Here is a 56,063-nt window from a genome sequence, read left to right as displayed (position 1 = left end):
CCGGCGGCGCGATCATGGCCGGCCTGCCGTACCGCTGCGCCACGTCGACGACCGCCGCGTACAGCTGCATGAACCCCGGCGTCGACAAGACCCCGGCGGCCTGGGGCGACCTCGTGCGGGGCGCGTACTCCGGCTACTCCGGCGCGCGGCCCCGGGTCGCGATCTGGCACGGCACGGCCGACACCACCGTGGCCCCGGCCAACGCGACGGAGCTGCGCGACCAGTGGACGAACGTGCTCGGCGTCGGCCAGACCCCGACGTCGACGGCCTCGCTGCCCGGCGGCACGTCCCTGTCGAACTACGGGGACAAGGTCAAGGTGTACCTCGTGTCGGGCATGACCCACGCGACGCCGGTCGACCCCGGCTCGGCGACGGAGCAGTGCGGCACCGCGGGCACGTACTACAAGGACACCATCTGCTCGTCGTACTACCAGGCGCTCGACTGGGGCCTGTCCAGCGGCGGCCCGACCACCGGCCCGACGACCGCCTCCCCGACGTCCTCGCCGACGCCGAGCCCGACCCCGACGCAGGGCTCCGGCCCGTGCGTGCGCGCCTCGAACTACGCGCACGTGAGCGCCGGCCGGGCGCACCAGACCGGCGGCTACACCTACGCCAACGGGTCGAACCAGGCGATGGGCCTCTACAACGTGTTCACCACCCACGGCCTGCGTCAGACCGCCGCCAACTTCTACGTGGTCGACGACAGCGCCTGCTGAAGGGCCTCCTCGACGGTGCGGTGCGCGAACGGGAAGCCCTCGCGCACCAGCACCGCGGGGAGCACCCGCTGGCTCGCGAGGGCCTCGCCGCCGAACTCGCCGACGGCGGCGCGCAGCGCGAAGCCCGGCACCGGCAGCAGGTTGGGCCGGTGCATGACCCGCGCGAGGGTGTCGGAGAACTCGGCGTTGGTGACCGGCTCGGGCCCGGTGAGGTTGACCGGCCCGGACAGCTCGCGCTCGAGCACGAACACGACCGCGGCGAGCCAGTCGGGGACGGAGATCCACGGCAGGTACTGCCGCCCATCGCCCATCCGCCCGCCCGCGAAGAGCTTGAACTGCAGGTAGAGCGGCTTGAGCAGGCCGCCCGCCGGGTCCAGCGGGAACCCGGTGCGCAGCAGCGCCACCCGCGTCCCGGCGTCCTCCGCGGGCCCGGTCGCCGCCTCCCACACCTTGCACACGTCGGCCAGGAAGCCCTCGCCCGCGGGGGAGGACTCGTCGACGGCCCGGTCGCCGGTGTCCCCGTAGAACCCGACGGCGGAGGAGTTGAGCAGCACCTTCGGCCGCTTCGAGGCCGTGGCGATCGCCCGCGCGAGGGTGCGGGTGGTGTCCACGCGGCTGTCCACGATCGTCTTCTTGTACTGCGCGGTCCAGCGCTTGTCCCCGACCCCCGCGCCGGCCAGGTTGATCACCGCGTCCGCGGCCGCCACGACCGCGCCGTCCAGCACCCCGGCGGTCGGGTCCCAGCGCACCTCGCCGGGGCGGGGCGGGCGCCGCACGAGCGGCGTGACCTGGTGCCCGGCGTCGCGCAGGTGCGGGATGAGCCGCTGGCCGAGAAAGCCGGACGCCCCCGCGATCAGGATCTGCATGAGGTCATCTTGCCCGGATCCGTCCCCGGAGAACATCAAGGGGCGCCCCGTTCACGGGACGCCCCTTGTCAAAGCGGGTGCTATCGGCAAAGCGGGTGGTACTGACCAAAGCGGGTGCTACAGGCCCAGGTCGGCCTCGAAGTGCCCGGCCTCCAGGCGCTCCTTGATGGTGCTCAGGAAGCGCGCGGCGTCGGCGCCGTCGACGATCCGGTGGTCGTAGGACAGGGCCAGGTAGACCATCGAGCGCGGCGCGATGATCTCGCCGAGCTCCGGGTCGTTGACCACGACGGCCCGCTTGACCACGGCGCCGGTGCCCAGGATCGCCACCTGCGGCTGGTTGATGATCGGCGTGTCGAACAGCGCGCCCCGGCTGCCGGTGTTGGTCAGCGTGAACGTGCCGCCCGCGATGTCGTCCGGGCTGAGCTTGTTGGCGCGGGTCCGCTCGGCCACGTCGGCGATGCGCTTGGCCAGCCCGGCCAGGTTGAGGTCGCCCGCGTTCTTGATGACCGGGACGATCAGGCCCTTCTCGCTGTCGACCGCCATGCCGAGGTGCTCGGCGTCGTGGTAGGTGACCGTGCCCGCCTCGAGGTCGATCGAGGAGTTCACGCCCGGGTGCACCCGCAGCGCCTCGACCGCGGCCAGGGCGAAGAACGGCAGGAACGACAGCTTCACGCCGTGCGTGGCCTGGAACTGCGCCTTGGCCTTGTCGCGCAGCTTCGCCACCTTCGTCACGTCGACCTCGACGACGGTGGTGAGCTGGGCCGAGACCTGCAGCGACTCGACCATCCGCCGGGCGATGAGCGCCCGCATCCGGCTGAGCTTCTGCGTCTGGCCGCGCAGCGGGCTCGGGGCCGCCTTCGGCGCGGCGGCCGCGCCGCCGGTGCTCGCGGCGGCCGGGGCGGCGGCGGGCGCCGGCTGGGCGGCGGCCTCCTTCGCCTTGGCGGCCGCGTCGAGCACGTCCTGCTTGCGGATGCGCCCGCCGACACCGGTGCCGGAGAGCTGGGCGAGGTTCACCCCGTGCTCGGCGGCGAGCTTGCGGACCAGCGGCGTGACGTAGCCGGCCTCGTCGCCCGAGACCTTGCCGTTGCCACCCGCCGGCGCGGCGCCGGCCACGGTGACGTTGGTGGCCGGCCCGGCCTGCACCGGCGCGCTCCCGGCCGGCTGCGGCTCGGGCTTCGGGGCGGGCGCGGCGGCCTTCGGCTCCGGCTTGGCCTCGGCCTTGGGCTGCGGCTTCGGCTCCGCCTTGGGCTCGGGCTCCGGCTTGGCCGGCGCCTTGGGCTGCGGGGCGGGCTCGGACTTCGCGGGCGCGGCCCCGGCGGCGCCGATCACGGCCAGCTCCGCGCCGACCTCGACCGTCTCGTCCTCGGGGACCTTGATCTCCAGCAGCGTGCCGGCGACCGGCGACGGGATCTCGGTGTCGACCTTGTCGGTGGAGACCTCGAGCAGCGGCTCGTCGGCCTCGACGCTGTCGCCGACCTGCTTGAGCCAGCGGGTGACGGTGCCCTCGGTGACGCTCTCGCCGAGCGCGGGCATCTTCACCGAGGTGCCCTCGCCGCCGGACGAGGACGCGGCGGCCGGGGCCGGCTCCTCCTCCTGCTCCTGGGCGGGCTCCTCGGCGGCGGGCTCCTCCTGGGCGGCGGGCTCCTCGTGCTCCTCCGACGGCTCCTGCGCGGGCGCGGCGCCCTCGGAGGCGTCACCGCCGTCAGCGCCGTCGCCGCCGATGACGGCGAGCTCGGCACCGACCTCGGCGGTCTCGTCCTCCTGCACGACGATCCGGGTCAGCACCCCGGCCGCCGGGGAGGGGATCTCCGTGTCGACCTTGTCGGTCGAGACCTCGAGCAGCGGCTCGTCGGCCTCGACGTGGTCGCCCTCCTGCTTCAACCAGCGGGTGACGGTGCCCTCGGTGACGCTCTCGCCCAGCCGGGGCATGGTGACCGATACCGGCATGTGAAACGACTCCTCGTACTGTGCTTGGTGGCGGTCGGATGCCTGATCAGTGGACGTGCAGCGGCTTGCCGGCCAGCGCCAGGTGCGCCTCGCCGAGAGCCTCGTTCTGCGTGGGGTGCATGTGCACCAGCGGGGCGACGTCCCCGGGGAACGCCTCCCAGTTGTAGATCAGCTGAGCCTCGCCGATGAGCTCGCTCACCCGGGCGCCCACCATGTGGACCCCGACGACGGGCCCGTCCTTGACCCGGATCAGCTTCACGAAGCCGGCGGTCCGCAGGATCTGGCTCTTGCCGTTGCCGGTGAGGTCGTACTGCAGCGTCTCGATCTTGTCGTCGCCGTGCAGCTCGCGGGCCTTGCTCTCGTTGAGCCCGACGGAGGCGACCTCGGGCTCGGAGTACGTCACCCGGGGGATGCCCGACTCGTCGAAGACCTGCGGGTGCTGGCCCGCGATCTCCTCGGCCACGAAGATGCCCTGCTGGAAGCCGCGGTGCGCGAGCTGGACGCCCGGCACGATGTCGCCGACGGCGTAGATGCCCGGCACGGAGGTGCGCAGCCGCTCGTCGGTGATGACGAACCCGCGCTCCATCTTCACGCCCTGCTCCTCGTAGCCGAGGTTGGCGGTGGTCGGCCCGCGCCCGACGGCCACGAGCAGCAGCTCGGCCTCGATCGTGTCGCCGCCCTGGATCGACACCTTCACGCCGCCGTCGGTGCGCTCGACGCCCTCGAAGGGCTTGCCCACCTTGAACTTGATGCCCCGCTTGCGGAACGCCCGCTCGAGCGCCTTCGAGCTCGCCTCGTCCTCGACCGCGAGCAGCCGGGGGAGCGCCTCGACGATCGTGACGTCGACGCCGAAGGACTTCCAGGCGCTGGCGAACTCGCAGCCGATGACGCCGCCGCCGAGGATGATCGCGGAGGCCGGCACGTGGTCCAGCCCGAGCGCGTGCTCGCTGGTGATGACCCGCTCACCGTCCACGACGAGGCCGGGCAGGGTCTTGGAGTAGGAGCCGGTGGCCAGCACGATGTTCTTCGCCGTGTACCGCGTGCCGGCGACCTCGACGGCGTCCGGCGCGACCAGGCGCCCCTCGCCCTCGATGAGCGTCACCTTGCGCGCCTTGGCCAGGCCCTGCAGCCCCTTGTACAGCTTGGTGACCACGCCGTCCTTGTAGGCGTTCACGGCCTTCATGTCGACGCCGTTGAACACGGCCTGGATGCCGAACTGGTCCGCCTCGCGGGCGGCGTCGGCGACCTCGCCCGCGTGCAGCAGGGCCTTGGTCGGGATGCAGCCGCGGTGCAGGCAGGTGCCGCCGAGCTTGTCCTTCTCGACCAGCGCGACGGACAGGCCGAGCTGGGTCGCGCGGAACGCGGTCGCGTAACCGCCGCTGCCGCCGCCCAGGACGAGGACGTCGAAGGAGTTGGCGTGTGGGTCGCTCACGAATTCTCCCAGGTGATGCACGGGCCATCGGCTCGTGACGGTGCGAATCGGGGGTTCGCCCTTCGCATGACGATCCTTGGCCATCTTGTCACTTGCCGTGCTCGCCTGCGACAAAGGGGCGGCTCCGCGGGGTCCCGGGGACCGGTCGTGACGTCGTACCCTGTGCACGAGCTGTGCACGGACTCGACGAAGAGGAGCGATCGTGGCTTGGTTCCGCCGACGCAAGCCGGCAGCGGCAGGGCGCTCCGCCAGCCGCGAGGACCTGGCTCACCTGGAGGAGTTCGTCCGCTCCCGGCGGGGCGTGGAGGGCTTCATCGAGCCGCGCACGACCGTGACGGAGACGACACTGCTGCTCATCGCCCACGACGGCGAGTGGACCCGCCGGCGGATGGAGAGCCCGCAGGCGGCGCGCCAGTTCGCGCACCGCCTGAGCATGCCCGTCTACGACATCGCGCTGGTGGGATACCCCCAGCGCTGGCGGGACTACAACGCCCGCAACAAGAACGCCTGACCACACCGGCCGGCCACCACGGCGGGCCGCACCGGCCGCACTACTCGGCCGCGATCTCTTCCACCAGCTCGACCAGGGTGCGGACCGGGACGCCGGTGCCGCCCTTGCTCCAGTAGCCGAAGGGCTCGCCGGCGTGGTAGCTCGGGCCGGCGATGTCGATGTGGGCCCACTGCACGCCCTCGGTCACGAACTCGGACAGGAACACGCCGCCCTGCAGCATGTGCCCGGCGCGGTCCATCCCGGCGTTGACCTGTGAGATGTCCGCCACGTCGGAGTCCATGCCCTTGCGCACGTCCTCCGGCAGCGGCATCGGCCAGGCCGGCTCGCCGGTCCGCGCGCCCGCGTCGCGGACCCGCTCGCACAGCTCCGGCGTGCCCATGACGCCCGCGATGCGCTTGCCGAGCGCGATCACCTGCCCGCCGGTGAGGGTCGAGACCTCGAACAGGTAGTCGGGGTCGTCCTCGCAGGCCCGGGCGATCGCGTCGGCGAGGATCATGCGGCCCTCGGCGTCGGTGTTGAGCACCTCGACCTGGGCGCCGCTGTACATCCTCACGACGTCACCGGGCCGGTACGCGCTGCCGGAGACCATGTTCTCGGCCATCGGCGCGTACGCCACGACCGCCACCTTCGGCTTGAGCTGGGCGATCGCGAGCATGGTGGCGACCACCGCGGCGGCGCCGGACATGTCCGACTTCATCTCCCACATGCCGGCGCTCGGCTTGATCGACACGCCGCCGGTGTCGAACGTGATGCCCTTGCCCACGAGCGCGACCCGCCGGGTGGCCCCGGCCGGCTCGTAGGCCAGGCGCACCAGGCGCGGGGCGGCCGCCGAGCCGAGCCCGACCGCCAGGATGCCGCCGTAGCCCTGTTTGGCCAGGGCCTTCTCGTCCAGTACGGACACCTCCAGCGACACCTCGCGCGCCGCCGCCGCGACCTGCTCGGCGAAGGCGGGGGGCCGCAGCTCGTTCGGCGCCGTGTTGATCCAGTCCCGGGTGCGGGCCACCGCGGCGCCGAGCACCCCGGCGCGCTTGAGCGCGGCCTTGGCCGCCCGGGCACCCGCGTCCGGCACGTGCACGAGCACCTTGCGCAGCGGGTCGCGGCGACCGGCGGCGGGCTTGGACTTGTAGCCGGCGAAGCGGTACGCGCCCAGCAGCGCCCCCTCGGACACGGCCCGCAGCCCGGCGCTCAGCGCCGCGACGCCCGTCTCGCCGTCGTCGGCCAGCGGCAGCACCAGGGCCGCCGAGGACGATCCGGCCAGGGCCCGGGCCGCGGCCCCGGCCGCGCGGCGCAGCGACTCGGCCGAGGGCGCCCGGCTCGCGTCGCCGCCGGTGGGGACGCCCAGGCCGACCGCCACCACGAGCGGGGCGCTCACCGCGCCGAACGCGGCGAGCTTGGTCACCTCGCCGAGCGCGCCGGTCGCCCCGAGCACCCGCAGGGTCTCGGCGAGCCCGCCGCCCGGCCGGTCGCTGAACGCCGCCGCGATGCTCTGCGCGCCCGGCGCGAGCACGAGCTTCGCGTCGGGGCTGTCATCGGCGTACACACCGATGACGACGGCGTCGGCGACAAGGGTGGCTGGGTCGGTGTCGACCAGGGTCAGGGAGGTCACTGGTGCTCCACATCGCTGATGGTTCGCTGCGCTTCGGTGGCCGGACGGTGCACTGCGGGGTTGCCGCAGCTTCAGCATGCCGCCGAATCGGGTGCAGGACACGATAACCAACGCGATAGGTTGCGGGCATGACCCAACCCTTGCGGCATCCCGCGTTGTATCACCGCCACGCGGCGCTCGGTGCCAAGTTCGCGGCGTTCGGCGGCTGGGAGATGCCCCTCGAATACGCCGACGGCGGCGTGCTCAAGGAGCACGCGGCCGTCCGCGAGGACGTGGGCGTGTTCGACGTGTCCCACCTGGGCAAGGCCCGGGTGCGGGGTCGCGGCGCGGCCGCGTTCGTCAACGCCTGCCTCAGCAACGACCTCGACCGCATCAGCGCGGGCCAGGCGCAGTACACCCTCTGCCTGGACGAGACCGGGGGCGTGGTGGACGACCTCATCGCGTACCGGTTCGGCGACGACGACGTCTTCCTCATCCCGAACGCGGCCAACACCGCCGAGGTGGTCCGCCGCCTGACCGCCCAGGCGCCGGCCGGCATCGGCGTGGTCGAGCAGCACGAGATCTTCGCCGTGCTCGCCGTGCAGGGCCCGCGCTCGGCCGAGGTGCTGGCCGGCCTCGGCCTGCCCACGGAGCACGAGTACATGAGCTTCACGGTCTCGTCCTACGAGGGCACCGACGTGGTGGTCTGCCGCACCGGCTACACCGGCGAGCACGGCTACGAGCTCGTCGTGCCGTCCCACGACGCGCACACCCTGTGGGACGCGATCGTCGCGGCCGGCGCCCGCCCCTGCGGCCTCGCGGCGCGCGACACGCTGCGCACGGAGATGGGCTACCCCCTGCACGGCCAGGACCTCTCCCTCGACATCACCCCGGTGCAGGCGCGCTCGGGCTGGGCCGTGGGCTGGAACAAGCCGGCGTTCTGGGGCCGCGAGGCGCTGCTGGCCGAGAAGGCCGCGGGCCCGCGCCGGGTGTTGTGGGGCCTGGAGGCGCTCGACCGCGGCATCCCGCGCGCGCACATGGCGGTGCTGGCCGCCGACGGCACCCAGGTCGGCGAGGTGACCAGCGGCACGTTCTCGCCCACCCGCAAGGTCGGCATCGCCCTGGCGCTGATCGACACCGCGTCGGGCGTGGGCGAGGGCGACGAGGTGGCGCTGGACGTGCGCGGCCGCCGCTGCGCGGTCCGGGTGGTGAAGCCCCCGTTCGTGAAGTCCTCGGTCAAGTAGCCAGCACGACGAGCGCGGCGGCCGTCGACAGCTCGATGGCCGCCCCGATCACGTCCCCGGTGACGCCGCCCAGCCGCCGCCGGGCGTGGGCGGTGAGCGCCCACGCGACGAGGGCCGCGGCCAGCACGGCCCCGGGCCCCCGCCACGGGTCGACCAGCACGCCGAGCCCGCCCGTGACGAGCATCACCAGCCCCAGCAGCCACGCCGGCACCGTCTGCGCCACCAGCGCCCCGAGCCCGCCGGGCCGGGCGGCCGGCAGACCCCGGCGGCAGGCCACGGTCGCGCCCAGGCGCCCCGCCGCGAACGCGAGCACGACGGCGAACGGCAGCCGGGCCAGCAGCGAGGTGGCGGCGGCGGCGTCCACGAGCAGGACGGCGGCGATGGCGGCCACCCCGAACGGCCCGATGTCGGACTTCTTCATGATCTCGAGAGCCCGCTCGGGCCCGGCGTAGGAGCCGAGCCCGTCGGCCGTGTCGGCCAGCCCGTCGACGTGCAGCCCGCGGGTGAGCAGCAACCCCAGCGCGACGAGCACGGCCCCGCCGAGCAGCGGCGCCGCCCCGAGGCGCACCAGCCCGCCCGCGAGCAGCGCCAGCACCAGCCCGAGCAGCGCCCCGGCCAGCGGGGCCAGGAGCATCGCGACCCGCGCGGTCGGCCGGTCGACCCGGTCCGCGCGCACCGGCGCGACCGTGAACAGGCTCAGGGCGAGCCTCAGTCCTCCCACGACGGCTTCACGTAGGGCATCTCCGCCGTCGGCGAGTCCGCCACCACCCGCTGGATCTCCGACTCGATGCGCTCCTGCTCGCTGAGCCCGTCGCTCTCGTTGCCGGCCTCGTCCCCGGCCGTGGCCGAGCGCAGGGGCGTGGCGGCCGCGATCGTCAGGGCCGTGTTGATCAGCGGCAGCGCCGCGAGCGCGGTCGCGCCCTCGCCGAGGCCGAGCCGCAGCGCGAGGAACGGCGCCGCGCCGAGCACGTCCGCGGCCAGCTTCACGGTCGGGTTGTCGCCGTGGTCGGGCATCATCAGCCAGTGCCGCGTCTGGGCGCCGTAGTCGCGGGCCACCAGCGCGGCCGCGATCGCGACCGGCCCGTCGACCAGCAGCGGCAGGCGGCGGGAGGCGGCCCCGAGCACGACACCGGTGGCGACCGCGATGTCGCCGCCGCCCAGCATCGAGAGCATCACGTGCGGTTCGCGGCTGCGCGAACGGATGCGATGCCGGGCGTCGCGAATGGCCCCGATCTTGCGCATCCAGGCGGCGTCGTCGACGAAGCCGGAGGAGTCCACGACCCGGCCCAGCAGGGCGGCCGGCTCGGCGCCGGTGAGCACCGCCACGATCGCGGCCGCGGCGGCGTCCGCCCCGGCCCCGCAGGAGCCCAGGATCAGCAGGTCGACGCCCTCGTTGGCGGCCGCGTCGGCCAGCCGCCAGCCCAGGGTCAGCGCCGCGTCGACGCCGGTGTCGTCCAGCGCGTCGTGCAGCTCGGCCGGGCCCGCGGACGGGCAGTCGATGGCCTGGACGCTCGCGCCCGCACCGGCGGCGAGCATGGCCAGGGTGCCGTTGCCCTGCACGACCTCGTCCAGGCGCCGGTCGGCGGCCTCGGCGGAGTCCCCGGCCGCGAAGCCGCCGGTGCGGTCGCCGCGCAGCACGAGCAGCCGGGGCTGCTGGAACGGGCGCGGGTCGGGCCGGCCCTGCACACCGCCGGCGAAGCGCACGACGGGCACCAGCCCGCCCAGGCCGGCGCCGTTGAGCCGCAGCGTGAGCAGCCGCTCGGCCGCCTCGTGGGCGGTCGACTCGTCCGGCAGCGGAAGTTCCATGCCGGGGGAGAACGAGAGCGTGTCGCCGCCGTCGGCGGTGGACAGCACCGAGCCGGCCCCGGTCGATTCGAAGACGAACGGCTCCACGGGCTTCGCCGCCGGCTCCTGCGGCTGCGGGGTCTCGCGCGCCCCGGCGTGCTGCACGAGCTCGCCGCCGCGCAGCCAGGAGACCTCGCCCGCCACCACCAGGGCGACGCCGTCGCACGCGGCCGCCACGCGCTGGTTGAGCAGGCCGCTCGCGTCGGCGAAGGTCCGCCCGGCGTCGGTCGCCGGCAGCACGCCGAGGCCGACCTCGGGCCCCACGAGCACCAGCAGCCCGGCGCCGCACGAGCGCACCGCGCCGGCCAGCGCCGCGATCGGCTCGTCGGCGGCCGTCGGGTCCGACCAGTCGCCGGCGGTGTCGTACACCGCGGAGAGCCAGTTGCCCAGATCGTCGACGAGGATCGTGTCCTCGCTCTTCGCCCCGCTCAGCAGCTCGGCCAGGCGGTCGGGGGAGTCGCCGACCTCCTCGGTGACCCAGGACTGCGGGCGGCGCTGCCGGTGCGCGGCGATCCGAGCCGCCCAACCGCCGTCCGACGTGCGCTCCCGCGCGGTCGCGACATAGCGCACCGCACCGGCCCCGGCGACGAGCGCCTCCGCCACTTCCGACTTCCCGGACCGGATTCCTCCGAGCACCAGCAACCGCATGCCCCGTACTTTAGAGGGACACCGGTGGCCGGACTCGGCTCAGGGCCGCGCGGCCGATACGCTCGAAGTCTTCTACCTGGGACAGGAGTGTGACCATGGCGTGGACGTGGCAGTTCGAAGACGCTGAGCGCAGGCCCGTCGATGGCCCCAACGAGGCGTTTTCCAGCCAGTCCGACGCGGAGTCGTGGCTCGGGCAGGCCTGGCGTGACCTGGTGGCCAAGGGCGCGGCGACGGCGATCCTCACCGAGGACGACCGCACGGAGTATCGGATGAGCCTGCTGCCGGCCGGGGGTTGACGGTGGCGTACGGGCACTACGGCAGCCGGGTCGGCCGGCTGCCGCGGGAGGCGTTCCGGCCCAGTGCGATCTTCCTGGGCCTCATCGCGCTGCTGGCCGTGAGCGGCTGGATGGCCTGGGCCGACTTCGGCGACGCGCAGTTCAACGTGTTCCTCTTCGTCGCGGCGGGCTGGGCGGTCTCGCTGTGCCTGCACGAGTACTCGCACGCCCTGGTCGCGTTCAAGGGCGGCGACCACGACATCGCGCACCGCGGCTACCTGACGCTCAACCCCCTGAAGTACTCCCACCCGCTGCTGTCGATCGTGCTGCCGCTGGTCTTCGTGATCCTCGGCGGCATCGGCCTGCCCGGCGGCGCGGTCTGGGTCAACCACGGCGCCATCCGCAGCCGGTTCGTCGACAGCCTGATCAGCTTCGCCGGCCCGGCCATGAACCTGGTGCTGGCGATCCTGCTGGTGCTGCCGTTCTCGTTCGGCCTGGACACCGGCGAGCATCCGGTGTTCTTCGCGGGGCTGGCGTTCCTGGCCCTGCTGCAGCTGACCGCCAGCGTGCTCAACTTCGTGCCGATGCCGGGCGTCGACGGCGGCAACCTGATCTTCCCGTGGCTGTCCCCGCAGTGGCAGCGCGGCTTCAACCACGTGGCGCCCTGGGGCATGCTCATCCTGATCGCGCTGCTGTGGTCGCCGCAGATCAACCACTACTTCTTCGAGTTCGTGTACTGGCTGGGCGACCTGATAGGACTCCCGTCCTACCAGGCCGCCCAGGGCGCCTCGCTGTTCCGCTTCTGGAACCGCTACTGACGGCTACGGTCGCTCGGCGGGGCTCTGCGTCAGCGCGGGGTCCCGCTGCACGATCGGCTCCAGCGCCTCGTCGATGCGCTTGAGCAGCTCGGCGTCGAGCTTCACCCCGGACGCCTTGACGTTGTCCTCCAGCTGCTCGGGCCGGGTCGCGCCGACGATCGCCGACGACACGTTGGGGTTCTGCAGCACCCAGGCCACCCCGAGCTGGGCCATCGACAGCCCGGCCTGCTCGGCCAGCGGCCGCAGCTGCTGGACCGCGCGCAGCACGTCGTCGTGCATGAGGCGCGAGATGAACGCGGCCCCCGACTTCTCGTCCGTCGCCCGCGAGCCCGCCGGCGGCGGCTGACCCGGCTTGTACTTGCCGGTGAGCACGCCCTGCGCCAGCGGCGAGAAGACGACCTGGCCGATGCCGAGCTCCTCGCAGGCCGGGACGACCTCGGCCTCGATGACCCGGTAGACGGCCGAGTACTGCGGCTGGTTGGACACCAGCTGGATGCGCAGCTGCTTGGCGAGCGCGGCCGCCTCGCGGATCTGCTCGGCCCGCCACTCCGACACCCCGATGTAGAGCGCCTTGCCGGAGTGCACCACGTCGGCGAACGCCTCCATGGTCTCCTCGAGCGGGGTGTGGTAGTCGTACCGGTGCGCCTGGTACAGATCCACGTGGTCGGTCTGCAGCCGGCGCAGCGACCCGTCGATGGACTTCATGATGTGCTTGCGCGACAGGCCGCTGTCGTTGCGCCCCTGCCCGGTGCGCCAGAAGACCTTGGTGAAGATCTCCAGCCCGTCGCGGTCCTGGCCCTTGAGTGCGTCGCCCAGGACCACCTCGGCGCGGGTGCCGGCGTAGACGTCGGCGGTGTCGAAGGTCGTGATGCCGAGGTCGAGGGCGGCGTGCACGCAGGCCGTGGCCTGCTCGGCCTCGACCTGCGAGCCGTGAGTGATCCAGTTGCCGTACGAGATCTCGCTGACGAGCAGCCCGGAACGGCCGAGGTGTCGAAACTCCATGCTCCGACCCTATGCCCCGGGTTGTCGCTACATGACGGGCCGGGTGTCGGCGAGCAGCCGGTCGATCTCGTCGGTCACCCCGGTCCGGCTGGCGAACGTGGCCTGGATGATGGTCCGCCCGCGCCGGTCGAGCGCGCCCCAGCGCTGCGAGTCGTCGGCGATCAGGAACGCCACCGGGTGGATCATGATGGTGTGGTGCACGGGCGGCACCAGCACCCGGCCCGAGCGGTCGACGACGCCCTTGCGCCCGTCCAGCGACACGACGGCGAGGCCCTCGTCGCTGAAGCCGTCGATGTAGCGCCCGTCGAGCAGCGCCGTGGCGAACCCGTCGTACTGGAACTGCACCACGACCCGCCCGACCGAGTCCACGGCCCCCCAATAGGGCCCGCGGCGCACCGCGGCCACGCCCCGCCGGAACGGCCGCACGTCGTCGAAGCCGGTGGAGATCAGCACCGTGTTGTTCTTGTCGATCGCGATCCAGCCGGTCGTACCGTCACTGGAGACCCAGGCGACCCCGTCGGAGAAGCTGCCGACGCCGATGTACCCGGCCGCCGGCTCGATCAGCACCCGGCCCGAGTCGTCGATGAGCTCCCACGTCTGCGCGCCCTGCCGCTGGACCCAGGCCACCCCGTCGCGGAACGGCTGCACGTCGAGGTACCCGGGGCCGATCACGAAGTTGCCGTCGGGCTCGATGTACCCCCACCGCTGGGTCTGCTCGTCGAACGCGGGGGAGGGGGCGCGGCGGATCTGCAGGATCTCCTCGCGGCTGCGCGGATACGGTCCCCAGCCCTTCTCCGCGACCCGCCGGAACACCGCGTCGAGCGCGAGCTCGGTCTGCGCGATGAGCTCCGGGTCCTCCTCCTTGCGCAGGTCGAGGGCCCGCTCGAAGTGGTTGCAGGCCTCCATGTACCGCCCCTGGTCGTACGCGCACCGACCCGAGTGCTGGTGCATCGTGGCCCGCAGCCGGTCGGGCAGCTCCGAGGAGTTCGCGAGCGTGAACAGCCGGTCGGCCTCCTCGAACTCCTCCCGCCACTGCAGCACGTGCGCGAGCCGGGCCTGCGCGATCGCGATGCGCCGCAGCTCCCCGGTCGCCTCGGCGTGCGCGAGCGCGAGCTTGCCGTCGGCGAACGCCTTGGGCAGGTCCCCGAGAATCCGCGAGACGACGGCGCGCAGACTGAGCAGCCGCGCCCGCGTCGGGTTGTCCTCGACCCGGTTGAGCTTGGCCGTGAGCTGGTCGCGAATGTCGGTGAGCTGCGTCACCTCGTCGCCCTCGATCTGCTCCCGCAGCGTGTCGGGGTCGAACCTCCACACGAAGGTCGCGAGCACCTGCTCCGGGTCGGGCCCCCGCTCCTCGGCGGCCTCGGCCCGAGGCCCGGGCGGCGAGGTGGGCGCGATGGCCGCGAGCTCGGGCGGAAACCCTTCGGCCCCGGGCCGCACGATCGGCAGGTACCCGGTGGCCTGCAGCCCGTCGACACCGGCCCCGGTGACCCGCCCGGACTGGTAGGTCCCCATGGACGTGCCGGAGGCAACCGCGGGCGGGGGAGCGTCGGCCACTTCCACGAACTCCACCCGAATGCCAGACGAGCCCACAGCACCACCCAAGTCCCCACTGCCGGGCCCGTCCTGGGGCCCCGGCCGCCCACGCTCAACGGGCGCGTCACTCGAGCGCCCACCGTGCATCGGCGCACTGCTGACGGGCGCGTTGGTCAGCGGCCCACCACTCACCGGCGCATCGCTCATCGGCGTGCTGCTCATGGGCGCGTCACTCGTCCTCGCGCCGTGCACCGGCGCACTGCTGACGGGCGCGTCGCTCGACGGCCCTCCGCTCACGGGCGCGGCACTGACCGGCGCGTCCCGCATCGCCGGCCCGGCTGCCTGGTCCCGCGCCGCCGGGGGCCCGAAGAACGAGTTCGTCTGCGGCACACCGGCGGAATGCCCTGACAGGACGGTCGGCCCACGGTCAATCGGTCCACGGTCAATCGGTTCACGGTCAATCGGTCCGCGGTCAATCGGTCCGCGGTCGAACGGCCCACTGTCGATCGGCACGCTGCTGACGGGAGCATTGTTCAGCGGCCCGCTGCTGACCGGAGCATTGCTGAGCGGCCCGCTGCTGACCGGCGCGTTGGAGAGCGGCGCGTTGGAGAGCGGCCCACCGCTCACGGGCGCGTCACGCATCGCGGCGCCATGCGTCGGCCCGCTGCTGACCGGCGCGTTGGAGAGCGGCCCACTACTCACCGGGGCGTTGCTCAACGGCCCACCACTGACCGGCGCATGACGGGGCGCCCCGCCGCGGCCCGGCGCGCCATACAGCGGCGCACCGCTGATCGGCGCGTCACTCGTCCTCGCACCGTGCATCGGCGCACTGCTGACCGGCGCGTTGCTCAACGGCTCACCGTCGACGGGCAGGCCGCTGACGGGTGCTCCGCTGATGGGAGCCCCACTGATCGGAGCCCCACTGATCGGTGCATTGCGAGGAGCGCCATAGACGCCTTGCCCACGGTCGGCCGCCGGAGCCCCGTACACCCCGCCACGCTCGCCCCCGACACTGGCCCGGCCGGAGGAGCGCCCAGGCGCCGCCGGCCCACCCTGCGGATTGCGGGGGTGCCCGGGAGCATCCCGCCGCACGCGCGGAACCTCGTCGGTCGGCTCATCGAGCGCCCGGCTGCGGGGCCGCCCGTACGCCGTCCCCGGAGCCCGCCCCGGCTCCCGAGCGTCCCGCGACTCTCGGTAACCACCCTGCTCGGCGGGCCTATGCCGCTCGTCGTACCCGCGCGCATCCCGATCCCGGGCATCACGGTCGAACTCCCGGCCCCCGCGCTCATAGCCGCGGACGTCCCGCCGGTCGTCGTATCCCCGGTCGTCGTATCCCCGGTCGTCGCGGCCCCGCACCTGACGGCGGTCCCGCTCGTCAAAGTCCCGCGGATCATGGCGTTCGCGGTCGTCATAGTCCCGGGAATCGTGTCCGCGGTCGAATTCGCGCTGCTCCCGGTCGTAACCTCGGTGGGCGCGACCGTCATAGCCCCGCGGATCGCGATCCCGCACATCACGGTCTCGCACATCATGGTCCCGGCCCCCGCGGCCGGCCGGGTCGCGGTCGGGCCGGTCGAGGACATCGCGGTCACGCGGATCCCGGTCCCAGGCATCCCGCGCGTCGCGGCCACGCGGATCACGGTGCCAGTCATCCCGGGCGTCAAGGTCGCGCGGATCGCGGTCGTGGGGATGCTGCCGGTCGTCATACTCGCGTTGGCGGCCATCCCGGTCGTCATAGCCGCGGTCGGCAGCGCCCCGGTCGGCAGCGCCCCGGTCGTCATAGCCCCGGTCCGCAGCGCCCCGGTCGGCATAGCCGCGGTCGTCAAAGCCGCGGTCGTCGAACCCGCGACCGTCGTAGGCCCGGGGGGCATCCTCGCGCCGGCGGTAATCGTCGCGGTCTCGGCGCTCGTCGTACCCGCGGCCGCCGTACGCACGGTCACGGGCGTCGCGGCCAGGCCGGTCGTCATAGCCGTCGCGGGCGTCCTGGCCATGCCGGTCGTCATAGGCGCGCTGGTCGTAACCCTGGGAGCCGTATCCGGCCTGGTCGGGAGCCTGCTCGCGGGGTCCGCGACGGCGAGAGCCGGGCTCGTCGCGGCGCTGTTCCGGCACCCGGCCCCACGGCATCGTCGGCACGGCCGCCCAGGTGGGCGCGGCGGTTCCCGGCTCTTCCCCCGGGTACTCGTCGCTCACAGCTTCGCTCTCCTCGCCACACTCCGGCACACCGCACGCGTCGGCGTCCGCCGCGCGCTACCCGGTGAAAATCGTGGGCCGGTCGCGAAGGGAGGGTACGGCCTCGCACCCTCCCACCGCCACCGTCGCCGCCGAAACGTGTCCGCGAGCTGCGGTGGGTCAGATGGTCTGGCCGATCTTGACCTGCGGCTTCGGGTTGCGGATGAAGCGGAACGAGATCGAGCGCATGATCGCGTAGAGGTAGAGCGATCCCAGGCGCTCGTCGGTGTCCGGGAAGCGCTGCTTGACGAGCTTCTTCACGGTGCGCGAGATCATGAAGCCGTCGACCGCGGTGGCCAGCAGCATCACGAGGAACAGCGCGTTGGCCGCGAGGTAGATGCTCTGGTTCAGGTTGCGGTTGAAGCCGACCAGCATGACCAGGAACGTCGTGCCGAAGAAGAAGGTGCCGATCGTGCGGCGCGAGTCGACGATGTCACGCACGAGCTTGCGCACGGGGCCCTTGTCGCGCTTGAGCAGGTAGCGCTCGTCGCCGTTGGCCATGCCCTCGCGCGCCTCGAGGCGTTCCTGCCGCTGCTTCTCGCGCAGCCGCTTGGCCGCCTCCTTGCGGTCGGCGGCGGGCGGCTCGGGCAGCCGGCGCCCCGCGATCACGCGCTTGGGCGTCTTCTGGCCGAGGTCGCGCTTGCTCGGGGTGTGGCCCTTGGGGCCGAGCTCCGGCTCGGGCTCCGACACGACGACGGAGGCGGCGGGCTCTTCTGGCTTGCGACGAAACAGCGACGGCACGACACGAAGGGTAGCCGAAGCCGCCGGAGATCAGCACCGTCGGCTTCCTCTCAGCCGAAATCCCTCAGCGATGACACGGCGCCGCCGTCCGCAACGAGCGACGACACGACGCCGCCGTCCGCAACGAGCGACAACACGTCGCCGCCGTCCGCAACGAGCGACAACACGTCGCCGCGTCCGCAACGAGCGACGACACGACGCCGCCGTCCGGATCGAGCCCGGACGGCGGCGCAGAGCCAACAGCGAGGAGGACCAGGACGAGGAGGACCGGAAGAGGAGGAAGGACAGGCTCAGCCGAGCTCGACGTGCGCCCCGAGCGCGTTCAGCTTGCCCTCGAAGTCCTCGTAGCCGCGCTGGATGAGCTTCACGCCGTACACCCGGGAGGTCCCCTCGGCCGCCAGCGCCGCGATCAGGTGGCTGAACCCGGCACGCAGGTCGGGAATCACCAGGTCGGCCGCGTGCAGCTTGGACGGCCCGGCGATGACCGCCGAGTGCATGAAGTTGCGCCGGCCGAAGCGGCACGGGGTGCCACCCAGGCACTCGCGGTACGTCTGGATCGTCGCCCCCATCTGGTTGAGGGCGGCGGTGTAGCCGAGGCGCCGCTCGTACACGGTCTCGTGCACGATCGACAGCCCGCGGGCCTGGGTCAGCGCCACGACCATGGGCTGCTGCCAGTCCGTCATGAACCCGGGGTGGACGTCGGTCTCCATGGCCACGGCCTTGAGCTCGCCGCCCGGGTGCCAGAAGCGGATGCCGCCCTCGCCGGGCGTGTCGTCGATCTCGAACGCGCCGCCGACGGAGGTGTACAGATTCAGGAACGTCATCATATCGGACTGCCGCGCACCCTTGACGAACACGTCGCCCCGGGTGGCCAGGGCGGCCGCGCCCCAGCTGGCGGCCTCGATGCGGTCGGGGATCGGCCGGTGGCTGTAGCCGGTCAGGCGCGGCACGCCCTGGATCTCGATGACCCGGTCGGTGTGCACCTTGATGATCGCGCCCATCTTCTGCAGCACGCAGATGAGGTCGATGATCTCCGGCTCGACGGCCGCGTTGCGCAGCTCGGTGACGCCCTCGGCGCGCACCGCGGTGAGCAGGATCTGCTCGGTGGCGCCGACCGACGGGTAGGGCAGGTGCAGCTTCGCGCCGTGCAGCCCGTCGGGCGCGGTGATGTCCATGCCCTTCTCGGACTTGTCGACGACCGCGCCGAACTCGCGCAGCGCCTGGATGTGGAAGTCGATGGGGCGGCCGCCGATGTTGCAGCCGCCGAGGTCGGGGATGAAGGCGTGGCCGAGGCGGTGCAGCAGCGGGCCGCAGAACAGGATCGGGATGCGGCTCGAGCCGGCGTGCACGTTGATCTCGTCGACGTTGGCCGACTCGACGTCGGAGGTGTCGAAGACGAACTCGCCGTCGAGCGCGCCCCGCGTGACCTTCACGCCGTGCAGCTCGAGCAGGCCCGTGACCACCTCGACGTCGCGGATCGCGGGGACGTCGTACAGCCGGCTCGGGGTCTCACCGAGCAGTGCGGCGACCATCGCCTTGGAGACGAGGTTCTTGGCGCCGCGCACACGGAGCTCGCCGTTGAGCGGCGTGCCGCCGTGCACGGTGAGGACGTCACCGGCGTCGTAGTTGGTCACGGGACCCCTCCTGCAGGCAGGAACGAAGATGCTTGGCGCTGACACGCAGCGTGACGGAAGCGCGGGAACGCGCACCGCGTCGCCCGCGCAGCATAACCACATCTACTGCATGCAAAGGTCGGCCGCACGTCAGGCGTGGCACGAAGACGGGACTCCGACACGGATCACCACAGAGAGTGATCAAAAGATGAGCACTACGGCAGCGCCAGCATGCGATCGAGGGCCACCCGCGCGAAGTGGGCGGTGGAGGGATCGACGGTGATCTGGTTCGGCACGCGGCCGGCGACGAGCTCCTCGAGCGCCCACACCAGGTGGGGCAGGTCGATGCGGTTCATCGTCGAGCAGTAGCAGACGTTGCGCTCCAGGAACGTGATCTGCTTGTCCGGGTGCGCCAGCGCCAGGCGCCGGACCAGGTTCAGCTCGGTGCCGACCGCCCACGACGACCCGGCCGGAGCGTCGTCGATCATCCGGATGATGTACTCGGTCGAGCCCACGAAATCCGCCGCGTTCACCACTTCGTGCCGGCACTCGGGGTGCACGAGCACGTTGACGCCGGGCACCCGGGCCCGCACGTCCTCCACCGCGTCGAGCGAGAAGCGCCCGTGCACCGAGCAGTGCCCGCGCCAGAGGATCATCTTGGCCCCGCGCAGCTGCTCGTCGCTGAGCCCGCCGCCGGGCTTGTGCGGGTCGTAGAGCACGCAGTCGGCCAGCTCGAAGCCCATCTTCAGCACCGCGGTGTTGCGCCCGAGGTGCTGGTCGGGCAGGAAGAACACCTTGCTGCCCTGCTCGAACGACCAGCGCAGGGCGGTCTCGGCGTTCGAGGAGGTGCAGACCACGCCGTCGTTGCGCCCGACGAAGCCCTTGATGTCGGCCGAGGAGTTCATGTACGTGACGGGCACCACGTCACCGGCGATGCCGAGGTCCACGAACCGCTCCCAGGCCTGCTCGACCTGCGACAGGACGGCCATGTCGGCCATCGAGCAGCCCGCGGCCAGGTCCGGCAGCACGACCTTCTGCGCGTCCGAGGTCAGGATGTCGGCGCTCTCGGCCATGAAGTGCACGCCGCAGAACACGATGTACTCCGCGTCGGGCCGGGCGGCGGCCTCGCGCGCGAGCTTGAAGGAGTCGCCGGTCACGTCGGCGAACTGGATCACCTCGTCGCGCTGGTAGTGGTGACCGAGCACGAAGACGCGGTCGCCGAGGGCGGCCTTGGCGGCGCGGGCGCGCTCGACCAGGCCGGGGTCGCTCGGTGCGGGCAGATCGCCGGGGCACTCGACACCCTTCTCGGTGTCGGGGTCGGTGCCGCGGCCCAGCAGCAGCAGTGCGGTGGCGGTTGACGATGGTTCAGCCCAGGTCACCCTTCGATCGTCCCACGCTGCGTCACCCCGGCAACTGTGACGTGCACAATGGCCGGATGCGCGTGCTCGTGTGCCCGGACAAGTTCGCCGGCACGATCTCGGCCCCCGACGCCGCCGAGGCCTTCGCCGCCGGTTGGCGCGCCGAAAGGCCCGGCGACGAGCTGGTCCTGCGGCCGCTGTCGGACGGCGGGCCGGGCTTCGGCGCGGTCCTCGCCGCGGCGTTGCCCGGGGCCAGGCGGTTCGCGGTGCCGACCACCGGCCCGCTCGGCCGGGCGGTCGAGGGGCACGTGCTGCTCGACGGCGAGGTGGCGTACGTCGAGAGCGCCGAGGCCTGCGGCCTGCACCTGCTCGCCGAGGACGAGCGTGATCCCTCCCACACCACGAGCTTCGGGCTCGGCCCGCTCGTGCTCGCCGCGGTCGAGGCGGGCGCCCGCGAGGTCGTGATCGGCCTCGGCGGCAGCGCGACCAACGACGCCGGGGCCGGCCTGCTCGCCGCCCTCGGGGCCGCCCCGCTCGACGCGGCCGGCTATGCGCTGCCGTACGGCGGCGCGGCCCTGGCGGCGTGCACCGCGCTGAGCGGCCCGCCCCGGCTGCGCGAGGCGCGGCTCGTGGCCGCCACCGACGTCGACAGCCCGCTGCTCGGGCTGCACGGCGCGAGCGCGGTCTACGGCCCGCAGAAGGGCGCGAGCAGGCAAGACGTGTTCGTGCTGGACGGGGCGCTGGAGCGCTTCAGCGCTGTGCTGCAGACGCTTGCCACCTGTCCGCAGGGCCTGGCGGACCTTCCCGGCGCCGGTGCGGCGGGCGGCCTCGGTGCGGCGATCCTGGCCCTGGGCGGGCGGGTCGAGTCGGGCATCGGGCTCGTGCGGCGCCTCACCCGCCTCGACGGCGAGCTGGAGAACGTCTCCCTGGTCGTGACGGGTGAGGGCTCCTTCGACGAGCAGTCGCTGCGCGGGAAGGTCGTGGCCGGTGTGGCCGGCGCCGCACGTGATCTGGGCGTGCCCTGCGTGGTGCTCGCCGGGCGGGTCGACGCCGGCCGCCGGGAGGCCGCGTCCATCGGGGTCACCGAGGCGCACTCGCTGGTCGAGCACTTCGGCAGCGTGGCGACGGCCCTCGAGCGGCCCGGGGACGGCCTGCGTGAACTCGGACGACGTCTTGCCCGGCAGTGGAGCCGGTAGCCCTCTGCTGCGCCACGGCGACCAGGACGAAGCCGCAGGGTGGGAGGTGGCCAGTGGAGCCGGTAGCTCAGTGTTGCGACACGGCGACCAGGGTGAAGCCGCAGGATGCGAGGTCGGCCAGTGGAGCCGGTAGCCCGCTGCTGCGCGACGACGACCAGGATGAAGCCGCAGGATGCGAGGGTCGGCCAGTGGAGCCGGTAGCAGAAACCGTGTCAGTATGAGAGGGGAATGTCCCCGGGGGCCGCGGCGTTGACCTCTGAGGAACTGTAGACATCACCGCAGGGAGCTTTGATCGTGACCGCTTCGCAGCTTGCCGAGCCCGTTCAGACGGACAACCCGGCCGGCATCGGCCTCACCGCGGATGCCGCTATCAAGGTGAAGGGCCTGCTCGAGCAGGAAGGCCGCGACGACCTGCGGCTGCGCGTCGCGGTGCAGCCCGGTGGCTGCTCCGGCCTTCGCTACCAGCTCTTCTTCGACGAGCGTTCGCTCGACGGGGACAAGGTCAGCACCTACGACGGCTTCGAGGTCGTCGTCGACCGCATGAGCGTGCCCTACCTGACCGGCGCGACGATCGACTTCGCCGACCGCATCGACGCTCAGGGCTTCACCATCGACAACCCCAACGCCCAGGGCTCCTGCGCCTGCGGCGACTCGTTCCACTGATCCGACGCTCGGCTGCACGCCTCTGAACGGCCGCCACGGGCAGCGCCCGGGCGGCCGTCGCGTGTCTGCGGGTAGGCTGTCGGGGCTCTCACCCGCCCGACCCATCGAGGATCTCCATGAAGATCGCCGTCACCGGCTCGATCGCGACCGACCATCTGATGCACTTCCCGGGCCGCTTCGCGGAGCAGCTCCTGGCCGACCAGTTGCACAAGGTGTCGCTGTCGTTCCTCGTCGACGACCTGACGGTGCGGCGGGGCGGGATCGCCGCCAACATCGCCTTCGGCATGGGCCTGCTCGGCCTGCGCCCGATCCTGGTGGGCGCGGTCGGCGCCGACTTCGCCGACTACCGCAGCTGGCTGACCCGCCACGGGGTCGACTGCGACTCGATCCTGGTCAGTGAGGTCGCGCACACCGCCCGGTTCGTGTGCACCACCGACGACGACATGAACCAGATCGCCTCCTTCTACGCGGGCGCGATGTCCGAGGCCCGCAACATCGAGCTCGGGCCGGTCGCGGCCCGCTCCGGCGGCCTCGACCTGGTGATCATCGGCGCGAACGACCCGATGGGCATGATCCGGCACACCGAGGAGTGCCGTGAGCAGGGCATCGCCTTCGCCGCGGACATCTCCCAGCAGCTCGCGATCATGCCGGGGGAGGAGATCCGCAAGCTCGTCGACGGGGCGGCCTACCTGCTCACGAACGAGTACGAGAAGGAGCTCCTGGAGAGCAAGACCGGCCTGACCACGGACGTGCTCCTGGACAAGGTCGGCTTCCTGATCACGACGCTCGGCAAGGACGGCGCCGTGATCCGCAGCCGCACGCTGGACGAGGAGGTCCGGGTGCCGGCGATCCGCGGCGTGCAGACCGTCGACCCGACCGGCGTCGGCGACGGCTGGCGCTCCGGCTTCTTCGCCGCCCTGTCGTGGGGGCTGAGCCTCGAGCGCGCCGCCCAGGTCGGCTCGATGGTGGCGGCCCTGGTCCTCGAGACGGTCGGCCCGCAGGAGTACACGATCCAGCGCGACGAGTTCACGAAGCGCATCGCGGACACCTACGGCGACGCCGCCGCCGACGAGATCCGCCCCTTCCTCCCCGCGTGACCTTGCTATCCCTATCGATTAGGTAGGGATCGGAGTATCGTTGCCGCCGTGACGTACGTGGTCCTGGCGGTGCTCGCCGCGGCGACCGTGGCCGGCCTGGTCTACCGGGCCCGCTACGGTCGCCTCCGTGCCTCCGGCGGCGAGCTGCCGCCCGGCCTGCTGCCCGACGCCGATGCGGCCGGCGGCCCGCCCGGTGTCACCCTGCTGCACTTCACCTCGGCCACCTGCGCCCCCTGCCGGCAGGTCCGGGCCGTCTGCGCCGACCTGGCTCAGGACCTGGCCGCGGTACGGCACGTCGAGGTCGATGCCGACGCCCACCTCGACGCCGTGAAGTCGCTGGACATCTGGCGGCTGCCGACCCTGCTCGTCGTGGACCGCCACGGCCGCGTCGCCCGCCGCACCGTCGGCGTGCCCGACCGTGCCGACCTGCGCCGGACCGTCACGGAGGTGCTGGCCGCATGAGCGCGCCGCAGAGGAGCGGAGGTGACGCCACGGGGACCGGCGGACTCGACCCCCGGGGCCCCCGCTTCGCCGCCGTGATCACCACGGTCGTCTTCGTGGTCGTCCTGCTCACCGGCTCCGGCTGGCTGGCGCTCGCGCAGGCGGTGATCTTCGCCATCGGCGCCTACGACCCGCGGCTGACGCCGTACGCGCTGCTCTTCCGCCACCTCGTCGCCCCGCGGCTCGGCCCGCCGGCCGAGCGCGAGGACCCGGCCCCCGTCCGCTTCGCCCAGGCCGTCGGGCTGGCCTTCACCGTGGTCGCCGTCGCCGGCTACCTGGGCGGCGCGACCGTCCTCGGCATCGTCTTCGCCGCGTTCGCCCTGGTCGCCGCGTTCCTCAACGGCTTCTTCGGGCTGTGCCTGGGCTGCGAGGCCTACCTGTTCATCCGCCGCCTGCGCGCGGGCACGCCGGCCGCGTAGCGCGTGATCATCCCGTGACGCGGGGTAGCGGATGGGGTCGGTGCGCCGCATGAGGTCCGCGTGAACGTGTCGTGGGATGTTCGCGCACCGATCCGCCCCGGCCCGGCCGCTCCAACGAGTGGCTGGTCGTCGCGGGGGACCGCGTCGCGGTCAGCCTCTAGGCCTACAGGCGCACCGTGTGCCGGTCGCCCTCGGTGGACACGAACGTGTGGCCCTTCATCCGGCACCAGGCGGGGATGTCGGCCGCCGCCGCCGGGTCGTCGGCCAGCACCGCGATCTCGGTCCCCGGCTCCTGCCCCGCGGCGGCCTTCGCGAGCATGATCACCGGGAGCGGGCAGCGCCTGCCCAAGGCATCGATGACCAACGTCACCCGACCTCCGCTTCGCTCCGGACCGCTCACAGCCCGGCCTCCGCCCGAGCCTCGGCGACCACCCGGGGGAGCACCGCCAGGAACGCGCGGACGTCCTCGGCGGACACTCCACTATGGAGCGAGACGCGCACGTTGCCGTGCGTGAGCACCCCCATCGCGGCCAGCACGTGCGAGGGCCGCAGGGTGTCCGACGTGCACGCGGAGCCCGACGAGACCGCGAACCCGGCCCGGTCCAGCGCCGTGAGCAGCACCTCGCCGTCGACGTACAGGCAGGAGAAGGTGACGATGTGCGGCAGCCGCTCGTCCGGCTCGCCGACGACCTCCACGTCGGGCACGCTCGCCGCGACCGTGCGGCGGATCTGCTCGACGAGGGCTCGTTGCCGTACCGACTCCTCCTGGGCCGCCTCGGCGACGGCCCGCAGCGAGGCCGCGGCCGCGACCACCGCGGGCACGTCCGCCTCCGCGTCGTCCCAGGGCGACTCCCACCGGGTGCCCTTGCGCACGGCCAGCAGGCCGACCCCGGCCGGGCCGCCCCACTTGCGGGCGCTGCCCGCCAGCAGCGACCAGCCCGTGGGCAGCGCCGTCCGGCCGATCGACTGCGCGGCGTCGACCAGCAGCGGCACCCCGGCCTCGGCGCACAGCTGCGCCGCCGCGGCGACCGGCTGCACCGTCCCCACCTCATGATTCGCGCTCTGGACGGCCGCCAGGGCCACTTCCGGGGAAACAACCGCGTTTCGCAGCGATTCGAGGTCGACCACGCCGGTGCGGGAGACGGGCACGGACACCGCGTCGTCGCCGGCCGCCTTGATCACCGCGGAGTGCTCGACCGCGCTGTGCACCACCAGCCGCCGGCCCCGGGAGCGGCGCACGCCCGCCACCGCGCGCCGGATCGCGTCCGTCCCGCCCGCCGTGAACCGCAGCTCGTCGGGGCGCACCCCCAGCACCCCGGCCGCGGTCTCCCGGGCGGCGTCGAGCAGCCGGCGGGCCCGCCGGGCCGGGGTGTAGAGGCGGCCGGGATCGGCCCAGCCGTCCTCGATCGCGGCCAGAAATGCTTGCCGCGCAACGGGATTCGGGGGAGCGGCGGTCGCCGAGTCCAAGTAGACGCCCACCCGTGCAACGGTATCCCGACCCGGACACGGCCACCCCAAGCCGGGCGGACCGCACATGGTCGAGTACGCTCGCCAGCGTTGGTGAGGCTTGCCGTGCGAAGCTCCTGAAGAGGGCTTTCCCGGCGCTGCTAAGGAGGCAGGAGCAGGTGGTCTCAAGAGGTTTGAGCCCCGCGCGCGCCATCGGGCTCGCCGTCTCGGCCATCGGGGCGACGACACTGCTCGCCGGTTGCTCCGTCGAGGACACGTTCCACGGCTTCGGGTGGCCCAAGGGCATCACCGTGCAGGGTGACCGGATGTACGACCTGTGGATCGGGTCGGTCGTCGCGGCGCTCGCCGTCGGCGTGTTCGTCTGGGGCCTGATCTTCTGGTGCGTGGTGCGGTACCGCAAGCGGGGCGACGAGCTGCCCCCGCAGACGCGCTACAACATGCCGCTGGAGATTCTCTACTCGGTGGCGCCCTTCGTGGTCATCGCCGTGTTGTTCTTCTACACCGCGGTCATCCAGACCGACGTCGACCGGCTGTCCAAGAACCCGGACGTCAACGTCGAGGTCATCGCCTCGAAGTGGAACTGGCAGTTCGTCTACACGGACTCCAAGGGCCCGGACGGCAAGCCGATCACGACGGTCGGCTCGGACGACTACATCCCGGTCCTGGTGCTGCCGGCGGGCAAGAGCGTGCAGTTCAAGGAGGTCTCGAGGGACGTCATCCACTCGTTCTGGGTGCCGGACGTGCTGTTCAAGCGCGACGTCATCCCGGGCGTGGAGAACCGCTTCGAGATCCGGCTCAAGGACAACTCCCAGGGCGCCTACGTCGGCCGCTGCGCCGAGCTCTGCGGCACGTACCACTCGATGATGAACTTCGAGCTGCGCGTCGTGAGCCCGGAGCAGTACTCGCAGTACCTCGCGCTGCGGACCGGTGGCAAGAGCACGCCCGAGGCGCTGGACTCGCTGGGCTTCCCGAACCACGGCTACGCGACGACGACCCACCCGTTCGACACCGACCGCACCAAGCGGTCCTCGAGCTGAGAGGCGAACGGCGATGAAGGCGGAGAATCGTCTCTTCTTCGTGCTGGCCCTGTTCGTGTTCGCGATGGCCGGGCTCTACGGCTGGTGGACCAGCACGGCCCCGCCCGAGCAGTCCGGGCACCACGGCGTGGAGTGGATCGGCGTCGTGGCGCTGATCCTGTCGGGCCTGCTGCTGACCATGATCGGCGGCGCGCTGTGGATCATCTCGCGGCGTATCGCGCCGCGTCCGGAGGACCGTCCGGAGGCGGAGATCGCCGAGGGCGCCGGTGACCTGGGCTTCTTCAGCCCGGGCAGCTACTGGCCGTTCGGCCTGGCCCTCTCGGCGATGATCGCGAGCCTCGGCCTGGCGTTCGACCAGTGGTGGCTCGTGGCCGTCGGGCTGATCTCGGTGCTGGTCGCGACCTGCGGGCTGATGTTCGAGTACTACACCGGCACCCGCCGCGGCGCCGAGCACTAGGCACGAGCAACGCGACGAGGGCCCCCGGGGTGACCGGGGGCCCTCCGTCGTTCACGCGCGGGCCGCGGCCTGGGCCTGTGCCTGAGCCTGGGCCTGGGCCTGGGCCTGAGCCTGGGCGCGCTGACCCTTGGCGAGCAGGTCGGAGGCCTTGTCCAGGGCCGCGTCGGACAGCCGCACGCTGCCGAAGACGGACACGGCCTGGTAGTACGTCCACGCGAGGCTCGTGCAGGCCGGGCGCACGAACGCGTTGTACGTGGCGCACTTGGCCTTGAGGTCGAAGGAGAACGCGTCGTCGACGCGGCTCTTGTTCGCCGGGAACGCCCCGACGGCCTTGTAGTTGCGGTAGCCGAAGTCGTGCCGCTGGCACGGCAGCCGGAAGTCGAAGCCCAGCGGCTGGTCGGGGCTCGACGAGCAGAAGTCGGTGGTCCAGTCGAAGCCGTAGGCGGCCCACTGGGACTGGTGCTGGCGGGCCGTGTTCCAGGCGCTGTAGCTGCCGGCGTTCGGCTGGGTCCAGGAGGCCATGACGGCCGGCTTGTCGGCGGGCACGGCGGCGTGGGCGTCGGTGGCGACACCCGCGGCGAGGAGCAGCGCGGCGAGGGACAGGGTGCCCAGGCGAGCCGTGAGGCGGCGGAGCTTCATGGCCGGGATTGTTCCGCGTCGATGTGAGGCGCGGCGGCTTCCTGCGCCGAGCGGTCCTCGCCGAGAGCTGAACGGGAGTTCAGGCCGCCTTGCGCAGCAGCACGCGGGGCCGCCGATCCATGAGCAGGATCACCGGGGCCACCACGATCGCGCCGTCGCAGGCCGTGCAGGCCCAGTCCGGGCAGGACGGGCGCGGGTGGTCGGCGCAGGCCGGCTTCTCGAAGATCCGCACCTGGCCGCAGGTGTCGCAGTGCAGCTCCATGCCGACACCGTCCCACCGCGGCCGCCTCGCGCCGTGGATGCCCGCCCGCGTGTCAGGTCACTTTTTGGCCGCAGCCGACGCCTTGGGGGCCGCGGTCGTCTTCGGCGGCACGAAGGCCTCCTCGCTCACGCTGGGGGTGGTGTACTGCAACACGAGCTCGGTGGTCTTCCCGGCGTCGGTCGTGCCCTGGAAGTACGCCAGCAGCCCACCCGGATTCACGCAGGCCGTCTCCGTGCGGATGCCGGTCGCGGTGACCGACACGCACTGCGCGTCGCCGCGCTTGGAGGCCCCGGCGCGGGCCGCCTGCCCCTGCGCGATGGTGGCCAGGCGCCCCAGGGCCGCCTCGGGGGCCAGGAACTCGCCCCCGAACGCCGCGCTGATGGCCTTGGCCTCGGTGGGGGACATGGTGTCCGCCCCCGGCCCCTCCTGGCACGTCACAGGCGCGCTGAGCGGCTTCTTGCCCTTGGCGGGCGACGGGGCGGCCCCGGTCGTGCACAGGTACGTGCCGTCGGGGCCGGAGATGTAGGTCACGCCGCCGCTGCGGTACGCCCGCCGGGGCGAGGACTGCGAGACGGTCACGATGGCGCCGGAGGGCGTCGCGTACTGCAGCGTCGCATCCGTGTCCAGGCCCAGCACCAGCCGCGAGGCCAGCGAGTCGACCATCTCGAGGGCCTGGTTGGCCGCCTCCGCCTGCTGCTTGACCGGCGCGCCGCACGACTTCGCCATCATGCCGGCGAAGCCGATGGTCAGCGCGCCCGCCACGAGCGCGGAGAGCATCGCCTTCTTGGGGTTGTTGCGCGGCAGTTCGGCCATGCCTCAACAACGGTGGAGATACACCGCTGGTTATGTCCGAGTCCGTACTACCCCTCGGACGGATTCGGCTTGAACGCCGACCAGCGCTGCATCAGGGCCGTCGCCGCTCCCGAGTCCACCGCCGCGGCCGCCCGGTCCAGGCCCGCCTTGAGCTGTGCGCCCAGGTCCGCCACGGTCAGCCCGCCGGCCCGCGCCGCGATCGCCGCGGCCGCGTTGAGCAGCACCGCGTCGCGCACCGGGCCGGGCTCGCCGGCGAACATCCGCCGGGCCACGTCCGCGTTGTGCTCCGAGTCGCCGCCGCGCAGGTCGCCGGGGGCGGAGCGGGCCAGGCCGAGGTCGGTGCTGTCGAACAGGGTCTCGGTGACCGTGCCGCCGCCGACCACCCACACGCGGGTCGGGGCCGCGGTCGTGAACTCGTCCAGGCCGTCCTCGCCGCGCACGAGCAGCACCGAGAACCCGCGCCCGGCCAGCACGTCGGCCATCACCGGGGCCATGCGCAGGTCGAAGCAGCCGATCGTGGCCGCCGTCGGCTGGGCCGGGTTCGTGAGCGGGCCGAGGAAGTTGAACACCGTCGGCACGCCCATCTCACGGCGCGGTACACCCGCGTGACGCATCCCCGGGTGGAACCGGGCGGCGAAGCAGAAGCCGATGCCGACCTCGTCCACGCAGCGCGCCACGTCCTGCGGGCCCATGTCGATGGTCACCCCGAGCCGCTCGAGCAGGTCCGCGGCGCCGGTCGACGACGACGCGGCCCGGTTGCCGTGCTTCACCACGGGCACCCCGGCGGCGGCGGTCACGACCGCGGCCATCGTCGAGATGTTCACGGTGTTCGCCCGGTCCCCGCCGGTGCCGACGATGTCGACGGCCGCGTCGCGCAGCGCGTCGGAGACCGGCACCTTCGCGCCGAACTCCAGCATCATCTCCGCGCACCCGGCCACCTCGGCCGGGGTCTCGCCCTTGGCCCGCAGCGCGATCACGAAGGCCGCGGTCTGCACTTGCGTGGCGGAGCCGGAGAAGATCTCACCCATCGCCCACCGGGTGTCCTCGGTGGACAGATCCTCCCCGCGCAGCAGGGCGGTGAGCAGCGTCGGCCAGGTGCGGTCGCCCATGGCGGCCTCCAGAGGGGGAACTGGGCGCCCGCGTGCGGCACCGGCGGCGCTGCCGGTGCGCCGCAGCGCTCTACCGGCGGATGGCGGGGTATGCGCGGAGCAGGCCGGAGACGGTCTCCCCGGTGGTCACGGGGTCGAGCGGGTACATGATCGTGCCCTCGACCTTCGCGTAGGACGCCAGCCAGCGGTCGGCGGCGCGGGCGATGGCCAGCACCACCGGCGGGGCGTCGCTGACCTCGTCCTTGAGCTGCCGGGCGATGCCCAGGCCGCCGCCGGGCGTGGCCTCGCCGTCGAGCACCAGCAGGTCGACGTCGGTGTCGTCGACCAGCTTGACGACCTCGGCGTACGTCGACGCGTCGACGAACTTCACCGTCAGGTCGGCCGCGGGGCGGGTGCCGATGGCCAGCCGCATGCGGTCGCGGACCTCGGCGTCGTCGCTGTACAGCAGGACAATGTGCTCGCTCATGTGCGCGCTGCTCCTCGTGTGGCGTCTGCCTCCGGGATCGTACCGTCCTCGAGTTTCGCGGTCGGTGCCCCGTCAGGGGCTATGGGAATTCCCGTGCGGGCGGACCACTCCGCCTCCTCCTGCGACAGCCGCTCCTCCCGGTCGAGGCGGCGGTCGATGCGCTTGGCCTCCCGGTCCGACTGGCGCATCCACTGCACGACCAGCACCGCGAGCATCGTCACCGAGACGAACTCGCCGCCGGCCCACAGGATCCCGCCCGCGAGCGCCTGGTCGGCGACGGGATCGGCCCAGCTCAGGTGCAGCGACGGATACCAGTCCCCGCCCAGCAGCGTCCGGCTCTGCATGATCGTGAGGCCGAGCACCGTGTGGAACGGCGTGGACAGGAACATCAGCAGCGCGCGGGCCGGATAGGGCCACCGCCCCGGCAGCGGGTCCAGCCCGATCAGCGGCCAGAAGAACAGGCAGCCGACCGCGATGAAATGCGCGTGCGTGACCTCGTGGAACCACTCGTGGCGCATCGTGAGCTCGTAGAGATTCGTGAAATAGAGCACGAACGGCGTGACGACGAAGAAGCCGAACGCCACCAACGGAAACGCCAGGATGCGCGCCGCCCGCGAGTGCACGACCGCGAGCAGGGCCCTTCGCCCGCCGGCCGGCAGCGTGCGGAGCGCGAGCGTCACCGGAGCGCCCAGCGCCAGGAAGATCGGCGCGATCATGGCCAGCACCATGTGCTGCACCATGTGGACGCTGAGCAGCGTCGTGTCGAACTCCTCGACTCCGCTCATCGTGACAGACGCGATGGCTCCCAGACCCGGGAACAGGAACAACAGGGTCCGCGCGAGCGGCCAGCGATCACCGCGCCGGCGCAGCTTCACGACCCCCGCCAGATACAGCCCGGCGGAGGCGAGCAGCACCAGCGTCAGCCACGAGACGTGGAACGACCCGAGGATCGCGGTGGCGGTCGGAGGACCTGATTCGGCAGCTTGGAGCACGTGTCCACACTATGCCGCCGCACGAATCGTCCGTGTCTGGTGGACCCCGCGCAAACGCGGTGATGATCGGGGGCAATAATGACGCTGTGACTGCGGCCCCAGCGATTGCCAAGAGCCAGATCCACTCACTGACCAGGCCCAACATGGTCAGTGTCGGGACGATCGTGTGGCTCTCCAGCGAACTGATGTTCTTCGCGGCGCTCTTCGCGATGTACTTCTCGATCCGCGCGGCTGCGCCGGAGCTCTGGGAGAAGCACACCGAGGCGCTGAACATTCCCTACGCCCTGACGTTCACCGTCATCCTCGTGCTGTCGTCCATCACCTGCCAGATCGGCGTGTTCCGCGCCGAGCGCGGTGACGTGCACGGCCTGCGCCGGTGGTTCGCGCTGACGTTCATCATGGGGCTGACCTTCGTGCTCGGCCAGGTGAACGAGTACCGCAACCTCGTGGGCGAGGGTGTGAAGATCAACGGTGACGGGTACGGCTCGATGTTCTACCTGACGACCGGCTTCCACGGCCTGCATGTCACGGGCGGCCTCATCGCATTCGTCATCTACCTCATCCGCACGACGATGGGGCGCTTCACGCCGGCCCAGGCGACGGCGGCGATCGTCGTGTCGTACTACTGGCACTTCGTCGACGTGGTCTGGATCGCGCTGTTCGCGATGATCTACTTCCTGCAGTAGGTCGCCGCATCCGGGCCCCGTCACGCTCTGGACCACCCCCGCAGGGACCACCACCACCGAACAACCACCGAGACGACATAGGTGATGACGACAAAGGTGAGGCCATGACTTCCGAACAGAGCAAGCGGCCGCTTGCCCGGCTGGTGCCGGGAGGCGCGCGCGCGGCGCGGGGCAAGCTGCGCCGCCGGCTGGAGGCGGCCGTGCGCCTGATCGCCGCGCTCACGATTGTCGGCGGCCTTTACAGCGCATACGCCCCGGGCGTCGGCCGCGCCGAGGACGTGCCGGCCCTCTCGGACGCCGCCAAGCACGGCAAGGAACTGTACGAGACCAGCTGCATCACCTGCCACGGCACGAACGGCCAGGGCGTGCAGGACCGCGGCCCGAGCCTCATCGGCGTGGGCTCCGCGGCGGTCGAGTTCCAGGTCAACACCGGCCGCATGCCGCTGGCCCGCCAGGAGGCGCAGGCCCAGCGCAAGCAGCCGATGTACAGCGAGAAGGACGCCGCCGACATCGGCGCCTACATCCAGGAACTGGGCGGCGGGCCGCAGCTGCCGAGCGCGCAGAGCCTGGACCAGGACGTCAAGAAGGCGCAGGCCGACCCCAAGACCCTCGCGCACGGCGGTGAGCTCTACCGCGTCAACTGCTCGTCCTGCCACGCGTTCAGCACCGGCGGCGGCGCGCTCTCCTCGGGCAAGTTCGCCCCGACGCTGCAGCACTCCACCAACCGTGACATCTACGGCGCCATGCTGACCGGCCCGCAGAACATGCCCGTGTTCGGCAACAACCAGCTGAGCCCGGACGACAAGGCCGCGATCATCGCCTACGTCCAGACCCTGAACAAGTCGTCGTCGACAGACCCCGGTGGCTGGAACATCGGCCGCTACGGTCCGGTCCCCGAGGGGCTTGTCATCTTCCTCGTCGGTATCGCGGCGCTCGTGTTCGCCACGCTGTGGATTGCAGGGAAGTCATGACCACCCACACCGCTCCCACGGAGGAGCAGTTCGACGCGAGCGACCCGAGCCTCACCCGGTTCGACCTCGTCAAGGAGGGCGCGCGCCGCGACGGCGTCGAGATCGTGCACTACGCGCCGCGCTTCCCGGTGCCGGGCACGAAGGCCGAGAAGCGCATCGAGCGCGTGCTGGCCTTCCTGTTCCTGCTCACCGGGCTCATGGGGACCGTGTTCGTGGTCGCCTTCATCGCGTGGCCCTGGCACTACGGGCACGGCAACGAGACCTACCAGAAGCTGTACCCGTACTACACGCCGATCCTCGGCGCGACGCTCGGCCTGGCCCTGCTGACCCTGGGCCTGGGCATCATCACCTGGTCGAAGAAGCTCCTCCCCGAGGAGGTCTCGATCCAGGAGCGCCACGACGGGCCGTCGGACCCCACCGAGCAGAAGCTCACCGCGGCCACGATCCTGAACATGGGCGACGAGCTCGGCCTCAAGCGCCGCAAGTTCGTCGGCCTGGCGTTCGCGGCCGGCGCGGCCCCGCTCGGCGCGGTCGCCGGCGCCCTGCTCGTCGGCTCGATGATCAAGGCGCCGACGCAGAACGGCGAGAACGTCTTCTTCACCACCGGCTGGGACCCGAAGAAGAACGACGGCAAGCCGGTGCGCCTCACCCACGAGGACGGCACCCCGATCCGCCCGGCCGACGTCAGCGTCGGCGGCCAGATCACCGTCTTCCCGGGCATCCCCGGCGGCGCGACCAACAAGTACGCGGACTCGCCGACCCTGCTCATGCACCTGCGTGAGCAGGACGCCCAGGAGACGCTGAAGAACGCCAAGGCGGTCAACAAGGGCTCGCAGTGGCAGAACTTCGTGGCCTACTCGAAGATCTGCACCCACGCGGGCTGCCCCGCCAGCCTGTACGAGCAGCAGACCAACCGCCTGCTGTGCCCATGCCACCAGTCGCAGTTCCAGATCACCGACAACGCGCGGCCGGTCTTCGGCCCCGCCAGCCGGGCGCTGCCGCAACTGCCGATCACGGTGGACGATGAGGGATACTTCGTCGCGACGTCCGACTACAAGGTTGCCATCGGACCCGCCTTCTGGGAGCGGCCATGAAACGGCGCAAGATCGACCTCCGCGCCCTGCCGGCCAAGTCGGCGGGGGCGCTCGATGAGCGGTTCCAGGCGGCGACCCCGCTGCGCCGCCTGCTGAACAAGGTCTTCCCCGACCACTGGTCGTTCCTGCTGGGTGAGATCGCGCTCTACTCGTTCGTCGTGCTGCTGCTCAGCGGCATCTTCCTGGCGCTGTTCTTCGACCCGTCGATGGCCGAGACCGTCTACAACGGCAGCTACACCCCGCTGCGGGGCGTGGAGATGTCGCAGGCGTACAACACCGCCCTGCACCTGTCGTTCGACGTGCGCGGCGGCCTGTTCATGCGCCAGATGCACCACTGGGCGGCCCTGCTGTTCATGGCCGCGATCGTGGTGCACATGTTCCGCGTCTTCTTCACCGGCGCGTTCCGCAAGCCGCGCGAGGCCAACTGGATCGTCGGCGTGCTGCTGTTCTGGATGGGCTTCCTGGAGGGCTTCGGCGGCTACTCGCTGCCGGACGACGCGCTGTCCGGCACCGGTCTGCGCATCGCCTCCGCGATCATCCTGTCCATCCCGATCATCGGCACCTGGATCAGCACCTCGCTCTTCGGCGGGGAGTTCCCGGGCGAGGTCATCCTCGACCGCCTGTACATCGTTCACGTGCTGCTCATCCCGGGCGCGCTGCTCGCGCTCATCAGCGTCCACATGGGCCTGCTGGTGAAGCAGAAGCACACCCAGTGGCCCGGCCCCGGCCGGACCAACGAGAACGTGGTCGGCGTGCGGATGTTCCCCGGCTTCGCGGCCAAGGCCGGCGGCTTCTTCATGATCGTGTTCGCCATGATCGCCGCGCTCGCGGGCCTCTTCCAGATCAACCCGATCTGGCTGTTCGGCCCCTACAAGGCCGCGGTGGTCTCGGCGGCGAGCCAGCCCGACTGGTACGTCATGTTCCTGGACGGCTCGACGCGTCTGTTCCCCGCGTGGGAGATCCGCTTCGACCTGTTCGGATGGGGTGACGGCTACACCCTGCCGCCGATCTTCTGGCCCACGGTGGTGCTGCCCGGCATCCTGACCATGCTGCCGATCTTCTATCCGTTCATCGAAGCTCGGTTCAGCAAGGACAAGTCGGTGCACAACCTGCTCGAGCGCCCGCGGGACAACCCGTTCCGCACGGCCCTCGGCGCCATGGCGATCGCGTTCTACGTCGTGCTGCTCATCTCCGGCGGCAACGACGTGCTGGCCGACAAGTTCCACATCAGCCTCAACGCGATGACCTGGGCCGGGCGCATCGGCATCCTGGTGGTGCCGCCGGTGGCCTACTACGTGGCGTACCGCCTGGCCCTGGGCCTGCAGCAGCACGACCGCGAGGTCCTGTCGCACGGCGTGGAGACCGGCATCATCCGGCGCCTGCCGGACGGCCGCTTCATGGAGGTGCACCAGCCGCTGCCGACGGCGAACGGCCACGCGGACGGTGACGGCCACCACGGCCTCGAATACGCGGGCTGGGTCGTGCCGAAGAAGATGAACCGCCTCGGCGCGCTCGCCCCGACGGTGAAGGGCTTCTTCTACCCGATCGAGAAGGCCGTCCCTCCGGCGAGGCCGTCTCAGCGCAAGGTCGAGGACGCCGACCGCGAGGAGATCACCTCGGGCCACTGAGCCCCTGGTCCAACACGAGACGGCCCCCGGGTTCATGGGAACCCGGGGGCCGATTCGTCTCCGGCGTCGCGGCGAGGCACCGCGCGCTGACGACGATCTACAGGCCCTGGGCCCACGCGGCGACCCGGCCGGCCAGCTCCTCGCCGTGCTTGGCCCAGCGGAAGTGGTCGACGGCCGCCTCGGGCGCATAGCGCTCACGCGTGACCGGCGCCCCCGAGAGCTTGTCGAGCAGCCGGGAAACGGTCCCGGGCGGCGTGTACCGGTCCCCGGCCACGTCGACCGCGAACACGGGCGTGCGGACGCGCTCGAACGCGGCCTCGACGTCGACCCCGCCGAGGCGCGGATAGCGCCCCGTGCGAGCCGTGTACGCCCAGTCCCGGATGACCCCGCGGGCCTGCCGCCCGCCGAACCCCCAGCCGGGCCAGACCCGCAGCACCGCCGAGGCCACCCCGAGCGCCTGGGTCTGCAGCAGGATCGCCGGCCCCTGCCCGCCGGGGTAGCTGCGCCAGTACGGCAGCCCGACCGCGACCAGCGCCAGCCCGGCGACATCGCTCCCGGCCCCGTACGCGCCCGCCGCCTCGAACGCCAGGTGCAGCGCGCACGCCTGCCCGCCCAGCGAATGCCCCACCAGGATCGTCCGCCGCCCCGCCCGCCGAGGCTTGAGGTGCGTCAGCACCGCGTCGACATCGGCCGTGAGATCACCCAGCCCGTAGCGTGACCCCCGCCCGGGCCGCGGCGAGCTCGCCCCCGTCCCGCGCAGATCCGCGACCACCACGGCGACGCCGGCCGCGGTCAGCTCGCCCGCGAACTTGCGGTAGTACCGGGCGGGCACGCCCATCGCCGGCCACAGCACCGCGAGCGTGGGCGCGTCGTCGGGCGCCGGATACACGTGCAGGGCGATCGAGTCGGACCCGCGGACCACGGTCTCCAGCGTCGGCTCCATGCTCGTAGGGTAGGCGTAGGAGGTTACCCGCAAGTAGCGCGCCCCCTCGCCCGTTACTGTGCTGCTGGTGAAGCCCGCCGATCTGCCGCAGATCCGCACGCCCGGGACGCCGGCCCTCAGCCCCGACGGCCGCGTCGCCGTCGTCGCCGTCGCGCGCGCCGACCTCGCGACCGACTCGTACACCTCGCAGCTCTGGCTCGTGCCGACCGACGGCTCGCGCCCCGCGGAGCAGCTCACCCGCGGCTGGCACGACAGCGCCCCGCGCTGTTCGCCCGACGGCCGGCACGTCGCCTTCCTGCGCCGCGCCGACAAGGCCGCCAGGCCCCAGCTGTGGCTCCTGCCGCTGGCCGGCGGCGACGCGTGGCCGCTGACCGACTGCCCCCTGGGCGCGGGCGTGCCCGACTGGTCGCCCGACGGCGCCCGGCTGGCATTCTCCGCCCGTGTGCCGCAGGAGTCCCGCTACGGCACCGCCAGCACGGACGACGGCGAACCGATCGGCCCCGACGGCGAGCCCCCGAGACGGCTCACCCAGGTCTTCAACCGCCTGGACGGCCTGGGCTTCTTCCGCGACCGCCCGTCGCACGTCTTCACGGTCACCCCGGCCGGCGAGCTCACCCGGCTGGCCGAGGGCCAGGGCGACCCGCGCTTCTCCCCGGACGGCGAGTGGCTGACCTACCTCGCCCCGCCCGGCGACGAATGGTCCGCGGACGTGTGCGTCTGCCGCGCGGACGGCTCGGACCAGCGGGTCCTGACCAGCGGCACGTTCGCGGCCGCGCAGCCCCGCTTCCGCCCGGACGGCCGCGCGGTCCTCTTCACGGCTGCTCCGGCGGCGGCGGTCCTGCGCAACGAGACCCTCTGGTCGATCCCGCTGGACGGCGGCGAGGCGGTCCCGCTGCTGGACCCGGCGCGCTACCACCTGGCCATGCCGGGCGGCGACATGGACGTGACGCCGCAGGGCGCCCTGTTCATGCACGAGAACCGGGGTGCGGTGGAGCTCCTGCGCGTCCCCTACACCGGCGAGGAGCCGACGCCCCTGGTGACCGGCGCTCGTCAGGTGGCCGCGTTCGCCTGCGCAAACGGCGTTCTCGTGACAAATGAGACGAATCCGTCGAACTGGGGCGAGCTGTACGCCGGTGATCGCCCGCTGACGGCGTTCAACGAGGGCTTCGAGGCGCTGGAGCAGGTCGAGCTGACGGCCACGGCCCCGGACGGCTACCCGGTCCACGGCTGGGTCGTGCGCCCCGCCGGCGAGGGCCCCCACCCGGTGCTCCTCATGATCCACGGCGGCCCCTACAGCCAGTACGGCTGGCGCCTCTTCGACGAGCCCCAGGTCTACGCGGACGCCGGCTACGCGGTCGTCTACGGCAACCCGCGCGGCTCCTCCGGCTACGGCGAGGCCCACGGCGAGCCCATCCGCGGCAACGTGGGCGAGGTGAGCGCGACGGACCTGCTGGCCCTGCTGGACGCGGCCCTGGCGGACCCCGGCCTGGACGCGTCCCGGGTCGGCGTGCTCGGCGGCTCCCACGGCGGCTTCATGACCACCTGGCTCGCCGCCCACCACGGCGACCGTTTTCGCGCGGCCGTCTCCGAGCGGGCCGTCAACGCGATCGACAGCTTCATGGGCTCGTCGGACATCGGCTGGTTCTTCGCCGACGCCCTGTATGGCGGTGACGTCGCCCGCCAGAGCCCGCTGTCCTACGCGGACCGCATCTCGCTGCCGATGCTCATCATCCACTCCGAGCAGGACTGGCGCTGCCCCGTCGAGCAGGCCTACCGCCTCTTCGTGGCCCTCAAGCGCAACGGCACCCCGGCCGAGCTGCTGCTCTTCCCGGGGGAGGGGCACGAGCTGTCGAGGTCGGGCCGGCCGTCGCACCGCATCCAGCGCTTCGAGGCCATCCTCGACTGGTTCGGCCGGCACCTGTGAGGGGCCCGGGCCGGGCGCGTGCGACAAGTGGAAACGATCACACGCGTCCGACCCGGAGCAGCTCAGACAATGCAGAGACCCTCGAGGTGCCGCATTCCGATATACACCTAGCCTAGCATGGCCATTCAAGTTGATCACATTGCAGTTCGACGCGGTGTAACCGCAGTGCTACGCGATGAGCAGCTCCGCCACCTGCACCGCGTTCAGCGCCGCACCCTTGCGCAGGTTGTCGTTCGAGACGAACAGGGCGAGGCCGTTGTCCACGGTCTCGTCCACGCGGATGCGCCCGACGAACGACGGGTCGGCGCCCGCGGCCTGCAGCGGCGTCGGGATGTCGCTCAGCGCCACGCCCGGCGCCGACGACAGCAGCTCCGTCGCGCGCGCGACCGAGATGGGCCGGGCGAAGCGGGCGTTGATCTGCAGGGAGTGCCCGGTGTAGACCGGCACGCGGACGCACGTGCCGCAGACGCGCAGGTCCGGGATCTCGAGGATCTTCCGGCTCTCGTTGCGCAGCTTCTGCTCCTCGTCCGTCTCGAAGGAGCCGTCGTCGACGAGGGCCCCGGCGAGCGGGAGCACGTTGAAGGCGATCGGCCGCGCGAACTTCGCCGGCGCCGGGAACGCCACGGCGGAGCCGTCGAAGGCGAGCGCCGCGGCGCCGTCGGCGACCTTGCGCACCTGCTCGTCGAGCTCGGCGACGCCGGCCAGCCCCGCGCCGGAGACGGCCTGGTACGTCGAGGTGACCAGGGCCACCAGCCCGGCCTCGTCGTGCAGGGGGCGCAGCACGGGCATCGCGGCCATCGTGGTGCAGTTCGGGTTGGCGATGATCCCCTTGGGCCGGTTGGCGGCGGCGTGCGGGTTGACCTCGGCGACGACGAGCGGCACCTCGGGGTCCATCCGCCACGCGGAGGAGTTGTCGATGACGACGGCGCCCGCGGCGGCCACCTTCGGGGCGAGCTCCTTCGACGTGCCCTTGCCCGCGGAGAACAGCACGACGTCCAGCCCGGCGTAGTCCGCGGTCTCCGCGTCCTCCACCGTGATCTGCTTGTCCTGCCAGTCGATGCTCCGCCCCGCCGAGCGGGCGGAGGCGAACAGGCGCAACTCGTCTACCGGGAACTGCCGCTCGGCCAGGATGTGGCGCATGACGCTGCCGACCTGCCCGGTGGCTCCTACGATGCCGATCCTCATGGCGGCGAGGGTACCGCCTCCGGAGCCCGCATTCGATGCGATTTGAACCACTGCAAACGGGCCTCAGCAGGGCAAACAGGAATTAGTCGGCGTCGGGGAGCCCGATCGCGAAAGCTTCTTCAAGATCGTGGCGGGAATACGCACGAAATGCGATGTGGGTGTCCGTCTCCACGACCCCGGGAACCTTGGAGATGCGGTTCGCGATGACCTCGGCGATCTCGTCGAACTGCTGCACCCGCACCATGGCGATGAGGTCCACGTTGCCGGCGACGGAGTACACCTCGCTGACGCCGTCGAGGTTGGCGATGTTCTCGGCCACCTCCGGGATCGAGTCGGTGGCGCAGTCGATGAGGACGATCGCGGTGATCACCTGCGGAGCTCCTTCCGGCCTGTGGGCAACAGCCATGCTAGTGGGCGGGGACGGTGAGCGACCGGCCGACCCGGATCGCCTGCCGCAGGGTCTCGCCCGCCGCGACGACCCCGCCCGGCCACACCACCCCGCCGCTGACCCGGCCGGCGACGTGGGCTCCGCTGCCGACGACGGCCCCGTCGAGCGTTCCGGTCACGACGGCGTCCGCGGCCACGAGATTTTCCCCGTGTACGGCATGCAGGTTCGCCGCCAGATAGTCCGCGGGAGTGCCGGTGTCCAGGTAGGTGCCCGGGTAGGCGACGACCTCCAGCCGCCCTTGCCGCTCCGCGGGCCGCCACACGAGCCGCACGAGGTCCGACGGCTCCGGCTCGAGCCCCTTCACCAGGTCCCACGGCAGCAGCGAGAACCCGGCGAAGCGGTGGGAGCCGAACTCGTACGGCGGGCCCGGCACCCCGAGCAGCCGCACCGTGTCCCCGTCCCACCCGTCCAGCAGCGCCGCGATGTCCGCGCCGGGGGACAGCGGCGCGGCCAGGTACGCGTCGGCGTTGCCCACCAGCACGCCCCGCCCGCCGATCCAGTCCCGCAGCAGCCCGATCCCGCCGGCGGTGCCGAGCGGGTCGCCGGGCTCGACGGACAGGTGGGCGCGCGAACCGACGTGCTCGGCGACGAGGTGCCCGAGGTAGCAGGCGTTGACGGCGGGGTCGAGCCCGAGGTGGCGCACCCGCTCCAGCGCCCGGTCCAGCAGCGCGACGTTGCCCACCGGGCACAGCGCCTTGGGCAGGTGCTCGGTCAGCGGCCGCAGCCGCCGGCCCTCCCCGGCCGCGAGGACCACGGCGCAGATGTCGGCGCTCATGCCTCCAGGACCTCCGGGTAGTCCTTGTACGGCCCGATGCCGTAGTGCGCGAGCAGCCGTGACGTGGACACGGTCAGCGGCGGCAGGTTGTCGACCCGGTGCCAGGCCGCCTCGAGGATCTCGGCGTGGTCGACGACGAGCTCGTCGCCGGGCTCGATCTCGGCCTCGAAGACCATGTCGACCCACTGGCCGCGGGTGTGCACGATCGCGTTGGGGGCGGCCGGGCGCATCCGCTCCGGCGGGAGCTTGATGCCGGTCTCCTCGTGCAGCTCGCGGGCGGCGGTCTGGGCCGGGGTCTCGCCGCGGTCCATCAGCCCGGCCGGCAGCGACCAGCCGGCGCCGGGCGGCTGGCGCAGCAGCAGGATCCGCGTGAGCGCGGGGTCGCGGACGATCGCGACGGCGCCGATGGTGTACGTCGGCTGGAACGTGCGCACGATTCGCCGCTTCCAGCGCCCGGGGAGCCGGTAGAACGTGCGGTACGCCAGCGCGCGCACGCGCCCACGCATGTCGGTCATCCGGTAAGGCTAGATGAGCCGTGCGCGGGGTCAGTGCGGTGAGTGGTCGACCAGCGCGATCAGCTCGGCCACGACCTCGTCGGCGGTGCGGGCGTGGTCGGCGACGGCGACGAGGAGGGTCTCGAGGTCGGGGAAGCCGAGGCGGGCCGCGAGGCGTACGAGCGGCAGGTCACTGGCGAGTCCGCGGCCCTGCTGGCGCAGCGCCAGCCCGATGGCGAGCCGGCCCAGGCGGACCTTGTTGGCGACGGTGATCGCCGGGGCCTCGTGGGCCTCGAACCAGCGGCTGATGTGGAGGCGGGCGTGCGGGGTACGCACGAAGTCCAGCCACTCCGGAGACGGTCCGCGCGCGGGGGCGTCGGCGTCGAAGTCGAACTCGTCGCGCTGGCCGGCGCGGGTGATGATCTCGACCGTGTCGCCGTCGGCGAGGGGGGAGGAGACGGCGGTGAGGCGGCCGTTGACCCGGGCGCCGATACATCGGTTGCCGACGTCGGCGCCGAGGATGTACGCGAGGTCGACCGGCGTCGCGTCCGCGGGCAGCAGCACGGGGCGCCCGCCGCCCGCCGTGAGCACGAGGATCTGGTCCTCGGCGAGGTCGCAGCGCAGCGAGGCGATGAACTGCGACGGGTCGGAGGCGGACGCCTCCCAGTCGAGCAGCCGGCGCAGCCAGTCGAGCTGCTCGGCCTTGGACGCGGGGCCGAAGCGCGCGGCGGTGCTCGGATAGCGGAAGTTCGCGACGATGCCGTACTCCGCCGCCTGGTGCATCTCGACGGTGCGGATCAGCACCTCGACCGAGCGGCCCTCGGGCCCGAGCACCGTGGTGTGCAGCGACTTGTAGTTGTTGTTCTTCGGTGTCGCGATGAAGTCCTTGAACCGCCCGGGGACCGGCCGCCACTTGCCGTGGACGGCGCCCAGCGCCGCGTAGCAGTCGGTGTCGGGCCCGTCGACCACGATCACGACCCGGGGCAGGTCGTGCGGTTCGGCGTAGTTGCCGTCGACGGTGTCCTTCCAGATGGAGTGCAGATGCCGGGGCCGGGGGGAGACGGTGGCGTCGAGGCCGAAGCGCTTGAGGTCGCCGCTCACCGCGGCGATGACCTTCTCGAGGTAGTCGTCCCAGCCGACCCGCTGCTCCACGTAGTCGGCGACGACCGCGTAGCCGCTGGGCGACACCGCCCGCAGCACCCAGTCCTCGAGCTCCCGCTTCAGCGCCTGGATGCCGAGCCGCTCGCACAGCGGGATCAGCACCTCCCGCGTCGCGGTGGCGATGCGGACCCGGCTCTTGACCGACCGCGCGTCGATGGTGCGCATGTTGTGCAGCCGGTCGGCGAGCTTGATGACGAGCACCCGCACGTCCCGCCCGGCGGCGACGATCATCTTGCGGATCGTCTCGGCCTCGGCGTCGGCGCCGTAGAACATCTTGTCGAACTTGGTGACGCCGTCGACGAGCAGCGCGACCTCGCCGCCGAAGTCGCGCTCCAGCGCCCCGAGGGTGTAGTCGGTGTCCTCGACGGTGTCGTGCAGCAGGGCCGCGACCAGCGTCGTCGTGTCCATCCCGAGGTCCGCGAGGATCTCGGTGACCTCCAGCGGGTGCGAGATGAAGGCCTCGCCGCTCTTGCGCATCTGCCCGCGGTGCATCTGCTCGGCGGTGGCATACGCCCGGCGCAGCAGCGCGATGTCCGCGGAGGGATGGATCTGCCGGTGTACTCGCAGAATGCCCGACATCGGGTCGTCGCCCGACTGCCACGGCAGCATCGCCCGCAGCCGGGCCCCGATGATCGCCGTGTAGGTGGCGGTCGGGTCGCCCGGCACCGCACCCCCGGCGAGCGCCTGATAGCTCGGCGGCGGCGGTACCTCGGGGGAGTCGTCGGCCGCCGGCGCGGTCAGCTTCTTGCGGGGCGCCGCGTACCGGTCGTCGAGCGGTTCCCGCCGGCTCGGCCGGGGCAGCGCCTGCTTGCGGCCCGCGCGGCTCTCGTCGGGCGCGTGCGTGTTGTGCGGCTTGCCGCCCTCGGCGGTCTCGGCCCGGGCTCGGCTCTCGACGGCTCGGGCCTCGGCGGCTCGGGCCTCAGCGGTCTCGGCCCGGGCTCGGCTCTCGGCGGCTCGGCTTTCCGCGGCTCGGGCCTCGGGGGTCTCGGTCGCGGGCGCGCCGGCCGGGGCGCTCTGTGCCTCTGCCTCTGCCTCTGCGCGCCGCGGCCGGTTCTCGATCGCCCGGTCGTTGGCGGGCCAGTCGGGTCCACCGGCGCGCGGCTCGTGCTCGTTGCTCCCGCGCTCGGGCCGTCCGCCGTGCTCGTTCGTGGGTCGCTCGCCGGAGGGGGCGCGGTCGTTCACTGCCCGGTCATGCTGATGCCCGCGGTCGGCCGGCACGTGGTCGGGCCGTCGGGCTCGATCCGGGCTCATCCGATCCGCGGGCACTCGGTCCGCGTGCTGCGACGCAGCGTGTTGCTGTTCGTGTGGACGCTCGGCGCCGTCCCCGCCCCGGTCGTTCGGCGACCGCTCGGTCCCGGCCCGCTCGCCTGGCGGCGCGACCCGCCGCCGCTCGGGCGTCGCGATGGTCGCGGTGGGGAGGCCTTTGGGCCCGAGGAACATCTCCGCCGGCCGGGGCCGCTCGCCCGGGGTCAGGAACCCGCCGGAGCTGAGGTTCTCGACGCGTATCGTCCGCGATCCGATCGCCCCGAGGCCCGCGTTCGCCCCGTCGTCGGGGGAGGGGCGGCCTGGCGGCGACATGCCGGAGTCGTCCAGCGCCGCGACCGCCTCGTCGACCAGCCGGTGCGCGTCCTGGCTGGTCACCGGGGCTGCGAGCGGATTCGTCCCGGCGCCGCGGAAATTCGGCAACTCCATGGGGTTGCCGTCCGACGCCGCTGGGTCCACCATGTACTCGCTGTGCGTCGCATTGGGGCCCGCGACATCCGCCGCAGCCGCGATGTTTGAAGCCCCCGGCTCGTGGGACTCAACACCCGGGACTTGGGACTCAACACCCGGGACTGCCGGACCGGCGAACGCGGCGCCCGGTATCGGGGAGGAGCCCGCACCGAAAGACGCGCCGGGTTGCATTCCGGGCTCCATAGCGGCACCTCCTCACCGACGGGCCTGCACGGGCCTGGGTTTGGGTAGGTTCCAGCCTAGTTTCCCACCGGGCATCCGATCGGTCATTTGAGTATGGTCGTTCGTCCGATGTACCTACCCATCCAAGTCGGTCTGAACCGATGCGGCCGCCTCGGCCCGCACGAGGAACGGCCGCCACCGCGCGGCCCCGTCCACCGGCGACGACCAGCCGATATCGGTCTTGACCAGCCGCGTCTCGGGCCGCTCGAGCCAAGCCAGGATGCGCTCGGTCTCCTCCGGGGAGGCCCGGGGCGTCGGTCCCGGCCCGGGCTGGACGGTTTCCGCTGTGGCCAACACCACATCCAGCGTCGGCTGTGGATGCACCCTCGGGGGTGAAACGCCCGCCGCGGCGAGTCGCCCGTGCCGCACCACCGCGATCTCCCAGCCCCCGGCGGCCGACGGGCGCGCGGCCACCACCTCGGGCAGCCCGCTCAGCCCGGCGAGGCGCTGCTGGCGGATCGCGGTGCGCAGGAACGCGACGAGCCGGCCCCGCAGCGTCGCCGCGTCCTCGTAGCGCTCGGCCTCGGCCAGGGCCTCGATCCGTGCCATGAGCCCCCGCACGACCGGCCCGGGGTCGCCGACCGTCGCCGCCCGGAACGGTGCCGCGGCCGCCGTCTCGTAGTCATCGGCCGAGATCCGGTGCTCGCACGGGGCCGGGCAGCGGCCCAGCTCGGCGAGCGCGCACGCCGGGGTCTGGGTGCGCAGCGACAGCTTGTGGGTGCACTGGCGGATCGGCAGCGCGTCGTAGAGCCCGGCCGCCGCGAGGTCGGCGGAGCGCCGCGAGCCGAACGGCCCGAGGTAGGCCGCGCCGTCGCCCTGCACCTCCCGCACGATCGACAGCCGCGGGTAGGCCTCCCTGGTGAGCTTGAGCCAGACCACGCGCTCCGGGAACTTCGAGCGGCGGTTGTACGGCGGTTTGTGCGCCGCGATCAGGCGCAGCTCGCGCACCTCGGCCTCCAGCGAGTGCGCGCACGGGATGGCCTCCACACGCTCGGCCGCGTTGATCATCTCGCTGATCCGCGCGCGCTTCTCGGCCGCCGTGAAGTAGCTGCGCACGCGGGTCGCGATGGAGGAACTGGTGCCGATGTAGAGCGGCCGGTCCTTGTGTCCGCGGAAGATGTAGACCCCGGGGGCGTCGGGCAGCCCCTCGGCCAGGTGCTTCTTGCGCCGCTGGGCCGGGCTGACCGCCTTGACGAACTCGATCACGTCGCCGACGGTGTGCACCTTGAGGCTGCCGAGCCGGGCGAAGAGTCCGTGCAGCACGTCCACGGTGGCCCGGGCGTCGTCCAGCGCCCGGTGGACCGGCTGGGTCGAGGCCCGGAAGTGCCGCGCGAGGGTCGACAGGCGGTGGTTGGGCACCTCGTCGGCGACCATCGCGCGCCGGGCGATCGCGGCGGTGTCGAGCACGATCGGCTTCGGCCACGCGTAGCCGTGCTTGGCGCAGGCCGCCTTGAGGAACCCGGTGTCGTAGGGCGCGTTGTGCGCGACCCACACCGCGCCCTGGGCGAACTCGAGGAAGCTCGGCAGCACCGTCTCCAGCCGCGGCGCCTCCAGCAGCATCGTCTCGGTGATGCCGGTGAGCACCGTGATGAACGCCGGCACCCGCTCCTGCGGGTTGACCAGGGTGCCGAACTCGCCGAGGATCTCGCCGCCGCGGACCTTCACCGCGCCGATCTCGGTGATGCCGCCGCCGTCCGGTGCGCCGCCGGTGGTCTCCAGGTCGACCACGACGAACGTGGTGGAGAACAGGGTGGCGGCGCGCGGGTCGTCGAACAGGGCGTCGAGCGATTCCTGGTGGTAGTGGGGCACGGGCGCACACTACGACCAGGGTGTGACAAAAAAATCCTAGTGCGGCGGGAAGCGCAGCTCGATGCGCACGTCGGGGGAGCCGATCATGGCCGAGGTGTCCATGACGGTGGCCCCGTGGGCGCGCAGGATGTCGGCGACGGCCCGGGGCACGGGCTCGTCGGCCGGGCGCATCCCGGCGAGGTCGGCCTGCCACTCGGGCCGGATGCTGCCGCCCGCGTGGCCGATCTCGATCGCCGGCACCGGGGTGCTCAGCACCCGCACCGCGACCCGGCCGCCGGCCGGGGCCAGCTTGAGCGCGCCGAAGATGACGTAGTCGAGCGCGCGGGACAGCCGCGCGGGGTCCGCGTGGATCGATGCCGGGTCGGTCAGCCCCAGCGTGATGGCGATGTTGCGGGCGTCGGCGATCCCGCGCAGCTCCCGGATGCGGGCCTCGGTCAGGTAGGCGAGGTCCACCGAGCGGGGCTCGGGCCGGCCCCGCAGGTCGTCGGTCACCACCAGCCGACGCAGCTCGAGCAGCTCGGTGACCTGCTTGGCGAGGGCCCGCAGCGCCTTCATCTGGTCGAGGTCGAGCCGGTGCGGGTTGTGGTCGACCACGCACAGGGTGCCCAGGGCCGCGCCTTCCGCCGTGAGCAGCGGCGCGCCGGCGTAGAAGCGGATGCCGTCGTCCGGGGTGACGTACGGGTTGTCGGCGAAGCGCACGTCGGCGGTGGCGTCGGGCACGACCATGAGGTCGCGGCCCATGATCGCGTGCGCGCAGAAGGCCACCTCGCGGGGCGTCTCCGCCAGGTCGATGTCGCCGATCTTGGCCTTGAACCACTGCCGCTCGGTGTCCACGAGCGTGACGAGCGAGATCGGCGCGCCGCAGACCTCGCTCGCGATTCGGACGATGTCGTCGAAATCGGTCTCCGGCGGCGTGTCCAGGACAGCCATCGCGTGCAGCGCGGAGACGCGGTCCGCCTCGTTGCTGGGTACCGGTACCGCCATCCCCGCCTCCCAAGCCGTACACCTAATTGGGTGAAATAAGGATATGTCAGCTTTTAGCCGTTCGAGGTAAGGCGGCCGTCTCGGACACCATCCCGGGCGAATGTGGTCGACAATGCGACACTGGAGTGATGTCTGCGCACGACGCTCCCGACGACCTCGAGATCGAGGCCGCGATGGAGCCTGCGCAGGCCACGGAGGACGAACTCGAGCCGGTGCTGCCCGACGTCGTCCGGCAGCGGGTGATCGCCCTCGCCGCGGGGGCCATGACCGGGCTGCCGCTGGAGGAGCTGCCCATGCCGCTGCGGCGGGTGGCCAAGTTCGCCCCGAACCGCCGCGCCCGCCTCGGCGGCCCCGTCATCGCCATGCAGCTCTCCGGCGACCCCCTGCTGCGTCAGCGCCTGGCCACCCGGGTGGTCAACGACGCCGGTGACCTGGGCGCGGCCGTGCTCGAGGGGCTCGCCCCGGCGGCGGCGGACCCGGTCGAGGTGGCGGCGCTGGCGTACCTCGCCCGCCCCGACGGCTGGCGCCGGCTCGTCACCGACGCGACCGAGACCGTGCGCGCCGAGGCCGAGGGGGCCGTCGCCTCCGAGCGCGTCCGCGACGTCGAGCAGCGCCTCGCGCGCGCCGAGCACGACCGGGCCGTCGCCCGCGTCGAGGCCGACAAGCTGCGCGACGAGCTGGCCCGGCTCCGCGACGAGACCGCCGGCCTGCGCGAGGAGGCCCGGGCGCTGGCCAAGGCGCTGCGCGAGTCGCAGGCCAAGGAGCGCAAGGTCACCGACATGCTCGCGGCCGAGAAGGGCCGCGCCGCCAAGGTCAACGCCGACCACGACGCCGAGCTGCGCCGCCTGCGGGCCCGCCTCGCCGAGGCCGAGACCGCCGCGGGCGCCCAGCGGCAGAGCGCCAAGGACGCCCGCGCCGTCGACGACGCCCGCCTCTGGCTGCTGCTCGAGACCATCGGCCAGGCCGCCGTCGGCCTGCGCCGCGAGCTCGCCCTCGACCCGACCGACAAGCTCCCGGCCGATTTCGTGGCCGACGCCGCCGCCGAGCGCCCGGAGGGCGTCACCGCCGCCGCGCGCGCCCTGGACGCCGACGACCCGGCCCGCCTCGACCAGCTGCTGAGCCTGCCCAAGGCCCACATGATCGTCGACGGCTACAACGTCACGAAGAAGGGGTACGCGGAGATCTCCCTCGAGCAGCAGCGCAACCGCCTCATCGCCGGGGTCGGCGGGCTCGCGGCGCAGACGCGCGCCGAGGTCACCGTCGTGTTCGACGGCGCGGAGCGGGTGCACGGCCTGCCGCCGGCGCCGCGGGGCGTGCGGGTGCTGTTCTCCCGCAAGGGCGAGACGGCCGACGAGCTGATCCGGCGCCTGGTCCGGGCCGAACCCGCGGGGCGCCCGATCGTGGTGATCTCCTCGGACAAGGAGGTCATCGACGGGGTACGCCGCCACGGCGCCTACCCCCTCTCCTCGGACACCCTCCTGCGCCGCCTGTCCCGCTCCTGACCCCCTGCCGCGGGCCGTCTCGTTCCCGCGCTTCGCTACCTGCGCGGTCTCGCTTGCCCGTGCGCGCTCGTCTGGTGCCTGGGTTTCCTGCTGCCGGTCCGGCTCCCGCGCTGGCTCCCGCACCTTGCTTTCCGCGCTTCGGCTTCCCGCACTTCGCCTTCCCCGCGCCGAACGCGCCTGGGCGGGTCCGGCCCGCCTCCGCACGCTCCGTGATCATCGCTCTGACCTGGGCGTTTGCATTTTTTGTCGTACCCCCTCGCTACCGTTCGTGCTATCGGGTTCACCGATACGCCATATGCCGGGCGGATCCCGGCTCCGGCGGATCGTCGGTATTGGAGGAGCGATGCTCGTCGACTGCGAAAGCTGTTCGGTGCGGGGCAACGCCTGCAGGAGTTGCGTGGTGACCCTGCTGCTCGACACCCCGCCCGCGTTGCACCAGCTCGGCGCCGAGGAGGTGCGCGCCATCGAGGTGTTCGAGCTCGCCGGGTTCGACGTCACCGTCCTGGAGCCCACCCACTTCGAGGCCACCCCCGTGACCCCCGTGCCCTCACCCCGCCGTCGCCGCGGGCGCGCCGCATAGGCCGCCGTGATGCCCACCCGCTTCCGTCCCGTGCTCACGCTCGGCGTGCCCGGCGTGCCGGGCGCGGCCGTTGACGTTGCGGCTGCGGCCGTCGGGGTGCGACGAAGGCGGCCGCGATGACCACCCGCTTCCGCCCCGTGGTCACGCTCCTCGTGCCGGGCGCGGCCGACGGCGTGCCGCATAGGCTGGCACGATGACTCCCCGGCTCTGGGCCACGATCACGCTCGTCGTGCTGCTCGTCGCCGCGGCCGTCGTCGCGCTGCTGCGGGTGCCCTGGTCGTCGCCGCCCGCGCCGCGCGCCGATCAGCTCGCCGCGCTCAACACCCTGCCGCGCGACGCGGTCGCCCAGGGGCGTGCCTTCCACGCGGCGTTGCGCCCGGGGATGTATCTCTCGATCGTCCTCGGCCTCATCGTCGCCCTCGTGCTCGGCCTCACCCCCGCCGGCGCCTGGCTCGTGGAGCAGGCCGGGCGCCCGTTCGGCGGCCACTGGCTGGCCCGCGCCCTGCTCGGCGGCTTCCTCGTCACCCTCGTCGGCGAGGTCGTCGCGCTGCCCCTGTCCGCGTGGCGCCAGTCGATCCTGCGCCGCTACGGCCTGTCCACCCAGAACTGGGGCGGCTGGACCGTCGACCTGCTCAAGGGCTATGCCGTCGGCGCCGTCATCGGCGCGATCGTGCTCGTCGGCTTCTACACCGTCACCCACTTCGCCCCGCGCTGGTGGTGGGCCTGGGCCGCGACCGGCGCCGCGGTGCTCACGATCCTGTTCTCGTTCATCCTGCCCGTCCTCGTCGAGCCGGTCTTCAACAAGTTCACCCCGATGCCCGACGGCGAGCTGCGCACGAGCCTCATGAGCCTGGCCGCCCGCGACGGCGTCCCGGTCCGCGACGTGCTCATCGCCGACGCGTCCCGCCGCACCCGAGCCGTGAACGCCTACGTCTCCGGCCTCGGCCCGACCCGCCGCATCGTCGTCTACGACACCCTGCTGGAGAAGGCCCCACCGGCCGAGGTCGAGTCCGTGGTGGCCCACGAGCTCGGCCACGCCAAGGACGGCGACGTCCTGACGGGCACGCTGCTGGGCGCCCTGGGCGCCGCGGCGGCGGTCTGCGCCCTCTACCTGATCGGCTCCTGGTCCGCCCTGCTACGCCTGGCCCGCGTCGACTCGATCGCCGAACCCCGGGCCCTGGCCCTGCTCCTGGCGCTGGCCACGATCGCGAGCCTGTTCGCCGGCCCGGCCCAGGCTTTCGTCTCCCGTCGCGTCGAGGCCCGAGCCGACGAACACGCCCTGCGGCTGACCGCGAACCCGAAGGAGTTCGAGGCCATGCAGGGCCGCCTGGCCCTGGTCAACCTGGGCGACCCGGACCCCAACCCGCTGGAGCAGTTCCTCTTCGGCAGCCACCCGACAGCGGTGGAACGCATGGCCGCCTCCCGAGCCTGGGCCCGCGCCCACCCATAGCCCGCTCGCGTCTTCGGGCTGCTCGCGTCTTCGGGCTGCTCGCGTCTTCGGGCCGCACCCACCCGCCTGACCAGCCGCACCCGCCCGCGATCCCGCAGACCCGCAACCCGCCGCTCGCACGCCACTCCAGCCGAGCCCGCGCCCGCCTGCCCGACTAGCCGCGCCCGTTCGCAACTCCGCGCGCCCAGCTGAGCCTGCGTGTGCCTGCCCGCCTGGCCGCGCTCGTTCGCAACTCCGCGCGCGCAGCTGAGCCCGGGTGTGCCTGCCCGACTGGCCGCGTCCGTTGGCAACTCCGCGCGCGCAGCTGAGCCCGGGTGTGCCTGCCCGACTGGCCGCGTCCGTTGGCAACTCCGCGCGCGCAGCTGAGCCCGGGTGTGCCTGCCCGACTGGCCGCGCCCGTTCGCAACTCCGCGCACGCAGCTGAGCCCGGGTGTGCCTGCCCGACTGACGGCGCCCGTCCGTGACTGCGCAGAGCCGCGATCCGTGTCGCCGGGCGTACGGCGCCCACGTCCGTGCCCTCGGCCGGCCGCAGCGGTTCGGGATTCCGCGGACCCGCAAACCGACTCGGCGGCCACCGCCCATTCGGTGCGGGTGAGCCCGGCGCATCGAGCCGCCGCGCGAGCGCTTCCTGACCGGCGGTGCTGCCATCGCACGGAGAAGCACGACAGAAGCACGGGGAAGCACGAAGAGGACAGGAGCGAGCTGCTCCTGCGCGCGGGCGCTCGTCGACGAAGGAGGGTGCCCTCGCGTGGGAGCAAGACGAAGGAGGGCGCCATCGCGTGGGAGCAAGACGAAGGAGGGTGCCATCGCGTCGGGGGGAGAGAGTGGGCGGTCGCGTCAGGTGGGGGAGTCGCGGCGGCGGGGGACGTAGAACTCGACCTCGGTGCCCTTCCCCGGGCGGCTGGAGATCTCCGTCGTCCCGCCCAGGTCCGCGATCCGCCCGCGCATCGACTGGGCCACGCCCAGCCGCCCCGCGTCCGCGGCCTCCGTCAGGCGCTCCGGCGCGAAGCCCACGCCGTCGTCGCGGACGGTCACGCGTACGGCATCGCCCTCGTCCTCCACGAGGACCCACGCGCGCGCCGTCGGGCCCGCGTGGCGGCGGACGTTGTCGAGGGCGGCCTGGACGGCGGCGGTGAGCTCGGTGGACGCGTCGGCCGGCAGGAGCACCGGCTCCGCGGGCGCCGCGACCTCGATGGTCGGGGAGGCGAGGGCCGTGAGGGTGGCGCGCACGTCGAGGCGGTTGGCCGCCGGCGCGATGGGGCCGCCGGAGAGCAGGTTGCGCAGTGCCTGCTCCTGCTCGCCCGCGAGGGTGGCGAGCTGCGGGCCGGCCCCGCCGAGCTCGTTGCCGTGGCGCTGCATGAGCGCGAGCACCTGCAGGACCCCGTCGTGGATGGGGCGGGCGAGCCGGTTGCGTTCGGCCTCGGCGGCCTCGCGGCGGATCTGCTCCGCGCGCAGGCGGTCCGCGCGGCGCGACGCCCACTGCTGGGCGAAGCCGAGCCCGCCGACGCCCGCCGCGGCGACGAGGAGCAGGACGGCCGACGTGGTGAGGTGGAAGACCGGGTTGAAGTACGAGGAGGCGGGCAGCCCGTCCTGCAGGTACGTGGCCTCGATCGCCTGGCGCCCGCCGAGGGCCAGCACGACCGCGAGCGGGCCGAGGGTCGCGGGTGCGGCGCCCGACGGGGCGAGGGTCGGCGCGACGGTGCCGACGATCGCCGTCGCCGCCGCGGTGACGAGCACCGCGATGAGGATGCCCGGCACGACGCTGCCCTGGCTGGCGAGCTTCTCCGGGTGCCCGGTCGTGGCCGCGTACGCGATGAACAGCGCGGTCGCGGCGGCCACGGTCACGCCGGCGGTGAGCGGCACCCGCAGCCGGGTCCAGGCGAGGCCGGCGCCGACGGCGAGCCCGCCGAGCACGGAGAAGAAGGGCAGGGTGGTGTACCGCAGCGCCCCCATCGCCAGGATCAGCGGCGCGACCATGCCGACCTGGGCCGTCGCCGCGGTCAGGGCCCCGCCGAGGGACCAGGGGCCGGCCATCGCCGCGAGCGCGGCGACCACGATGAGCGTGATGGTGCCGATGACGGCGCCGGCCACGTACGCGTGGCGGTACATCGCGCTCTGTGACACCCCGAGCAGCATGGCGAGGCGGTCCGGGGTGAGCAGGCCCAGCGGGAAGGCGAGCGCCAGGGCGAGGCCGCCGGCCAGGACCAGCCGCAGCCGGGGCCAGCCCTGGTGCTCGGGGCCGCCGGGCCGGGCCGCGGGGTCGTGCCCGCGCAGCAGCCACGCCGCCGTCGCCGCGCCGGCGATCCCGAGCACGACGAGCGTGCGCTGCCAGTCGTAGACGGCACCGTACGGCTGCCACCAGGCGTCGGCGATGGCCATGCCGAGCAGGGTGGTCCCGACGCTGAGCCCCGCGACCAGCGTGCCCCGGCCGGTCTCGCCGCGCCGGAGCATCGCCTGGGCGGCCGCGAGCACCGCGACGAGCGCGAGCGGCTGGGCGCAGCGGGGCAGCAGCGAGACCGACAGCGGCAGGTGCCGTGCCAGTTCCGTCGGCAGCAGCATCGGTACCGCCAGCAGCCCCGCCCCCGCCATCAGCACCGGCCACCGGCGCAGCAGGACGAGGGCGGCCACGATGACGACGATCGGCCCCAGCTCGTACGCGGCGTCGAACGCGCCGCGCGGGCTGGCCTGCAGCGCGAGGTTGAGCACCGGGTTGCCCGGACCGCCGTAGGGCGAGCGCGCCGAGGACGTGGCCACGAGCAGCACCGCGCCGCTGAGCGCACCGGCGAGGGCCGCGGTCCGCTGCCGCGGCGTGGCGACGGCCGGGGTCGGGCTGGACGGGACCGGGGTGGACGGGACCGGGCTGGACGGGATCGGCGTGGACATCGCAGCGATCATCGCCGAATCGCCGCGCTCATGCACGCGCGTGAATCGAGGCGCCCGCAGGGGCGGTGCGGCTCGGGGCGGTGCGGGTCGGGCGCGGGGGTGTGGTGCGGGTGCGGTTCGGGGCGGTGTGGATCGGGCGCCGTGGTGTGGTGCGGGTGCGGCTCCGGGCGGCGTGGATCGGGCGCGGTGGTGTGGTGCGGGTGCGGCTCCGGGCGGTGCGGGTCGGGCGCCGTAGCGTGGCGTAGGTGCGGCTCGGGGACGCCGGGGTGCGGCAGGCGCACGGGACGCCCGTCCGGCCGGTACTCGAAGTGCCACCACTCGTTGTCGTACGTCCGGTAGAGCCCGTGCCGGTCGCCGTGGCGCTCGAGCCACCGGGCGCCCTCGGTCGGCCGCACGTCCAGCGCGGTCCCGGCGACGTGCCGCGACGCGTGCGGCGGCAGCACCCGGCGCCAGGCCGCCGCGACCGACCCGTCGCGGGCGACCGCCGCGGCGAAGAGCCGGGCCTGCTCCACCGGGTCGCGGTAGCCCGACGTGAGGCCGATCAGCTCGCCGTGGCGCCACAGGGCCTCAGCGCGCGCCGCCTCGAACGCGGCCCGCGTCGCCCCCGTCAACCCGGCCAGGTTCTCGGCCGGGAACCGCGCCGCGAGCGCCCACTGGCAGGCCCGGTGCCGCGCGGGCCCGAGCGCTCCCGCGCGCGAGGCGAGGTCGGCCCGGTCTCGCGCGGGCCCGAGCGCTCCCGCGCGCGAGGCGAGGTCGGCCCGGTCTCGCGCGGGTCCGAGCGTCCTCGGGCCGGAGCCGAGGTCGTCCCGGTCCCGCGCGGGTCCGAGCGTCCCCGGGCGGGAGGCGAGGTCGGCCCGGTCTCGCGCGGGTCCGAGCGTCCCCGCGCGGGAGCCGAGCTCGGCCCGGTCCCGTGCGGGGGCGAGCGCCCGTTCGCGCGCGGCGAGCGGTGCCCGCTCCCGGGCGGTCCTCGCGCACCGGTGCGGTGTCACGAGCCAGGCGACGGGCACGAGCGCGACCGCCAGCGCGCGTGTGACCCGCCGGTACACCACGTCCCGTCGCCGCGCGGTCGCGGCGCCCCCGTCAGCGAGCGTGTACGGCATGCGAAGAATCTGCCGGTCGGGCCGGGGTGCGGGCCTGAGTCGGGGTACCCATTTCGCGCTGGGTACCGCCACTCAGATGCAATGGACCCATGTCGTCGGATGTGCGCGTCTGCTTCCTCGGGGATTCCTTCGTCGCCGGGGTCGGCGATCCCCAGTGCCTCGGCTGGGCGGGCCGCCTCGCCGTGCTGGCCCATCGCCGCGGTACCCCGCTGACCGCCTACAACCTCGGCATCCGCCGCGACACGTCGGCCGACGTGCTGGCCCGCTGGCGCGCCGAGTGCACGCCGCGCCTGCCGGCCGGCTGCGACGCGCGGCTCGTGCTCTCCTTCGGGGTCAACGACACCGTCCAGGGCCTGCCCGCGGCCGAGTCCACCGGCCGCCTGCGCACCCTGCTGACCGACGCGGCCGCGTGGCCGCGGCTCGTGGTCGGCCCGCCGCCGGTCGGCGACGAGCCGGTCAACCGCGCGCTCGCCGCCCTCGACGAGACGTTCGCGGAGGCCTGCCGGGACCTGCGGGTGCCGTACGTGAGCACGCTGCCCGCCCTGGTGCGCGACCCGGTCTGGATGCGCGAGGTCCGCGACGGCGACGGGGCGCACCCGGGCGCGGCCGGCTACGAGGCCCTGACCCGCCTGGTCGCCCCGGCCTGGGCCAGGTGGCTCGACGCCGGACCCCTGACCCCCTGACCTTCTGACCCCCTGACCCCCGACGCTTCGATCTCCTGGCCCGCGGCGCCTCGTGGCCGGGCCCGGCGGGGCGCGCCGGTACAGTCTCCCGGTGGCGACCTCACTGCTGATCACCAACGACTTCCCGCCCCGGCCGGGCGGCATTCAGCAGTTCGTGCACAACCTCGCCGTCCGCCAGCCGCGCGACGAGGTCGTCGTCTACGCCTCGACCTTCCCGGGCGCCGAGAAGTTCGACGCCGAGCAGCCGTTCGAGGTCGTCCGGGAGCACACCGGCATGCTGCTGCCGACCCCGCACGTGGCCCGGCGGGCCGCCGAGATCGCCCGCGCCC

Annotated in this window: 52 protein-coding genes (2 of these 52 cut by a window edge); 23 read left to right on the top strand and 29 right to left on the bottom strand. The window is 72.9% G+C overall.

The window, feature by feature from the left end; translation table 11 throughout:
- Positions 1 to 716: the 3' portion of an extracellular catalytic domain type 1 short-chain-length polyhydroxyalkanoate depolymerase gene (locus ACQP2P_RS38360; RefSeq protein ID WP_433609451.1), read on the top strand. The gene continues 502 nt to the left of window position 1, outside the view; 716 of the gene's 1,218 nt are visible here — the last part of the coding sequence; its start codon lies off the left edge, out of view; the stop codon is at positions 714 to 716.
- On the opposite strand, the gene ACQP2P_RS38355 is transcribed toward ACQP2P_RS38360, so the two are convergent.
- From ACQP2P_RS38355 to lpdA, 3 genes are all read right to left on the bottom strand, one after another.
- A complete protein-coding gene (locus tag ACQP2P_RS38355) occupies positions 689 to 1,582 on the bottom strand; it encodes a TIGR01777 family oxidoreductase (RefSeq protein WP_433609449.1) in 894 nt (297 codons plus the stop codon). The two genes, ACQP2P_RS38360 and ACQP2P_RS38355, sit on opposite strands and share 28 nt — an antisense overlap.
- 117 nt (positions 1,583 to 1,699) lie before the next feature.
- Positions 1,700 to 3,529 (bottom strand): 2-oxoglutarate dehydrogenase, E2 component, dihydrolipoamide succinyltransferase, encoded by a 1,830-nt coding sequence (gene sucB, locus ACQP2P_RS38350; protein ID WP_433609447.1) that lies wholly within the window; start codon positions 3,527 to 3,529, stop codon positions 1,700 to 1,702.
- A 46-nt stretch (positions 3,530 to 3,575) separates the two neighbouring features.
- Positions 3,576 to 4,961 (bottom strand): dihydrolipoyl dehydrogenase, encoded by a 1,386-nt coding sequence (lpdA, locus tag ACQP2P_RS38345; RefSeq protein ID WP_433609445.1) that lies wholly within the window; start codon positions 4,959 to 4,961, stop codon positions 3,576 to 3,578.
- A 202-nt stretch (positions 4,962 to 5,163) separates the two neighbouring features.
- Between lpdA and ACQP2P_RS38340 the strand changes: the two genes are divergently transcribed.
- Positions 5,164 to 5,472, top strand: coding sequence for a hypothetical protein (locus tag ACQP2P_RS38340; RefSeq protein WP_433609443.1), 309 nt, complete (start codon positions 5,164 to 5,166; stop codon positions 5,470 to 5,472).
- A 40-nt stretch (positions 5,473 to 5,512) separates the two neighbouring features.
- On the opposite strand, the gene ACQP2P_RS38335 is transcribed toward ACQP2P_RS38340, so the two are convergent.
- A complete protein-coding gene (locus tag ACQP2P_RS38335) occupies positions 5,513 to 7,078 on the bottom strand; it encodes a leucyl aminopeptidase (protein ID WP_433609441.1) in 1,566 nt (521 codons plus the stop codon).
- A 128-nt stretch (positions 7,079 to 7,206) separates the two neighbouring features.
- Here ACQP2P_RS38335 and gcvT point away from each other — a divergent pair, with 128 nt between their 5' ends.
- Positions 7,207 to 8,301, top strand: coding sequence for a glycine cleavage system aminomethyltransferase GcvT (gene gcvT, locus ACQP2P_RS38330; protein ID WP_433609439.1), 1,095 nt, complete (start codon positions 7,207 to 7,209; stop codon positions 8,299 to 8,301).
- Here gcvT and ACQP2P_RS38325 read toward each other — a convergent pair.
- Both ACQP2P_RS38325 and ACQP2P_RS38320 read right to left on the bottom strand, forming a co-directional pair.
- Positions 8,294 to 9,022 (bottom strand): adenosylcobinamide-GDP ribazoletransferase, encoded by a 729-nt coding sequence (locus ACQP2P_RS38325; RefSeq protein ID WP_433609437.1) that lies wholly within the window; start codon positions 9,020 to 9,022, stop codon positions 8,294 to 8,296. The two genes, gcvT and ACQP2P_RS38325, sit on opposite strands and share 8 nt — an antisense overlap.
- Complete coding sequence (locus ACQP2P_RS38320) at positions 9,010 to 10,794, bottom strand: bifunctional adenosylcobinamide kinase/adenosylcobinamide-phosphate guanylyltransferase (protein WP_433609435.1); 1,785 nt, start codon at positions 10,792 to 10,794, stop codon at positions 9,010 to 9,012. Before ACQP2P_RS38320 ends, ACQP2P_RS38325 begins: the two co-directional genes overlap by 13 nt.
- Positions 10,795 to 10,889: 95 nt before the next feature.
- Here ACQP2P_RS38320 and ACQP2P_RS38315 point away from each other — a divergent pair, with 95 nt between their 5' ends.
- Positions 10,890 to 11,090: a hypothetical protein gene (locus ACQP2P_RS38315; RefSeq protein ID WP_433079284.1), complete on the top strand. Its 201-nt coding sequence runs from the start codon at positions 10,890 to 10,892 to the stop codon at positions 11,088 to 11,090.
- Between the two features lie 2 nt (positions 11,091 to 11,092).
- Positions 11,093 to 11,887: a site-2 protease family protein gene (locus ACQP2P_RS38310; RefSeq protein WP_433609433.1), complete on the top strand. Its 795-nt coding sequence runs from the start codon at positions 11,093 to 11,095 to the stop codon at positions 11,885 to 11,887.
- A 3-nt stretch (positions 11,888 to 11,890) separates the two neighbouring features.
- Here ACQP2P_RS38310 and ACQP2P_RS38305 read toward each other — a convergent pair whose 3' ends face one another.
- Both ACQP2P_RS38305 and ACQP2P_RS38300 read right to left on the bottom strand, forming a co-directional pair.
- Positions 11,891 to 12,889: an aldo/keto reductase family protein gene (locus ACQP2P_RS38305; RefSeq protein ID WP_433609431.1), complete on the bottom strand. Its 999-nt coding sequence runs from the start codon at positions 12,887 to 12,889 to the stop codon at positions 11,891 to 11,893.
- Positions 12,890 to 12,916: 27 nt separating this feature from the next.
- Complete coding sequence (locus tag ACQP2P_RS38300) at positions 12,917 to 14,449, bottom strand: WG repeat-containing protein (protein ID WP_433609429.1); 1,533 nt, start codon at positions 14,447 to 14,449, stop codon at positions 12,917 to 12,919.
- A 184-nt stretch (positions 14,450 to 14,633) separates the two neighbouring features.
- Here ACQP2P_RS38300 and ACQP2P_RS38295 point away from each other — a divergent pair, with 184 nt between their 5' ends.
- Positions 14,634 to 15,164: a hypothetical protein gene (locus ACQP2P_RS38295; protein ID WP_433609427.1), complete on the top strand. Its 531-nt coding sequence runs from the start codon at positions 14,634 to 14,636 to the stop codon at positions 15,162 to 15,164.
- A 1,604-nt stretch (positions 15,165 to 16,768) separates the two neighbouring features.
- Here ACQP2P_RS38295 and ACQP2P_RS38290 read toward each other — a convergent pair.
- The 3 genes from ACQP2P_RS38290 to nadA all read right to left on the bottom strand — a co-directional run bounded on the left by ACQP2P_RS38290 (position 16,769) and on the right by nadA (position 20,381).
- Positions 16,769 to 17,389: a DUF3043 domain-containing protein gene (locus tag ACQP2P_RS38290; RefSeq protein WP_433609425.1), complete on the bottom strand. Its 621-nt coding sequence runs from the start codon at positions 17,387 to 17,389 to the stop codon at positions 16,769 to 16,771.
- A gap of 290 nt (positions 17,390 to 17,679) precedes the next feature.
- Complete coding sequence (gene murA / locus ACQP2P_RS38285) at positions 17,680 to 19,023, bottom strand: UDP-N-acetylglucosamine 1-carboxyvinyltransferase (protein WP_350615016.1); 1,344 nt, start codon at positions 19,021 to 19,023, stop codon at positions 17,680 to 17,682.
- A gap of 194 nt (positions 19,024 to 19,217) precedes the next feature.
- On the bottom strand, positions 19,218 to 20,381 hold the full coding sequence (nadA, locus tag ACQP2P_RS38280; RefSeq protein ID WP_433609422.1) for a quinolinate synthase NadA: 1,164 nt from the start codon (positions 20,379 to 20,381) through the stop codon (positions 19,218 to 19,220).
- Positions 20,382 to 20,437: 56 nt separating this feature from the next.
- Between nadA and ACQP2P_RS38275 the strand changes: the two genes are divergently transcribed.
- The 5 genes from ACQP2P_RS38275 to ACQP2P_RS38255 all read left to right on the top strand — a co-directional run bounded on the left by ACQP2P_RS38275 (position 20,438) and on the right by ACQP2P_RS38255 (position 24,236).
- A complete protein-coding gene (locus ACQP2P_RS38275; protein ID WP_433609420.1) occupies positions 20,438 to 21,556 on the top strand; it encodes a glycerate kinase family protein in 1,119 nt (372 codons plus the stop codon).
- A gap of 294 nt (positions 21,557 to 21,850) precedes the next feature.
- Positions 21,851 to 22,219, top strand: coding sequence for a HesB/IscA family protein (locus ACQP2P_RS38270; protein WP_223097228.1), 369 nt, complete (start codon positions 21,851 to 21,853; stop codon positions 22,217 to 22,219).
- Between the two features lie 116 nt (positions 22,220 to 22,335).
- Entirely contained in the window at positions 22,336 to 23,316 is a 981-nt protein-coding gene (locus tag ACQP2P_RS38265) for a carbohydrate kinase family protein (protein ID WP_433609418.1), read from the top strand.
- 48 nt (positions 23,317 to 23,364) lie between these two features.
- Positions 23,365 to 23,778, top strand: coding sequence for a TlpA family protein disulfide reductase (locus ACQP2P_RS38260; RefSeq protein ID WP_433609416.1), 414 nt, complete (start codon positions 23,365 to 23,367; stop codon positions 23,776 to 23,778).
- Entirely contained in the window at positions 23,775 to 24,236 is a 462-nt protein-coding gene (locus tag ACQP2P_RS38255; RefSeq protein WP_433609414.1) for a DUF4395 domain-containing protein, read from the top strand. Before ACQP2P_RS38260 ends, ACQP2P_RS38255 begins: the two co-directional genes overlap by 4 nt.
- A gap of 163 nt (positions 24,237 to 24,399) precedes the next feature.
- On the opposite strand, the gene ACQP2P_RS38250 is transcribed toward ACQP2P_RS38255, so the two are convergent.
- Positions 24,400 to 24,555, bottom strand: a complete 156-nt coding sequence (locus ACQP2P_RS38250; protein ID WP_433619436.1) for a sulfurtransferase TusA family protein — start codon at positions 24,553 to 24,555, stop codon at positions 24,400 to 24,402.
- Positions 24,556 to 24,632: 77 nt separating this feature from the next.
- The gene (locus ACQP2P_RS38245; protein WP_433609412.1) at positions 24,633 to 25,715 is read right to left on the bottom strand and encodes a cysteine desulfurase family protein; all 1,083 of its coding nucleotides are present in this window, start codon (positions 25,713 to 25,715) and stop codon (positions 24,633 to 24,635) included.
- Between the two features lie 146 nt (positions 25,716 to 25,861).
- On the opposite strand from ACQP2P_RS38245, the gene ctaC reads away from it, so the two are divergent.
- Positions 25,862 to 26,740 carry an aa3-type cytochrome oxidase subunit II gene (ctaC, locus tag ACQP2P_RS38240; protein WP_433609410.1) on the top strand — a complete coding sequence of 293 codons (879 nt, stop codon included), beginning with the start codon at positions 25,862 to 25,864 and terminating at the stop codon, positions 26,738 to 26,740.
- Positions 26,741 to 26,753: 13 nt separating this feature from the next.
- On the top strand, positions 26,754 to 27,197 hold the full coding sequence (locus ACQP2P_RS38235) for a cytochrome c oxidase subunit 4 (protein WP_433609408.1): 444 nt from the start codon (positions 26,754 to 26,756) through the stop codon (positions 27,195 to 27,197).
- Between the two features lie 51 nt (positions 27,198 to 27,248).
- Here the strand turns inward: ACQP2P_RS38235 and ACQP2P_RS38230 are convergent, their stop codons facing one another.
- The 6 genes from ACQP2P_RS38230 to ACQP2P_RS38205 form a co-directional block, all read right to left on the bottom strand.
- Entirely contained in the window at positions 27,249 to 27,836 is a 588-nt protein-coding gene (locus tag ACQP2P_RS38230) for a phospholipase (protein ID WP_433609406.1), read from the bottom strand.
- A 79-nt stretch (positions 27,837 to 27,915) separates the two neighbouring features.
- Positions 27,916 to 28,098, bottom strand: coding sequence for a hypothetical protein (locus ACQP2P_RS38225; protein WP_433609404.1), 183 nt, complete (start codon positions 28,096 to 28,098; stop codon positions 27,916 to 27,918).
- 57 nt (positions 28,099 to 28,155) lie between these two features.
- The gene (locus ACQP2P_RS38220) at positions 28,156 to 28,911 is read right to left on the bottom strand and encodes a hypothetical protein (protein ID WP_433609402.1); all 756 of its coding nucleotides are present in this window, start codon (positions 28,909 to 28,911) and stop codon (positions 28,156 to 28,158) included.
- Positions 28,912 to 28,958: 47 nt separating this feature from the next.
- Positions 28,959 to 30,020 carry an anthranilate phosphoribosyltransferase gene (gene trpD / locus ACQP2P_RS38215; RefSeq protein ID WP_433609400.1) on the bottom strand — a complete coding sequence of 354 codons (1,062 nt, stop codon included), beginning with the start codon at positions 30,018 to 30,020 and terminating at the stop codon, positions 28,959 to 28,961.
- 70 nt (positions 30,021 to 30,090) lie between these two features.
- Positions 30,091 to 30,486, bottom strand: a complete 396-nt coding sequence (locus ACQP2P_RS38210; protein WP_433079247.1) for a hypothetical protein — start codon at positions 30,484 to 30,486, stop codon at positions 30,091 to 30,093.
- Positions 30,483 to 31,478: a cytochrome c oxidase assembly protein gene (locus tag ACQP2P_RS38205; protein ID WP_433609398.1), complete on the bottom strand. Its 996-nt coding sequence runs from the start codon at positions 31,476 to 31,478 to the stop codon at positions 30,483 to 30,485. Before ACQP2P_RS38205 ends, ACQP2P_RS38210 begins: the two co-directional genes overlap by 4 nt.
- 86 nt (positions 31,479 to 31,564) lie before the next feature.
- Between ACQP2P_RS38205 and ctaE the strand changes: the two genes are divergently transcribed.
- From ctaE to qcrB, 4 genes are all read left to right on the top strand, one after another.
- Complete coding sequence (ctaE, locus tag ACQP2P_RS38200) at positions 31,565 to 32,164, top strand: cytochrome c oxidase subunit 3 (protein WP_433079243.1); 600 nt, start codon at positions 31,565 to 31,567, stop codon at positions 32,162 to 32,164.
- Positions 32,165 to 32,268: 104 nt separating this feature from the next.
- Positions 32,269 to 33,135, top strand: coding sequence for a cytochrome bc1 complex diheme cytochrome c subunit (qcrC, locus tag ACQP2P_RS38195; protein WP_433609396.1), 867 nt, complete (start codon positions 32,269 to 32,271; stop codon positions 33,133 to 33,135).
- Positions 33,132 to 34,229, top strand: coding sequence for a cytochrome bc1 complex Rieske iron-sulfur subunit (gene qcrA, locus ACQP2P_RS38190; protein ID WP_433609394.1), 1,098 nt, complete (start codon positions 33,132 to 33,134; stop codon positions 34,227 to 34,229). The genes qcrC and qcrA overlap by 4 nt, the downstream gene beginning before the upstream one ends.
- Positions 34,226 to 35,857, top strand: a complete 1,632-nt coding sequence (gene qcrB, locus ACQP2P_RS38185) for a cytochrome bc1 complex cytochrome b subunit (RefSeq protein WP_433609392.1) — start codon at positions 34,226 to 34,228, stop codon at positions 35,855 to 35,857. The genes qcrA and qcrB overlap by 4 nt, the downstream gene beginning before the upstream one ends.
- A gap of 97 nt (positions 35,858 to 35,954) precedes the next feature.
- Here qcrB and ACQP2P_RS38180 read toward each other — a convergent pair whose 3' ends face one another.
- Complete coding sequence (locus tag ACQP2P_RS38180; protein WP_433609390.1) at positions 35,955 to 36,800, bottom strand: alpha/beta hydrolase family protein; 846 nt, start codon at positions 36,798 to 36,800, stop codon at positions 35,955 to 35,957.
- 67 nt (positions 36,801 to 36,867) lie between these two features.
- On the opposite strand from ACQP2P_RS38180, the gene ACQP2P_RS38175 reads away from it, so the two are divergent.
- Entirely contained in the window at positions 36,868 to 38,724 is a 1,857-nt protein-coding gene (locus ACQP2P_RS38175) for a S9 family peptidase (protein ID WP_433609388.1), read from the top strand.
- A gap of 168 nt (positions 38,725 to 38,892) precedes the next feature.
- On the opposite strand, the gene ACQP2P_RS38170 is transcribed toward ACQP2P_RS38175, so the two are convergent.
- From ACQP2P_RS38170 to ACQP2P_RS38140, 7 genes are all read right to left on the bottom strand, one after another.
- Entirely contained in the window at positions 38,893 to 39,909 is a 1,017-nt protein-coding gene (locus ACQP2P_RS38170; RefSeq protein WP_433609386.1) for an aspartate-semialdehyde dehydrogenase, read from the bottom strand.
- Positions 39,910 to 39,991: 82 nt separating this feature from the next.
- Positions 39,992 to 40,279, bottom strand: coding sequence for an Lrp/AsnC family transcriptional regulator (locus ACQP2P_RS38165; RefSeq protein WP_433079229.1), 288 nt, complete (start codon positions 40,277 to 40,279; stop codon positions 39,992 to 39,994).
- A gap of 37 nt (positions 40,280 to 40,316) precedes the next feature.
- On the bottom strand, positions 40,317 to 41,132 hold the full coding sequence (locus tag ACQP2P_RS38160) for a nucleotidyltransferase family protein (protein ID WP_433609384.1): 816 nt from the start codon (positions 41,130 to 41,132) through the stop codon (positions 40,317 to 40,319).
- Entirely contained in the window at positions 41,129 to 41,647 is a 519-nt protein-coding gene (locus tag ACQP2P_RS38155; protein ID WP_433609382.1) for an NUDIX hydrolase, read from the bottom strand. Before ACQP2P_RS38155 ends, ACQP2P_RS38160 begins: the two co-directional genes overlap by 4 nt.
- A gap of 30 nt (positions 41,648 to 41,677) precedes the next feature.
- Positions 41,678 to 43,453 carry a RelA/SpoT family protein gene (locus ACQP2P_RS38150; RefSeq protein WP_433619434.1) on the bottom strand — a complete coding sequence of 592 codons (1,776 nt, stop codon included), beginning with the start codon at positions 43,451 to 43,453 and terminating at the stop codon, positions 41,678 to 41,680.
- Between the two features lie 1,365 nt (positions 43,454 to 44,818).
- The gene (locus ACQP2P_RS38145) at positions 44,819 to 46,552 is read right to left on the bottom strand and encodes a DEDD exonuclease domain-containing protein (protein ID WP_433609380.1); all 1,734 of its coding nucleotides are present in this window, start codon (positions 46,550 to 46,552) and stop codon (positions 44,819 to 44,821) included.
- A gap of 36 nt (positions 46,553 to 46,588) precedes the next feature.
- A complete protein-coding gene (locus ACQP2P_RS38140) occupies positions 46,589 to 47,536 on the bottom strand; it encodes a GAF domain-containing protein (RefSeq protein WP_433609378.1) in 948 nt (315 codons plus the stop codon).
- A gap of 173 nt (positions 47,537 to 47,709) precedes the next feature.
- On the opposite strand from ACQP2P_RS38140, the gene ACQP2P_RS38135 reads away from it, so the two are divergent.
- The 3 genes from ACQP2P_RS38135 to ACQP2P_RS38125 all read left to right on the top strand — a co-directional run bounded on the left by ACQP2P_RS38135 (position 47,710) and on the right by ACQP2P_RS38125 (position 51,068).
- Positions 47,710 to 49,038 carry an NYN domain-containing protein gene (locus tag ACQP2P_RS38135; protein ID WP_433619432.1) on the top strand — a complete coding sequence of 443 codons (1,329 nt, stop codon included), beginning with the start codon at positions 47,710 to 47,712 and terminating at the stop codon, positions 49,036 to 49,038.
- Between the two features lie 343 nt (positions 49,039 to 49,381).
- Positions 49,382 to 49,618, top strand: a complete 237-nt coding sequence (locus tag ACQP2P_RS38130) for a hypothetical protein (protein ID WP_433609376.1) — start codon at positions 49,382 to 49,384, stop codon at positions 49,616 to 49,618.
- A gap of 193 nt (positions 49,619 to 49,811) precedes the next feature.
- The gene (locus tag ACQP2P_RS38125; protein ID WP_433609374.1) at positions 49,812 to 51,068 is read left to right on the top strand and encodes a M48 family metallopeptidase; all 1,257 of its coding nucleotides are present in this window, start codon (positions 49,812 to 49,814) and stop codon (positions 51,066 to 51,068) included.
- A gap of 837 nt (positions 51,069 to 51,905) precedes the next feature.
- On the opposite strand, the gene macS is transcribed toward ACQP2P_RS38125, so the two are convergent.
- Both macS and ACQP2P_RS38115 read right to left on the bottom strand, forming a co-directional pair.
- Complete coding sequence (gene macS / locus ACQP2P_RS38120; protein ID WP_433609372.1) at positions 51,906 to 53,951, bottom strand: MacS family sensor histidine kinase; 2,046 nt, start codon at positions 53,949 to 53,951, stop codon at positions 51,906 to 51,908.
- 8 nt (positions 53,952 to 53,959) lie between these two features.
- Positions 53,960 to 55,051 carry a D-alanyl-D-alanine carboxypeptidase family protein gene (locus ACQP2P_RS38115; RefSeq protein ID WP_433609370.1) on the bottom strand — a complete coding sequence of 364 codons (1,092 nt, stop codon included), beginning with the start codon at positions 55,049 to 55,051 and terminating at the stop codon, positions 53,960 to 53,962.
- A gap of 89 nt (positions 55,052 to 55,140) precedes the next feature.
- Between ACQP2P_RS38115 and ACQP2P_RS38110 the strand changes: the two genes are divergently transcribed.
- Positions 55,141 to 55,734 carry a GDSL-type esterase/lipase family protein gene (locus ACQP2P_RS38110; RefSeq protein ID WP_433609368.1) on the top strand — a complete coding sequence of 198 codons (594 nt, stop codon included), beginning with the start codon at positions 55,141 to 55,143 and terminating at the stop codon, positions 55,732 to 55,734.
- Positions 55,735 to 55,825: 91 nt separating this feature from the next.
- Positions 55,826 to 56,063: the 5' portion of a glycosyltransferase family 4 protein gene (locus ACQP2P_RS38105; protein WP_433609366.1), read on the top strand. It continues 890 nt past the right edge of the window; the window shows 238 of its 1,128 coding nt (coding positions 1-238); it begins with the start codon at positions 55,826 to 55,828; its stop codon lies off the right edge, out of view.

The organism is Dactylosporangium sp. CA-139114 (genome assembly GCF_050955725.1).
Classification (GTDB): domain Bacteria; phylum Actinomycetota; class Actinomycetes; order Mycobacteriales; family Micromonosporaceae; genus Dactylosporangium.
The sequence above is the reverse complement of the archived record's forward strand: the minus strand, read 5'-3'. Positions and strand labels throughout refer to the sequence as shown.

Bases quoted from the DNA above. Each gene is read 5' to 3' on its own strand.
- ACQP2P_RS38235 (WP_433609408.1), top strand. From the start codon at position 26,754: ATGAAGGCGGAGAATCGTCTCTTCTTCGTGCTGGCCCTGTTCGTGTTC.
- ACQP2P_RS38225 (WP_433609404.1), bottom strand. From the start codon at position 28,098: ATGGAGCTGCACTGCGACACCTGCGGCCAGGTGCGGATCTTCGAGAAG.
- ACQP2P_RS38315 (WP_433079284.1), top strand. From the start codon at position 10,890: ATGGCGTGGACGTGGCAGTTCGAAGACGCTGAGCGCAGGCCCGTCGAT.
- ACQP2P_RS38210 (WP_433079247.1), bottom strand. From the start codon at position 30,486: ATGAGCGAGCACATTGTCCTGCTGTACAGCGACGACGCCGAGGTCCGC.
- ACQP2P_RS38110 (WP_433609368.1), top strand. From the start codon at position 55,141: ATGTCGTCGGATGTGCGCGTCTGCTTCCTCGGGGATTCCTTCGTCGCC.
- ACQP2P_RS38170 (WP_433609386.1), bottom strand. From the start codon at position 39,909: ATGAGGATCGGCATCGTAGGAGCCACCGGGCAGGTCGGCAGCGTCATG.
- ACQP2P_RS38275 (WP_433609420.1), top strand. From the start codon at position 20,438: ATGCGCGTGCTCGTGTGCCCGGACAAGTTCGCCGGCACGATCTCGGCC.
- ACQP2P_RS38130 (WP_433609376.1), top strand. From the start codon at position 49,382: ATGCTCGTCGACTGCGAAAGCTGTTCGGTGCGGGGCAACGCCTGCAGG.
- ACQP2P_RS38125 (WP_433609374.1), top strand. From the start codon at position 49,812: ATGACTCCCCGGCTCTGGGCCACGATCACGCTCGTCGTGCTGCTCGTC.
- trpD (WP_433609400.1), bottom strand. From the start codon at position 30,020: ATGGGCGACCGCACCTGGCCGACGCTGCTCACCGCCCTGCTGCGCGGG.
- ACQP2P_RS38265 (WP_433609418.1), top strand. From the start codon at position 22,336: ATGAAGATCGCCGTCACCGGCTCGATCGCGACCGACCATCTGATGCAC.
- macS (WP_433609372.1), bottom strand. From the start codon at position 53,951: ATGTCCACGCCGATCCCGTCCAGCCCGGTCCCGTCCACCCCGGTCCCG.
- sucB (WP_433609447.1), bottom strand. From the start codon at position 3,529: ATGCCGGTATCGGTCACCATGCCCCGGCTGGGCGAGAGCGTCACCGAG.
- qcrC (WP_433609396.1), top strand. From the start codon at position 32,269: ATGACTTCCGAACAGAGCAAGCGGCCGCTTGCCCGGCTGGTGCCGGGA.
- qcrA (WP_433609394.1), top strand. From the start codon at position 33,132: ATGACCACCCACACCGCTCCCACGGAGGAGCAGTTCGACGCGAGCGAC.
- ACQP2P_RS38255 (WP_433609414.1), top strand. From the start codon at position 23,775: ATGAGCGCGCCGCAGAGGAGCGGAGGTGACGCCACGGGGACCGGCGGA.
- ACQP2P_RS38140 (WP_433609378.1), bottom strand. From the start codon at position 47,536: ATGGCGGTACCGGTACCCAGCAACGAGGCGGACCGCGTCTCCGCGCTG.
- ACQP2P_RS38135 (WP_433619432.1), top strand. From the start codon at position 47,710: ATGGAGCCTGCGCAGGCCACGGAGGACGAACTCGAGCCGGTGCTGCCC.
- ACQP2P_RS38230 (WP_433609406.1), bottom strand. From the start codon at position 27,836: ATGAAGCTCCGCCGCCTCACGGCTCGCCTGGGCACCCTGTCCCTCGCC.
- ACQP2P_RS38115 (WP_433609370.1), bottom strand. From the start codon at position 55,051: ATGCCGTACACGCTCGCTGACGGGGGCGCCGCGACCGCGCGGCGACGG.
- ACQP2P_RS38220 (WP_433609402.1), bottom strand. From the start codon at position 28,911: ATGGCCGAACTGCCGCGCAACAACCCCAAGAAGGCGATGCTCTCCGCG.
- qcrB (WP_433609392.1), top strand. From the start codon at position 34,226: ATGAAACGGCGCAAGATCGACCTCCGCGCCCTGCCGGCCAAGTCGGCG.
- ACQP2P_RS38250 (WP_433619436.1), bottom strand. From the start codon at position 24,555: ATGCTCGCGAAGGCCGCCGCGGGGCAGGAGCCGGGGACCGAGATCGCG.
- gcvT (WP_433609439.1), top strand. From the start codon at position 7,207: ATGACCCAACCCTTGCGGCATCCCGCGTTGTATCACCGCCACGCGGCG.
- ACQP2P_RS38355 (WP_433609449.1), bottom strand. From the start codon at position 1,582: ATGCAGATCCTGATCGCGGGGGCGTCCGGCTTTCTCGGCCAGCGGCTC.
- ACQP2P_RS38160 (WP_433609384.1), bottom strand. From the start codon at position 41,132: ATGAGCGCCGACATCTGCGCCGTGGTCCTCGCGGCCGGGGAGGGCCGG.
- ACQP2P_RS38180 (WP_433609390.1), bottom strand. From the start codon at position 36,800: ATGGAGCCGACGCTGGAGACCGTGGTCCGCGGGTCCGACTCGATCGCC.
- ACQP2P_RS38320 (WP_433609435.1), bottom strand. From the start codon at position 10,794: ATGCGGTTGCTGGTGCTCGGAGGAATCCGGTCCGGGAAGTCGGAAGTG.
- ACQP2P_RS38155 (WP_433609382.1), bottom strand. From the start codon at position 41,647: ATGACCGACATGCGTGGGCGCGTGCGCGCGCTGGCGTACCGCACGTTC.
- ACQP2P_RS38305 (WP_433609431.1), bottom strand. From the start codon at position 12,889: ATGGAGTTTCGACACCTCGGCCGTTCCGGGCTGCTCGTCAGCGAGATC.